The following is a 57062-nucleotide window of genomic DNA, read 5'->3' as shown; positions in this document are numbered from 1 at the left end:
TATCAGCGCCCGGATGCGCGCAAGCGTCTCGCCACGCCAGTCGCCAAGCTCCGCGATCTTTCGATCGATGAGAACCGACGGTGCATTCTCCTCCGCTTCCTTGCTGTCAGTGTTTTTTGCCATAACGTCCTCCGGATTTGGCGTGCCAGTGCTCCCGCTACCAGCATAAACCAAAATTTCCTGCGCTCCCACGCGGAACCAAATCCGGCCTTCACCGTTTCTTCCCCGAACGAAACGTTCAGCATACAAAGGGAAGAAACATCATGAAAATCAACGTCATCGCTCTCGCTGCCGCAGCAGCCCTCTCCTCTTCCGTGGCTTTTGCCCAGACGGCTGCGACTGCGCCTGCTGTTGGCGCCGATGCGACTTTGTCCGGTCCCGGCATCACCATGGGCACCAAGGCTAACGGCCCGCTGAAGTTCGTCAATGTCCAGAAAACCGACCTCACCGCCTCCCAGCTCGACGGTCTGGATATCTATAACGCCCAGAACGAAAACATCGGCGAAATCGAGGATGTCGTCATCGGCGATGGCAAATCGGTGATCGGCCTCGTTGCCAGCGTCGGCGGTTTCCTCGGCATCGACAAGAGCTATGTGGTGCTCGACCCGGCCTCGGTTGCAGTCCACAACGACAACGGCACCTGGAAGGCCTATGTCGATACCACCAAGGAAGCGCTGCAGAACGCACCGAAGCTCGACTACGACAAGCTGGACGACTGATTCCCCTGCAGTCGCAAGCTTGACCCCCGCGATCCGTCGCGGGGGTTTTTCGTGTGTGGAATTTCGGCGCAGTATCCGACAATCCCTCTCTCACGGCGCTTGCCTAGCAGCCCAGCTCTCGCCTATCTTCGGCGCGCAAGACACCAAGGATCGATGCGTGCCCGCCAAAACTCTCTCTTCCCTCACCATCAGCGCTATGACGATATTGCTGAGCACCCTTCCGCTATCAGCACAGTCAGCCGGCTGGAAACCAGCCGAGCAGATAAAAACCTATGCGATCAGCGGTGATACGGGCGGAGCGCTCTACCAGTCCATAGGCGAACGCGGCCCGACCGCCGGTGTGCAGGCCATCGCCCACACCACCTTCAAGCTGACATGGCGGCGCGATTATCGTCCACAACCGGACGGTGCCTGCGTACTGGCCACCGCCAAGCCCAATCTCACAATCATCTATACCTGGCCGAAAGCGCCGGCCAGATTGCCGCCCGCGGTCGCCGCCAGCTGGAAAACCTTTATTTCCGGTGTGGAAACCCATGAGCGCGTTCATGGCGAGCACATTCTCGACATGGTGCAGAAGATCGAGGCATTCAGCACCGGTCTGAGAGCGGAAAACGATCCGAAATGCCAGAAAGTGCGCGTTGTCCTTCAACAGCGGCTTGGTGAGCTATCCAACGAGCAGCGCCAACGCGGACGCGATTTCGACCGGGACGAGCTTTCGCCCGGTGGCCGCGTGCATCAGCTCATCCTGGCGCTCGTCAACGGTCCCTGAGAACTCCAGGGGGAAACGGCTATTCCGCCGCCTCGCCTTTCAGCAGCGGTTCGGAGAGCGATATGCTTTCCAGCTCGTAGGAATAGCCTTCCAGCATCGTATAGGCCTGCTCGATCGCCTCTATCTGCGCTTCCGCATTGCGGATGGCTTCGGCGATGGACTGGCTGCGCGCACGCAACATGGAACTCAAAACATCGGTCTCCGGCTTTCTGCCCAGCCGGTCCATGTGTTTGCGCACCCGCGTGCGGTGACGCTCCAGTTCCAGAATGTGAAAGCGGCTTTTCAGGATATCGTCGGTCAGCTTGCGGCGCATGGCGGCCACTGGGTCGAAGCTGCCTGGCTCACGCTCGTCCAGAATGAATTCGTTGACCAGAGTTTCCAGCATCAGCAGGCCTTTTAGGTCCTTGGCATCGGCAAGCTGCGGATCGTAACCGGTATCGTCGAACACCTTGCGGCGCACCGGATCCTTCAAAAGCTCGTAAGCGGTTTGCAGGCGTGCGAATTGGTCGGTATCGCCCCCGCTGTCGGGATGGGCGGCTTTCGCCACCTTACGGTAAGCGGACTTGATCGCCGCCTCGTCGGCATCACGCTCCACGCCAAGCAAAACATAGGGATCGATCACTAAAACACCTTCAAACGCAAACTGTTACCGCATGCCATACGCCACCCCCGTGCGGCTCGCGCACAGATCATAAGCGAATTCCGCCCGCGCGGCACCCCCGCGCCGGCGCAAAAGCCCTTGATCCTCAAATTTGTCGGACCCATGGCGACTATAATCACGGGCGGGACAAAATTGTGGAAAGTCATGGCAAAACACGCCGGGCCAAGCTGCCTACCCATGCGGAAAACCGTGCAACCCGCAGGTTTTACGGTGCTTATGGTGGAACGGCTCCAACGGGTGTAAGCTTGGCTTTTGGATCTGAAGGGAGGGACGATCCTATGCCGCAAACCATTACCCAGACAGTGACGGATTATGTGCACGCCATGGCCTATGCGGATGAGGGCCTGATGCGTGATGTTTTCGATCCGCGCGCCAGCATCGTCGGGACGTTTCAGGGTGAAACGGAATGGCTCTCACTGGAGGACTTTGCCGAGCAGATACGGAAAAGCGAACGCGGCCTGCCCGATCACGACCCCGTCTTCGAAATCCTCGGCATCGACAAGGAAGGCGACAGCGCGTCCGTGAAGCTGACGACCCGTTTCGACGGCATGGATTTTAGCGAATACCTGTCCTTGCTGGAGCGCGACGGCAACTGGGCAATCGTGCACAAGCTATATCACATCAAGCCATAGGCGTTGTGCGAATGCAGGAATAATATGGGTGGAAATGGCCAAGCCATTGAAAATACTGGTGCCCCCGACAAGGTTCGAACTCGTGACCCCCTGATTACAAATCAGGTGCTCTACCAACTGAGCTACAAGGGCAATCCAGTGCCTTGCCAACTATCAGATTCTCACTTCGTGTAAAGCAAAAATTGATTGCGCGCCGTTGGGAGACCTCTTTTCCACACCGTACCTGTGGGTTTCAATCACCAGGTCGCGGGAAAAGGCCTGCAAAATAAGCGAAGTATTTACGCGATGTAGCTAAAATGGCGATAATTCATAACCATCCCACCGGGAATAACGCATCGCATGCGCGCAAGCATACAGAAAATCCAACTAACCGGTACGATCGTCATAGCGGTAAGTTCCATCTTGTTGGCAACCCTTGCCGCCCTGCCGAGCGTTTCCAGTTACTTACGCTACCGGACCAATGCGCAGCAACTCAGCCGCTTCGAAACGGCCCTCCAGTCCGCATGGCTGGTATCGGCCGAGCGTGGTCCTGCCAATAATTTGATGGGCGCGTCTTCCCCCGATGCAAAACTGGTCCAGGAGCTGGCCGCAGCGCGCAAGGCGACGGACGACAAGCTGGTGGAACTCGAAAACTCTTTTGCCGCGGAAATCAGGGCGCAGCCAGAATTGGCAAAATCGCTGGTCGATACACGCCGAAAACTGGCGCAATCCCGAGAAGCGGTCGATCAGGTTGCTGCACTTCCCGAATCCGCGCGCAGCTACACGGCAATGTCCAACGCAATTTTTGCGATGTTCAAGGCGGCGGACAGCGTCAACATGCTGCGCGGCAAGACCGCTCGCGCGATCATCAAGGTAACGCCCAATGTAGCGATCGACATCGCTATGACCGGCACGGCCGGAGTGATGCGGGACCGGATCGGTCGCCTCGGTTCCTACGTGGTCATGAGCCTGCGGGCGAACAGGCAGGACAAGCTGAGCCTCCGCGCCAAATTCGACACGGAAATACAGAGCCTCACACTGCTGAAATCGTCGCTGACGAACTACACCGCCGCTTACCTGTCCACACCACGCGTCGATGCAGCGTTTCGCGATATTGAAATCTTCTATTTCGGCCAGGCACTTCCCTATGCGCAGAATACGATTGCGATGGTGGTGCCGTCCGCGCAGCCAAGCGTTCGCGAATTCTCCGAAAACTACATCAAGGGCATGCGTTCCTCGAGCACGTTGCGCGACCTTATTCTCGCCGAAACACGGGCAAGGATAGAAAGGAACAAGGAACAGGCGTTGATCTATGGTGGAACGTCTCTCCTCCTCGCTCTCATCGCGGTTCTGGTATTGCTGCGGCTTGCATCGGTTTACAGAACGGCACTGTTCCGCCCCATGCAATCCGTCCAGACGCAGATCGCCGCAATCGCTGCTGGTGATCTTTCAGGAGCCCTGTATCAGGACAAGGCTGCTCCGGAAGTGAAGAAAATGTTCGAGGAACTGGATTTCCTGCGCGAGCAGCTTCGCCAGAAGGAAGAAATGGAAAAGCAGCAGTCTGCGCTGGCCGAACAATTACGCACGCTTTCAGAAACAGATGCCTTGACCGGTGTGTCCAATCGCCGTGCGCTGGAAAAGACCGTTCGTGCCATATTGAGCGGCGAGGAGCAGTTGCAGGCGCTTGGCGTGATGATTGTCGACATCGACCACTTCAAATCCATCAACGACCGTTATGGCCATGCCATGGGCGACCTCGCGCTACAGAAGACAGCGACTCTTTTAAGAGGCGCCCTCCGTAAAAACGATATTCTGGCGCGCTATGGCGGCGAGGAATTCGTGGTCGTGTTGCAGGATGTCAGCCACGCGACGGCGACCGCCACCGCCGACCGCCTGCGCCGGCTGATTGAAGCCCAGGTCATTGATGAACAAAGCGGGCTGTCACTGACGGCAAGTTTCGGCGTGGTCTGGCAGGAGGCACGGGCGATCAACAGTTGGGACGAGCTGATCGCAATTGCCGACGACCGGCTTTATGAGGCGAAGCGTGCGGGCCGCAACCGGGTGTGGGCGACCTATTTCCCCAAGGTAGCCAACGGCTAGGCGGCCCGGAGCAGCAGATCAGATCAGATCGAGCGTCATAACGACAGGGCAATGGTCGGAAGCCTTGGGGCGGTCCCAGCCGGTGCGCGGATAACGATCCACCTCCTGCCCCGGCGGAAAGACCGTCCGGTAAGGCTGGCCAGCGCGGATGATTTCGGGAACCCTTGTCGCATTGATCTGCGCAAGATGCGGGGAAAGCCAGATATAATCGAGCTGGCAGAGATGCTGTTCCTGTGGCCCGCGCGAATGATAGAGCGTCCAGCGATCCATGACGTCACGGCGCGACATCGGATTGGTCACAAAATCATCCGCCGTGAAGATATCTAGCGCGCTCCGCTCCTCTTCGACCGGCGTAAAGCTGTAGCCGCTGCGCCGGTCGCCGGAAATCGAAATGCGTTCCTGATAATCATTCATGTCGCCGCAGATGGCAAAATTCTTGTTGCGGGTATTGTTTGCGCCCCAGCGGTTCTCGATGATGCGGCGAACGGCCATGGCTTCCGCCTCGCGAATCGGCATGGTGGCGAGCCGGGCATCTATGGCGTCACGGGCATTGGTCATGGATTTGAAATGCGTGACGTAAAGCGTCAGCGGTTTGCCGCCGATCCTCAGATCGATTTCCAGACAATCGCGTTTGAAAATCTTGTCGTCTATCTGGTTGGTCGCGGCAAGTGCGGGATTGAAGAGGTCGAGATTGCGGTAGGTTAGCGCGGCGTGGCTCTTGATGTCGATGACCTCGATCTTGTCGCCGTCTCGGGTCTGCTCGCGCATGACGACGGCGACATCGATGCCGCGGCTGTCATTGCCCTCCACCAGATATTTCTGCAGATAGCCGTTGCCGACCATGCGGTAGAGATAGCCATATTCGAAAGCCTGCAGGGCCGCCATGTTGTCGACTTCCTGCAGGCAGAGAATGTCGGCATCCGCATCCGCAATGGCCAGCGCCGAAAGTTGCCGCGTATCGTCTGTGGAAGAGACTGCCCGCGCACTTTCCAGCGCCTGATAGGTCGCCTCGTCCCTGATATCGAAAAGCTGGATCGCCCTGTCGCGCCGCGTCTGGTTGCGAAAACCGGTAAAGTCGAAACGGGTGAGAAGATTTTCGATATTGAAGGTGGCGAGCCGAAGCGACATGTTTCATTCCTGTTGCTGGAATGGGAGCTTAGCCGCTCCCGTTCGGTCTCGCCAGTGGCCAGTCGCGTCGATCAGATTTCCCTATTCACGATGTCGGATTTTATGTGCGGGGATATTCCCCACCCTCATTCCTGTGACGAGCCCAGCGATGAGGGAGCAAGCAAATGCTAAAGACGCCACGCTGCACGAATCGCAACCGGCAACCGGTCACCGACCGCAACCGATTCTCGAGAATAAGCCCGAAGCGCCTGCCCGTCCGGCAGGTCGAGACGCAAGGCATAACGCTCGCCCTCGTAGAGAACCGAGGTCACGGTGCAGGTGATTCCATCCGCATCCCGCACCACGTCCTGCGGCCGCACGAGAATATCCGCCCGTGGTAATTGCCCACCGTTATCCATCGCTGTGCGGAGCGCGTCCCAGTCAATATCCCGCGAAGAACCTTCCGGCATCGGCACGGAGAGAATGGCGCCCTGCCCCACCAGCGAGCCGACAAGACGCCCCTCGGGTCGTGCATAAAGCTCGGCGGGCGGCGCGACCTGAAGCAGCTTGCCCTGAGACATCACGGCGACATCGGTTGCCAGCGCCATGGCTTCCGCCTGATCGTGGGTGACATAGATCATCGTCGCGCCGGAGCGGATGTGGAACTCGCGAAAGGTCTCCTCCATCTCTTGCCGCAAATGCCGGTCGAGATTGGCGAGTGGCTCGTCGAGCAGCACCACATCGGGTTCGGTGACGAGGCAGCGGGCCAAAGCGACGCGCTGCCGCTGGCCACCGGAAAGCTCGGCGGGACGGCGGTCCGCAAAGCCTTCAAGGCGTACGGCTGCCAGCGCTTGGGCCACCTTTTCGCGATATTTCTCGCCGGAAATGCCGCGCACTTTCAGGGGATAGCCGGCATTGTCGGCAACCGACATGTGCGGCCAGAGCGCATAGGACTGGAACACCATCGCCATGTTGCGCCGCTCCGGCGGCACCATGCTGCCTGCATCGGCCAGCACCCGCTCGCCGAGCAGGATGGAGCCATCAGTCGGTTGCTCGAAACCGGCGATCATGCGCAGCACCGTAGTCTTGCCGCAGCCGGAAGGCCCGAGCAACGCGAGGAAACCTCCCTCACGCACCGTGAGCGAGACGTCGTCAACGGCGGGTTTCGACCCGGCACCAAAGCTTTTCGTCAGACGATTGAGGATCAGTTTCGCCAAGGGACCACTCCTTTCGGCAGATAGCGCCCCAGAATTTCGAGCAGCAGCATGAGGAAAATCACCATGATGACGACAAGCACCGAAAGTGCGGAGGCAAGATCGAAGCTGCCGCTGTCATCGAGGTTATAGATGAGCACACCGAGCGTCTGCGTGCCGGCGGACCAAAGGAGCGCCGAAACCGTCAGCTCATTGCAGGCGATCAGGAAAACGAGGATGACGGAAGCGCCAGCCGCAGGCCCGACCAGCGGCAGGATGATGTCCTTCAACCGCCGCCAGAAACCGGCGCCCGAAAGCCTTGCCGCCTCTTCCAGCGACGGATCGAATTGCAGGAAGGCGCTGACCATCGGTTTGAGGCTGACGGCGAAAAAGGAGGAAAAATAGGCGAGCAGAATGATCCAGATCGTGCCGTAAAGCGTGATGCCGAGCAGCGGAATGGGGGCCGCGAACAACAGGACGAAGGATACGGAAATCACCACACCTGGCAGCGCATAGGGAATATCCACCAGCGCCGACAGCAGGAACATGAAGCGGCTTTTGCCGCGCACCAGGAAATAGGCGGTCAACACCGTCACCGCAAGCAGGCAAAGGGATGTGACCGTCGCCAGAAACAGCGAGTTGCGGAAGGCTGTGCGGGTCACGCTCTGCCGGTAGAGCAGCTCCTCATAGGCGTGCATCGTAGCGGTCTTGAGACTGAGCGGCACGCCATAGGCGGGGGCAAGCGAGCTTGCCACCAGCGCAGCAAGTGGTGCAACCAGCATGAAGAACAGCACGAGCCAAAGGACAAGCTCAGCCACTACACGCCAGCGCGACAGCTTGAAAGTCGCGGCCTTGCCGGAAAGACCGATGATGCGATAGTCCCTGCCCTTCATTGCCCGCTCTTGCAGCGCAAGACCGGCCACGGAGATGATGGCGATCATGGTCGAGAGAATGGCGATATCGCCGAAGGTGCTCGCACCAAAACTGGCGAAGCGGCTGTAGATCAGCGTCGGCAGGGTGAAGATCGAGGCCGGAATACCGAGGATCGCCGGAATACCGAAATTGCCGACATTGGACACAAACGAGATCGCCGCCCCGGCGATCAATCCCGGCGTCGAAAGCGGCAGGATGATATCGAACAGCACGCGGCGAGGCGAAGCACCGGAAAGCTTGGCCGCCTCGATGCCATCCTGCGGCAAAGCGAGCAGGCCGGCGCGCAGCGACAGATAGACGAGCGGCGCATGCTGCACGCCGAGCAAAAGCGCGATACCGGCAATGGAATAGAGCGGTTGCGGCGAGCCCATGGGCGGCGCAAGGCCGATGGCCTTTAACAGCGTGCTCGACGGGCCGGTCATGCCGATCCACGACAGCGCCGTCACCTGCGGCGGGATCATCATAGGCAGCATGAAGAGGAAGCTTAAGATCGACTTGCCGCGTATGTCGCAAAGCGTCAGCGCCAGCGCGAAGCCCCCGCCGATCATGAGTGAAATCAGCATGCCGAAAAAAGAGGTGGACAGCGTGTTCAGCGCCGCATCCCAAAGGGCGGGATCAGCCAGCAATCGCCATATGTCACCGTTAAGTGACGAAACAATGCCGGTATAGGCGAGCCGCCCGAGCGGCAGGGCGCTGAGCGCAAAAACGACGCTCACCACAAAAGGAAACAGCCAGCGCGGCTGGCTGTTTCCATAGGCACTTGATCGGGACATGCCGCTATATCAGCCCTTGGAGCCGAAAATATCGGAGAAGGTCTTCAGATCCTGCTCTGAGTTCTTCAGCGCGTCCGCGGCGTTGAGCGGCAGGACCTTGAGCTTGTCGCGGGCGGGGAAACCTTCCGGCATGCCAGCGTCAGCGCGCGCGGGGATGTAGCCGAGCTTGACGAAGCCCTGCTGGCCTTTTTCCGAAAGCACGTAGTCGACGAACTTCTTAGCGGCTTCCTCATGCTTGGTACCCTTGAGGATCGCGACCGGTTCGGTCACGGCCGAAACGCCCTCTTCCGGGAAAACGAACTCCACCGGGGCGCCCTTGGCCTTTTCGCGGATAGGCATGTAGTCGACGACAACGCCGTAAGCCTTCTCACCTGATGCAACCGACTTCAGCACCGCGCCGTTACCGCCACCGGAAATGGCTTCATTGGCCTTCAGCTGCTTGTAATAGTCCCAGCCGAGGCCGTTGGCAGCGGCCAGCGTCTGCGCGTGGATCAGCGCTGCACCAGAGGTCAGCGGGCTCGGCATGGTCACCAGACCCTTGGCTTCCGCCTTGGCAAGATCCTTCCAGCTCGTCGGCTTCATCGCAGCGGCAGTGTTATACATGATGCCGGTGGTGATGAGCTTGGTGGAATAATAATAGCCGTCCGCATCGTAGAGCGAGGCGTCGATGTTCTTCGCTTCCGGCGACTTGTGGGCCATAAGCTGGCCAGCCTGCTTCATACGCTCGAGTGTGACGGTGTCGGCGATCAAGAGCACGTCGGCAACCGGATTGCCGGCGCTGATCTCAGCCATCAGCTTGGCCATGATCTTCGGCGTTCCGTCACGCACCCATTCGACTTCGATACCGGGATTGGCGGCCTTGAAACCATCAACGGTCGCCTGCGCGTCCTCGTTCGGCTGGCTGGTATAAAGCACCAGGTCGGCAGCATTGGCAGCGGTGGCGATGAAGCCGAGCGATACGATGGCGGTAAAAGCGGAAAGCAGCGTTTTCATAGGTCCAGTCCCTGTTGTTTCGTGGGACCGCTAAAACATGATTGCATAACATGTATGTGACAGGCAGGATTTTAGGGGTGTGATCTCGGTAGCCAAGGTGGAGACCGGGGCTTACCCCCCCTCTGCCCTGCCGGGCATCTCCCCCACAAGGAGGGGGATCGGCAAGACGCTCTTTCGTCACTTAATTTTCGAACGTTGAGATGGGCGAAACCTCACCACGGGTCGATCTCCCCACCTGTGGGGGAGATGTCCGGCAGGACAGAGGGGGGGGGGTAAGCCGCACCCCCTGTCGCTGCCGAAAACCTCGCAACCCTCAAATCGCCGGAACCACTTCGGTCGTCTCCGCCTGCGCCGTCGCGATCAACCGGCCAAGCCGCTTCATGCCTTCCTCGATCATCGCCTCGTTGGCGCAGGAGAAGCTGATGCGCAGCGTGTTCGTGCCCGAGCCATCCGCAAAGAAGGCGCGACCCGGAACGAAGGCGACCTTCTCCGTTGCGATGGATTTTGCCAGCAGTGCGGCACCATCCATGCCTTCCGGCAGGGTGACCCAGATGAACATGCCGCCTTCCGGCTTGGTCCAGCGCGTGCCCTTCGGCATGTATCTGTCGAGCGCAGCCAGCATCGCATCGCGGCGGGCGCTGTAGGCAGCCTTGATCTTGGCGACCTGTTTGTCGAAGCCGCGCGAAGCGACACGTTCAATGGCGATCTGGTTGATCGTCGAGGAATGCAGGTCTGCGGCCTGCTTCATCAGCACCAGCTTGCGGATAACTGGCGCGGACGCAACGATGTAACCGACGCGAAGGCCGGGTGCGAGCGTCTTGGAGAAGCTGCCGCAATAGATGGTGCGGGTGTTCTCGATGCCGCCCGAGCGGGCAATGTCCAGCGCCATGATCGGCGGAACCGCCTCGCCGTCGTAACGCAGCGACTGATAGGCGGCGTCTTCGATGACGGCGATATCCAGCTCGTCAGCCAGCGCCAGAACCTTTTCACGGCCGGCAAGATCAACGGTTTCCCCGGTCGGATTGGAGAAATCGGCAGAGAGATAAGCGAACTTCACCGCGCCGCCGAGCTTTGCCGCGGTTTCGCGGTAAGCTTCGGGCGTGCGGTTACCGCCGGGATTGAGCTGGTCGTAATTCGGCTCATAGGCGTTGAAGGCGGAAAGTGCGCCGAGATAGGTCGGCCAGGTTACCAGCGCGGTATCCTTCGGCGACAGGAACAGCTTGCCGAGGTAGTCGAGACCCTGCTGCGAACCGGAAACGATGAAGACGTTGTCGGCAGTGCATTCAATGCCGATCTCGGCCATTTCGCCCGCCAGCCATTCGCGCAGCGGCTTGTAACCTTCGCTCACCGAATATTGCAGCGCCGAGTTGACCTGCGAACCCGAAAAAATTTCCGCATAAGCCTGCTGGAACTCCTCTGCGGGGAAAAGAGCCGGGTCCGGAATACCGCCGGCAAAGGAGATGATATCGGGCTGCTCGAGCAGCTTCAGCAGCTCGCGGATTTCAGACGCTTTCATGCGCGACGAGCGCGTGGCGAAAATTTGTTCCCAATCAAGCATGGGTACGTTTCCTCTTGTGTCGTTTTTATGCGTGCATCTTTACAGAAATGTCGATACGTCAGCAATACTGACTTATCAGTTTTTCGAATTATTTCTGCCTCCCTGCACGTTACCCGCATTTGGGCCCGCCTTTGGCGGACAAAGCCAAATACACCCTTGCGCAAAGCTTCACAATCTTCCGTTTGCGATTGACGCGGCAAGGTTTTCCGGCTGGATTGCGGCCACGCGCCGCGACACGGCGAAAGCATCATGGGAGTTTGACGACATGCTGAAAAATATCGACCCGGCGCTGAATGCCGATGTCCTTCACGCGCTACGCGCCATGGGTCACGGCGATACGCTGGTGATTTCCGACACCAACTTCCCTTCCGATTCGGTGGCTCGCCAGACAACGGTCGGCAAGGTGCTGCGCATGGACAACATCTCCGCCGCCCGCGCCATGCAGGCGATCCTCTCGGTGTTGCCACTCGACACGCCGCTGCAGCCTTCGGTCGGACGCATGGAAGTGATGGGCGCGCCGGACCAGCTGGAACCCGTACAGGTCGAAGTGCAGAAGGAAATAGACGCGGCGGAGGGAAAATCCGCCCCCATGTATGGTATCGAACGCTTCGCCTTCTATGAACAGGCTAAAAAAGCATATTGCGTCATCACAACAGGCGAGACCCGTTTTTACGGCTGCTTCCTGCTGACGAAGGGCGTCATCCCGCCGGGCAAATAAGATCGAACGGCAGACTGGGTCGTGTGCTAAACCCGTCATGACAATTTCAAGTTGTTGTGGCAAAAACTTCCACTAGGTTTTGTAAAACCAACCGGAGGTGTGAGGTATCATGACCCAATATGTCCTGGCGTTCTGGAATGTCGAAAACCTGTTTGCGCCGGAGGGTTATCCAGCGCGCGAACCTTGGATTGCCGAGCGGCTGAAGAACGATCTCAAAGGCTGGACCGAAGATCTGTTCAAGACCAAGCTCAGGCAACTCGGTTTGATCATAAGGCAGATCGGCGGCGCCGGGCCGGATCTGCTCGGCGTGTGCGAAGTCGAGAACCGTTTCGTTCTGGAGACGCTTGCGGAACATCTGAACGACCTCATGCCTGAGCGCGCCTACCGTGTGGTGCATGCAGATTCCAACAAGGACCAGCGCGGCATCGATACGGCCTTCATCTATGACAGCAAGAAGCTACTGATCAACGAAACCGAGATTTTCAGCCATTTCGTGATGCGCCGCACCGGCACGCGCGACATTACCCAATGCACCTTCATCACCAAGGGCGGACGCCAGCTCATCGCGCTTTCCAATCACTGGCCGTCGCGCTCCGGCGGTGCGGTGGAAAGCGCCGGTTTTCGCATGACCGCCGGTGAGACGCTGGGTTACTGGCACCAGCGGATCAGGGAAGAGAAAGGTAACGACATCGCCGTCGTCGCCTTCGGCGATTTCAACGACGACCCTTCCGATGCATCGCTGCGCTATCACGCCAATTCCACCCGCGAGCGCTACGATGTGGAAAGCTCGCAATCGGCAATGTTCTACAATCTCACCTGGAACTACCTGCGCCAGCAGGTAGTGGATTCAGTCGGTACGGCAAGAACGATCTATGGCACGCTCTATTTCAACGGCGACGCCAATATCTTCGACCAGATCCTCGTCTCAAGATCGCTTCTGACCGGGAGCAGCGGCTTCGCGGTGCGCGAGGAAACCGCGAAAATTGAAGCCATTGCCGCCATGGTCAGCCACAGCAAGAATGAGGGGCCGATCCGCTTCGGCCTGTCGAAAGGCGATGCAGTCAAAAACGTCAATCTCGGTGGTTTCTCCGATCACTTTCCCGTATCGGTCATTATCGAGGAAGCCGACGCCATCGTGTGATCCTAGCCAGGCCCAATGCAGAAAGGCCGGAGCTCTCGCCCCGGCCTTCCAATATTCTGTCAAGCAATGAAGCTTAGTTGACGGCCTTGTCGACCAGCTTGTTCTTGCCGATCCAGGGCATCATGCCGCGCAGCTTTGCGCCGACTTCTTCGATCTGGTGGGCGTCGTTGTTGCGACGGATGCCCTTGAAGCGTGCGCCGCCTGCCTTCCATTCCTGCATCCACTCGGTCGTGAACTTGCCGGTCTGGATGTCGTGAAGAACGCGCTTCATTTCAGCCTTGGTGTCAGCGGTGATGATGCGAGGACCGGTGACGTATTCGCCCCACTCGGCCGTGTTGGAGATCGAGTAGTTCATGTTGGCGATGCCGCCTTCATAGATCAGGTCAACGATCAGCTTCACTTCGTGCAGGCATTCGAAATAGGCCATTTCCGGTGCGTAACCGGCTTCGACCAGGGTTTCGAAACCGGCGCGGATGAGTTCTACGAGACCGCCGCACAGAACGACCTGTTCGCCGAAGAGGTCGGTTTCGCACTCTTCCTTGAAGTTGGTTTCGATGATGCCCGAACGGCCGCCGCCAACGCCGCAGGCGTAGGAGAGAGCGAGTTCAAGTGCGTTGCCGGAAGCGTTCTGGTGAACCGCAACGAGGCAGGGCACGCCGCCGCCCTTCTGGTATTCGCCGCGAACCGTGTGGCCGGGGCCCTTCGGTGCGATCATGACGACGTCGAGCGAAGCCTTCGGCTCGATGAGGCCGAAGTGAACGTTGAGGCCGTGTGCGAAAGCAATCGCCGCACCGTCACGGATGTTGCCGGCAATGTCGGCCTTGTAGATGTCGGCCTGCAATTCGTCAGGCGTCGCCATCATCAAAAGGTCGCCCCACTTGGCGGCTTCGGCAACGGTCATGACCTTGAAGCCGTCGGCTTCCGCCTTCTTGACGGTCGGCGAACCGGCCTTCAGAGCAATGACGACGTTCTTGGCGCCGGAATCCTTGAGGTTCAGCGCATGGGCGCGGCCCTGGGAACCGTAGCCGACGATGACGACATTCTTGGACTTGATGAGATTGAGATCCGCATCACGATCATAATAAACGCGCATTTTATGGTCCTTCCCTAATGCTTGTCTCTGTGTGAACCGGAACCTCAGGCGACCTTGCCGCCCAGTTCCGAATGTACCTTTTCCGTGCCGTAGAGTGTTAGAAAGGCGACCACCGCCTTCTTTGCCCGGGCGGAAAAATCCTTGTCAGGCGCCTCGCCCAGCAGCATGCGCACATGCAGATCCGAAACGATGAGGCCGTAAAAACTGCGATACGCCTCTTCGGCGTCATCGAAACGCAGGTAACCCGAACGGCGACCCGCCTCGATCAACCCGCGGGCGCGGCGGTCGATCTGGCGACGGCCACGTTCCAGAAGAAGATCTCCAAGCTTGGAACCATCACGGCTCGCCTGCCCTATCGCCAGACGGTTGAGCGCCAGCGACACATCGCCCGCCAGCACATCAAGCAGATCATGTGCGAAAACCTCGAGATGATCGGCAAGCTGCGGCGCAGACACGCGGTCGCCCGCCTTCTCGAAGGTGCGAACCTTGCTCTGCTGGAAGGTGATCATCGCAGCCAGCAGGCCGTCCCGGTCGCCAAACCATTTGTAAAGGCTTTCCTTGGAACAGTTGGCCGCACGCGCAAGACCAGAGGTCGTCAGCGCTTTCTCGCCACCCTCGACCAGAAGACGCAATGCCTGATCCAGAACGGCGTTCTGGCGCGGCGAAAATTCCTGCGCTGTGATCGGGTCGGAGGCCACTTATTTCCACTCCAGAGGCTCGATTAATGTACCGTACGGTACGGTTCGAGCGCCATTTAAGCGGAGGCAGCTTGCCCGTCAAGCGCTTTCTTCGCAGTGATGTACGAATTGACGCGATGCGGAAGCAGAATGCGCCGCACCATAATGCCGCTTTATCCGGCCGCGCTTATCTCACGCGAGGCGTCGACGTCGCGTGAGGGCGACATCCCGTAAAAGCGGCTGTATTCCCGGCTGAACTGCGAAGGGCTCTGGTAACCGACACGATGGCCGGCCGTGCCTGCATCCAGGCGCTCCAGCAGCATCAGCCGGCGCGCCTCATGCAGCCGCAACTGCTTCTGGTACTGAATGGGGGTCATGGCCGTGATCGTCTTGAAATGGTGATGGAAAGACGACACGCTCATGCCGATATGCTCCGCAAGTTCCTCGATACGCAGCTGGCGCGCGAAATTCTCGCGCAGCCAGGAGATGGCGCGGGCGATCCGATTGCCATGGCTTCCGGCAGCGACGATGTTCATCAGCTGCCCACCCGCTGGTCCCGTCAGGATTCGATAGAGGATTTCCTGCTCGATCAGCGGCGCCATGGCCGCAATATCCGCCGGGCGGTCAAGCAGGCGCATCAGCCGGATGGCCGCATCAAGCAGCTCCGGTGTGGCGGCGTTCACCACGATGCCGCGCTGGCCGCTCACCGGCTCCTGAGACCGCTCGATCGGCATGCGGCTCATAAGGTCGAGCAGCTTTTCGCTGTCGATCGCAAGCCCGATGCAAAAATGCGGTACTTCCTCGCTCGCTTCCACTACACGCCAGGCAACCGGCAGGTCGAGCGAGGTCAAAAGATAGTCGCCGGCCCCGTAATTGATGGTGTCCGTTCCCAGCTGAACGCTTTTCGACCCCTGGATCACCATTGCCAAACAGGGACGATAGCTGCCGTGGCACGGCGCGCTGGGTGTGGACCGGCGGCTGATGCCGAGGGTTTCGATTGCCGTCTGGACCTCGCCATCGCGGGTGGCATGCCGTGCGGCGATGGAGGCGATCTCCTGATAGAGATTGAACGGCATGGTCATCTGGGAAACCCTTTAGGGAAGGAAGCAGCGTATCTGTTTGCATTATCTAGAAAGCCGGGCCAGTTTCCGCAAATAGCCCACCGCAATTTTTTGCAGGATCGTGCAAAAAGCTCGGAGGATCGCTCTAACGCCGCGGCACCCTTCCATTGCATATTCCGCCGTCCCCAACTCCCGAAAGGATATTCAGATGGCCATTGCAAGAGGTTATGCTGCGACCGATGCGTCGAAGCCGCTTACCCCGTTCACCTTCGAACGCCGCGAGCCTAACGATGACGACGTTGTCATCGATATCAAATATGCCGGCATCTGCCACTCGGACATCCACACCGTCCGCAACGAATGGAAGAATGCCGTCTTCCCGATCGTTCCCGGCCATGAGATTGCCGGTGTCGTGAAGGCCGTCGGCTCCAAGGTCACGAAATTCAAGGTCGGCGATCATGTCGGCGTTGGCTGCTTCGTCGATTCCTGCGTCGGTTGCGCCACCCGCGACCTCGACAACGAACACTACATGCCCGGCCTCGTCCAGACCTATAACGATGTCGATCCGAATACGAAGACAGCCACCCATGGCGGTTATTCCGACTCGATCGTCGTCAAGGAAGGTTATGTCCTGTCGATCCCGGACAACCTGCCGCTCGACGCTTCCGCGCCGCTTCTATGCGCAGGCATCACGCTCTACTCGCCGCTGCGCCGCTGGAACGCCGGTCCCGGTCAGAAGGTCGCAATCGTCGGCATGGGTGGTCTTGGCCACATGGGCGTCAAGCTCGGCGCTGCCATGGGCGCGGATGTCACAGTTCTTTCCCAGACCCTGTCTAAGAAGGAAGACGGACTGAAGCTCGGCGCGAAGGAATATTACGCCACCAGCGACGCCTCGACCTTCGAAAAGCTGGCCGGCACCTTCGACCTGATCATCTGCACGGCAGGTGTCGCAATCGACTGGAACGCCTATCTCGGCCTCCTGAAGCCCAAGGGCAGCATGGTCGTGGTCGGTGCACCGGAACATGCGATCCCGGTCCACGCCTTCTCGCTCATCATCGGTGCGAAGAGCCTCTCCGGCTCAATGATCGGCTCGATCAAGGAAACCCAGGAAATGCTGGATTTCTGCGGTGAGCATGACATCGTCTCGGAGATCGAAACGATCAACATCCAGGATGTCAACGAAGCCTATGAGCGGGTGCTGAAGAGCGACGTTCGCTACCGCTTCGTCATCGACATGGCATCGCTCGACGCTTGAGCCTTGGATTGGCACAAGCTCGCCACATCCGCACTCCGTAACCCCGCACTTAATACGGCGTGACGGAGGAATGGTTTGGCGCACTGACCATAAGCAAGCGCGGGAAGCCAATGCTTCCCGCGCTTTCCTTTACCCGCCCTGCCCTCAGGCCTCGTCCTTCAACGTCTCTTTCTGGGTGATCAGCCGCGCGCTGTGCTGGCCGCTGAGGTAAATCCACAGCCAGCTCCACGCCACGGCCAGCCGCGAGCGCGTTCCGATCAGGAAATAGATATGGGCAAGCCCCCAGATCCACCATGCAAGCACGCCCTTGAGCTTGAACCTGCCGAAATCGATCACCGCCGCGCGTTTGCCGATTGTCGCCAGATTACCCTGATGGCTGTAGCGGAACGGCGCGGGCTCCGGCTCTCCGGATAGCCGCGCATTGATGACCTTTGCCACATGGGCGCCCTGCTGCTTGGCTGCAGGCGCAATGCCCGGCACCGGTTTGCCGTTTTCCTGATTGACGGCGGCCGTATCGCCGATGACGAAGATATTGGGGTCGTCTTCCAGATTCAGATGCGGCCCGACGATAGCGCGTCCCGCCCTGTCGGCAGCAGCATTCAGCCACTTTGCAGCGGGAGACGCCTGCACGCCAGCAGCCCAGACCACCGTGCGGCACGGATAAAAGGTCTCACCCACCGTCACGCCCTCATCGGTGCAGGCCGTCACCGGTGTGCCGAGCAGAACCTCGACGCCGAGCTTTTCAAGCGCCTGCTTGGCATAGGCCGAAAGATCGTCCGTGAAAACCGGCAGAACGCGCGGACCTGCCTCGACAAGCAGCACGCGGCTCTTTCTGGTATCCACATTGCGGAATTCCGGCGGCAGCGCCTTGTGGGCAAGCTCGGCGATCATGCCCGCCATTTCCACGCCCGTCGGGCCTGCCCCGATGATGACGAAGGTCAGTTGCGCCTGCCGTTCGTCTTCGCTGCTGGCAAGTTCCGCACGCTCGAAAGCCAGAAGCAGGCGGCGGCGGATCGTCGTTGCATCCTCGAGCGTCTTGAGGCCGGGAGCGGCACGCTCCCATTCGTCACGGCCGAAATAGGCATGACGGGCGCCGGTGGCCAGCACCAGCGTATCGAAGCCGATGACCTGACCGGAACTCAGATGCACGGTGCGGGCGTCACGGTCTACGCCGTTCACTTCCGCAAGCAGCGTCGTCACTTCCTTGCGGTCGCGGTAAAGATGGCGGATCGGCCAGGCGATTTCGGATGTCGCAAGAGCCGTCGTCGCAACCTGATAAAGCAATGGCTGAAATAGATGATGGTTGCGGCGGTCAATCAATGTGATGCGGACAGGGGCCCCCTCCAGCCCGTGTACCATTTGTAAGCCGCCGAAGCCTCCACCCACGACGACAACGTGATGTTCTTGCATGTGTCTCTGCCTTTAAAAGCTCGCGCACGGAGCATGCGCAAGCAGATTATAGGCAAAAAAATTGACTTTGGTTATGAAATAGCCTGACCGCAGGCGCGACAAAAACGCCGGACTGTTTCAGCCATGCCATATTCCAGCGCATCCGCCGTCAACCCGTGACCGATGGAGACCTCTGCAAGATAAGGTATACGTTTCATAAGCTTGGGCAGGTTTGCTACAGTCAGGTCGTGCCCGGCATTGACGGCAAGCCCGAGCGCTGCGGCGTAGTCCGCCGTCTGTCCGAGTTTTTCCAGAAGCGCGTCACCCTTTTGCGGATCGTCAAAACAGCCGCCATAGGGACCGGTATAGAGCTCGATGCGGGTAGCACCCGTCTCAGCCGCCAGCTCCACCGCTTCGCGCTCGCCGTCACCATCGGCAAAAAGCGAAACCCGCATACCGCCAGCCTTCAGGCGCCCAACGGCTTCTCTCAGGAAAACCGCGTGCTTGCGGAAATCCCAGCCATGGTCTGATGTCGCCTGCGACGGATCGTCGGGCACCAGCGTCACCTGCTCAGGCTGGGTCTGTTCGCACAGAACTAGAAAATCCTCCGTCGGATAACCTTCGATGTTGAATTCCGCACTTGGGAAACTGTCATCGATGAGCGCACGCAGCACCGGCAGGTCCGAAAAGCGGATATGGCGCTGGTCCGGTCGAGGGTGTACAGTCAGCCCGCTAGCACCCGCAGCGAGTGCAATATGCCCGAAATGCGCGACATCCGGCCATGGGAGATCGCGACGGTTGCGCAGCATGGCAATTGCGTTCAGATTGACGGAAAGTTTTGCGGGCATGACAGTCGAGGCTCCGGTTCGGAATTGACATCCTGTTTCACGCAGGTTGACGCCGACCGCAAGGAGGCCGATAAAATTTTTTAAGGATACGGGAACGAAAGCAGGCAATACAGGTTACGGTTCTCATGCAGCATCGGCAAAATGTCTTGATCAGAAGACAGGTCTGCGGTGGGGAACAAGTAACGAATGCCATAAAAAGCAGGCACACTGTCAAAACGCGCGAAGGGGGAAACGATGCAGAATGGCAGGATGCCGTTTGAACACGGCGACGAGGACAAACCCAATCTAAGGATCAGCAGCTTTTTACCGGATATAAGCCTGCCCTCCTCCCTGCCCGCCGAACCGGTTCCCATCGCCGACATGGCCAACATTTTCGGCGTAACGCACCGGACCCTGCATTTTTACGAAGAAAAGGCGCTGCTGACCTCGAAACGCATCGGCCAGATGCGGGTTTATTCCCACCGCAACGTGCAACGCATGGCGGTGATAAATGTCTGTCGCGAAGTCGGCATTTCCGTCGCAGCCATTACAGACATCATGGAAAAACTTGCCCGCTCTCTCTCGCAGGAAGAAGCGGACGAGATATTCCACTCCGCGCTGCGGCAGCGAAAAAGAGAACTGACCGCGGAACGCTCCACGCTTCAGCGCCAGGCCCAGCAGATCGAGGAACTGCTCGCCACCGATAACGATGCTGATGGCCTCGATGCGGCTGAGCGGGGACCGGGCAAGGATATCGCGCTGACAGACAACGAGCGAAAATGCCTGGAACTGATGGCGGAGGGGTACGCCCCGGTAAGGCTCGCGCGCGCTCTCGGCCTTTCAGGTAACGACCTCAACGAACTGGAGGCGAAGATTATCGGCAAGTTCAGTGCCAGCAACCGCTTTCAGGCAGTTGCCAAAGCGGTTCTGCTGGGCGTCATCCGCGCCTGACAAGGCATTTCCACGAAAACTTCACAGCGGTTTTCCGTCCGGACAATGCACAGACAAAAGAAATGGAGCATTGAAGGTGTCCCGCTATTCACCGGAAATGCTCTATCTCAGCGAACGATTGTGAGTGTTTCTGCGGCGCGGGTGATGGCGGTGTAAAGCCACCGCTCGCGCGAATCGCGGAAGGCATAGCTCTCGTCAAAGAGAACCACATTGTTCCACTGCGAACCCTGCGCCTTGTGCACGGTCAGCGCATAGCCGAAATCGAACTCGTCATAACGCTTGCGGGTGGTCCACGGTATTTCCGTTTCCACATCCTCGAAAGCCGCCTTCAGCAATTTGATCTTGGCAGCGCCGCGATCCATATCGTCGTCTTCAGGCCGGATCATCAGGTTGATGCCGGGTTTCACCGTCTCGCGCGACGAACTCATGACCTGCCAGAGAGAGCCGTTCAGCAGGCCCTTGGCCGGATCGTTCCTCAAGCAAACCAGCTTGTCGCCGGATTGCGGATAATCGGCCGTAAATCCCTTCAGCTCGCGAAGCCGCTGGTTATAACGGCGGCGCGTGCGATTTGTGCCGACGAGCACCTGATCGGCATCGAGCACGAGCGACTGTGTCACCTCGGACTTGGAAATCACCTGCGCGGCACCGTAATCGCCACGCATGATCTCGCGGCCTTCCCGCACATCCATGGCAAGGTGGATGATGGGATTGTCCTTGGCCTGCCGATGAATTTCGGAGAGCAGGTAATCAGGCTCCTGCTCCGTGAAGAAGCCACCGCCTGAAACCGGCGGCAACTGCCCGGGATCGCCGAGCACCAGGATAGGCGTGCCGAAGCTCATCAGATCCTTGCCGAGCTGCTCATCCACCATCGAACATTCATCGATGATGATGAGTGCCGCCTTGGCGAGCGGGCTCTGGCGGTTGATGGAAAACATCGGTGCGACCGAGGTCTTGCCGGTTTCCTCGTCTTCCACGGTCTCTTCGCCGCGCGGGCGGTAGATCAGCGAATGGATGGTGCGGGCATTGGTCGCCCCGCGCGAGCGCAGCACCTGCGCCGCCTTGCCGGTGAAGGCCGCAAACAGCACTTCGCCATCGACATTTTCCGCGAAATGTTTGGCAAGCGTCGTCTTTCCGGTTCCGGCATAACCGAACAACCGAAAAACCGGCGTCCGGCCTTCCTTCAGCCAGCGGGAAACAGCCTTGAGCGCTTCGTCCTGTTGCGGTGAAAATAACATGCGCCCTCATCGCAGGATTCGAGCACCGTGCGCAACAGAAAAAGAACGAAAGATGAATCACACCATCAGAATGCGGCAATAAAACACGGCTGGTTTTTAAACCATGGCGGGTATCATGCCGCGCATGAAGATATTGATTCTGGGCGCAACGGGTTTCATCGGTTCCGAAGTGATCCGCAGCCTTCACGGCAAAGGTCACACCGTTACTGGGCTGGCTCGCACCATTGCGCGAGCTAAAGATAAATTGCCTTTCGCCAGCTGGGTTCCGGCCGATCTCTCGCGTATGACCAGCGCTGCCGACTGGGCGGCACTCGTTAGCGACCATGACGCCATCGTCAATTGCGCAGGTGCGCTTCAGGACGGCCTGTCGGATGATCTTGCTGCGACGCAGGAAAAAGCGATGCTGGCGCTCTACCAGGCAGCGGTAAATGCGGGCGGCAAGCTGGTGATCCAGATATCGGCCCGCACTTCCGGAGCCGCTTCCCAACTGCCCTTCCTCGCCACCAAACGCCGCGCTGATGTGGCACTTGCCACAAGCGGCCAGCGCTTTGTCATTCTCCGCCCCGCACTGGTTGTCGGGCGCAACGCCCATGGCGGCACAGCACTCGTGCGCGCGCTTGCAAGCTTCCCCTTCGCAGTGCCGCTCGTAAACGGCAAGATGCCTGTACAGACCGTCGCAGTCGAAGATGTCGCGTTGGCAGTCAGCGCGGCAATAGATGGCGAAATCCCGTCAGGTAGCGATATCGAGCTGGCAGCGAACGAAACGCTGACATTGCAAGGCGTGGTCGCTGCGCACCGGCAATGGCTCGGCCTCACCCCTGCTCCCGCGCTAAATCTTCCGGCTGCCTTCATGCGCCCCGTCGCCCTCACGGCGGATATTGCGGGAAAGCTCGGCTGGCGGTCGCCGTTGCGCTCAACCGCCATGAGGGTGATGTCGGAAGGTATCGTGACGGAGAACAGCGCGCCAAAAGCGACGACATCGCTCAAGAGCTTGAGGGACACGCTGGCAGCTCACCCTTCCGGCGTGCAGGACCTGTGGTTTGCCAGATCATATCTGCTCAAACCCGTCCTCATTCTCTGCCTGTCGCTGTTCTGGTTGTTGTCCGGCCTCGTACCGCTGCTTGATATCGACAGCTCGGCGGCGCATTTCCTGCCCTTCATGCCGCAAGTGCCGGCCGTCGCCCTCACACTCGCCACCTGCCTCATCGATATCGCCCTGGGCGTCACCGTCTTGATAAGACCACTTGCCAGAAAAGCACTCGTCGCCATGCTCCTGGTCACCGCCGCCTATCTGACTGGTGGCAGTCTGCTGGAGCCGGGTCTGTGGCTCGATCCGCTCGGCCCCCTCGTCAAGGTCCTGCCCTCCATCGCCCTGACACTTGTCACCCTTGCCACACTGGATGAACGCTGATGACACCTGAAGACCTTCTGCGGCTCGCCCATGTCATCGGCGCAACCGTGTTGTTCGGCACCGGGGCTGGCATAGCGTTTTTTATGGTGATGGCGCGGCGGACGGCAAACCCGGCGCTGATCGCCCATGTTTCGGGCACGGTCGTCATCGCCGACACCATCTTTACCGCCACGGCGGCGATCATCCAGCCGGTCACCGGTTATTTTCTGGCGCGCATCATCGGCTGGCCGCTGAGCGAAGGCTGGATCGCCCTTTCGCTCTGCCTTTATGTCTTCACCGGCATTTTCTGGCTGCCGGTGGTGTGGATCCAGATCAAGCTACGCGATATCGCCCGCGATTGCGCCGCAACCGGAGAGGCCCTGCCGCAGCAATGGTTCCGTCTCTACCGCATCTGGTTTGCCTGCGGTTTTCCGGCTTTCTTCGCAGTGCTCGGCATCATCTGGCTGATGTTGACCAAGCCGGATATTGCCCTGTTCGGTTGATGCGCCTCAATTGACCGCCTGTCTTTCGACAAGCTGCGCCAGTTGCTCGGCAACCGTGTTCCAGCCGTCGAAAAATCCCATCTCCGCGTGCTTGTCGCGATCCCCAGGGTTTCTATGCATGGCATAGGCCACATACTCCATGCCTTCAGGATGATCGCGAAAACTCATCACCGCGGTGAGGAATGGGCGCGCGGACGGGCGAAAGCCTGCCGTCAACGCGTCGGTGAAGACCAGACGCTCCTCATGATCCACCGCCAGGAAACAACCGCTTATGTGATCGCCAAATGCCTTCCCGTCTTCGCTGTAGCGGGTCTCGAAAGCGCCGCCGGGGAAAAGCTCCATTTTCTCGACACGGCATTTGCCGGGATGCGGCACCCACCACTGTTCGAGGCTGTTTTTGTCGACCCAGGCGTTCCAGACCAGATGGCGCGGCGCCCTGATGATCCTTGAAATCTTCAGATCGAGATCGGGATTGAAAGTGTCGGTCATTTGTCATTCTCCCCTTTATCGGAGGTTCTGTCCTGTTGCGCCATGACGAACTGTTCAAGCCGGTCCGTCCGGCCTTCCCAGATGGCATGCTGTTGCGAAAGCCAGCCCTCGATCATTGAAAACCGTTGTTTCTCCAGCGAGCAGAACCGCACCCGGCCCTGCTTGCGCGTCACGATCAACCCCGCTCCTTCCAGCTGGCGGATATGTTTCATGAACGACGGCAGGGCCATGGCGAAAGGTTCGGCAAGCGTGCCGACGCTCGCATCCCCGCTGCCCAACCGCAAAAGCACGGCCCGTCGTGTCGGATCGGCAAGGGACTGGAAGATATCGTCAAGTGGCACTGAATAGTTATCCATAAGACTAACTATCACAGCGAAAAACTTAGCTCAACGGATAAGTTTAAAAATCGCACCGGCGGAGGGAATAAAGCAGTGACCTGCGGTGTCTTTTGATGTGCTGGCGGCAGAAGCCGCCCGAACCAAGGAGGATATGTCCATGAAAATCCGCTTTATCGTTCCCGCCCTCGTTCTGGCTTTTGCCGGAACGGCCTATGCGGCACCCGCGGTCGAAACGGTCAAGACCGCCAAAGGCAATGTGCTCGCGGGCGAAAAAGGCATGACGCTCTACACTTTCAAGAACGACAAGAAGGGCGTATCCAATTGTTATGACAAGTGCGCCACCAACTGGCCGCCGTTCTTCGCGGCCACTGGCGACAAGGCCGAAGGCGCCTATTCTCTTGTGACGCGCAAGGACGGCAAGATGCAGTGGGCAAAGGACGGCATGCCGCTCTACTACTGGGCCAAGGACATGAAAAAAGGCGATGCAACCGGCGACGGTATGAACGGTGTATGGGATGCCGCAAAACCATGATGGCATGAATGGCAAGACGCGGGGGAGCCTCTCCCCCGCAGCCGGCTCCTTCGAGGCGGAGATGCTGGCGCTGATACCCATGCTGCGGCGTTATTCCCGCAGCCTTTCCCGCTCCGACGCCGATGGCGAGGACCTTTTGCAGGACTGCGTGGAAAAGGCGCTGACCAACAAGAGGCAATGGCACGGAACGGCTTTGAAATCATGGGCTTATGCGATAATGACGAATCTTTATCGCAACCGCCACCGCGCCGCGAAACGTCACCCGTCCGAAAGTCTCGACGGCCATGAGAGCCTGGCCGTTGCCGACACACTCGGCGACACGCTGGAAAACGATAGGCTGCACGTCGCGCTCGGGCTGCTTTCGCCAGAGATGCGGGCGGTGCTGATGCTGGTGACGGTGGAAGGCTATAGCTATCAGGAGGCAGCCGAGACATTGTCGATCCCGGTGGGTACCGTCATGTCCAGACTTTCCCGCGCCCGCGAAACCCTGCGCCAGCACCTGGCGGCGGACAATATCATTCCCCTGCGGAGACCACGATGAAAAGGCCCGATGCCATTACCGAAGACGATCTGCACGCTTATGTCGACGGGCTTTTGTCCGACGACGACCGCGCGGCTGTCGAGGCTTGGCTGACCGAAAGGCCGCAGGAGCGGGAGCGTGTGGAAGACTGGAAAAAACAGGCTGAAACCCTGCGAGCCGCATTCGCCGCCTATGCCGCCGAACATCCGCACGACACCGCGATGCTTGCCGAAAGAAAACACGCGCCCGCGTGGCGGCTGAAACCGGTTCTTCTGCGAACGGCAGCTGTGTTGCTGATCTTCGCGGCGGGTGCGGCAGCCGGAAGGCTTGTGCCGCCGCCGCTCGCCACGCCGCAGGACGTGGTTCTGGCGTCGTTGACGACTGACATTCCCGCGCAGGCGAAATCGGCCTATCTCATCTATGCAAGCGAGGTGCGCCACCCCGTTGAAGTTGGAGCCGAACAGCAGCAGCACCTTGCAACATGGCTCGGCAAAAGGCTCGGTTATCCCTTCGCCATCCCCGATCTTTCCAAGATCGGATATGATCTCGTCGGCGGGCGCCTGATCCCCGTCAGCGGCAAGCCAGGGGCGATGCTGATGTATCAGGACAAGACCGGCCGCCGGGTAACGGTGCTGGTCGGCCACAACGAGGAAAACCGCACCACCAGCTTCCGCATGGCGAGCGCCGATGGCGTCGAGACCTTTTACTGGATCGACAACGAACTGGGCTATGCGGTTTCTGCCGAGCTGACGCGCGCCGAGGTGCAGAAGATCGCGGAGGAATGTTACCGCCAGTTCCCTGCGTAGAATAACCCATACCCCCACCCCACATCCATGCGACAGGCACAGGGATGACGAAGGGAGAACACCTATTTCAACATCGGCCAGAGGCTGACGACGAGAAGGACGGCCATGGTGATGTTGAACCATTTGAGCCGCACAGGAACGGAAAGCCAGTCACGCAGGGCCGAACCGAAGCCCGCCCAGGTCGAAACGCTGGGAAGATTGACGGCGGCGAAAACCACGCCGACGATCAAAACGGTGACGAGATATTGCCCCTCATCCGTATAGGTCGCCATCGCGGTCACGGCCATTACCCAAGCCTTGGGATTGACCCACTGAAAGGCTGCGGCGGCAAGAAAGCTCATCGGCACCGATGCGGCAGCACCCTCGTTCAGGCTGCGGGACGTGCCGATCTTCCACGCGATCCAGACGAGATAAAGTCCGCCCGCGAATTTCAGCGCGGTATAGAGCAAGGGCACGGAGTGTAGCAGCGCGCCAAGCCCAAATCCGACGCCGATCAGCAATGACAGGAACCCCGCCCCGATGCCCAGCATATGCGGGATCGTGCGGCGGAAACCGAAATTCACGCCGGAGGCAAAAAGCATCATATTGTTCGGGCCGGGCGTAATGGAGGTTGTGAAGGCAAACAGCACCAGCGCAACGAGGGTTTCGACAGTCATGATCTCTCCTGTGAAAAGACACTATCCGCCGAACCACCATCAAACCAGTCCGATCAACCGATAGGCGTAGTCAAATTTTTTGATGGATCGATCCTTTCCATGCCGGGTTTGAGAAGTCGGAACAAAGGGCTATTCTCCGTCAACAACCGCTGGAGCGAACCGATGTATGACGACATTCCTTCCGTCACCCTGCCATCCGGAAAAGAGATACCAGCCCTTGGCCTCGGCACCTGGAACATGGGCGAGATGAGATCATCGGCTCCGCAGGAAGTCGAGAGCATTCGCAAGGCGATCGATCTCGGCATGACGCTGATCGACACGGCCGAAATGTATGCAGACGGCCGATCCGAAGAGGTGGTGGGCACGGCGATTGCCGGCCGGCGCGACGAGGTGTTTCTGGTCAGCAAGGTCTATCCCTGGAACGCCAGCGCCCGAGGCACGATTGAGGCCTGCGAGCGCAGCCTCGCAAGGCTCGGCACCGACCGGCTCGATCTCTATCTGCTGCATTGGCGTGGTGATCACCCGCTGGAAGAAACGGTGGCCGCTTTCGAAAAGCTGAAAAAAGCCGGCAAGATCGGCGACTGGGGCGTCTCGAATTTCGACACCGACGACATGGAGGAGCTTTTCGCTGTTCCCGACGGTAAGAATTGCGCCGTCAATCAGGTGCTCTACAATCTCTCCCGGCGTGGACCGGAATTTTCGCTTCTGCCCTGGTGTCAGTGGCACAGCGTGCCGCTGATGGCCTATTCGCCAATCGAACAGGGGCGCATCCTCAACAACCACGAACTCATCCGCATCGCCAAGGCCTATCAGGCTACGCCTGCGCAACTGGCACTGGCCTTTCTTCTGGAAAGAGAAGGCGTCATCGCCATTCCAAAATCCGCCAGCGCCACACGGGTGGAGGAGAACCGAGGTGCCACCGATCTCGAAATCACCGATGAGGACTGGGCCGCACTGGATGCCGCCTTCCCACCACCGACACGCAAGACGGCGCTGGAAATGCTGTGATTTAACAAAGCATTAAAATGTTTTTCGGAATCAGGCACTCAAGCAATTGAATCGAAGTGTGAGCCCTGCGAACTGATGCTTTGGGCTGCACCATTTCAATTCAATAACGGCGCAGCGAACCGCGCCGTCAGTCTCCCAGACATGCTGCACCCAGTTACGGTATGCGGCGCTCATATTCCTCTTTCAGCCCCAGCCAGCTATCCCAGAAAGGCCCCGGTTCCTTTTCCTGAAGACGGGCGGCGAGAATGTCGAGATGCGCATGCCAGCCGGCGCTGACATTGAGCTTGGTCGTGCGATCCGCAAGCCGGCGGTGAACGAGTGTCAGAAGCACATCCTTCCCCAGAGCCTGAAGCTCGATCGACACCTCTGCGCTCTCACCCCAGGTGAAGACAAGGCGGTGCGGCGCAACGACGGTGATGATGCGTGAGGTCATCCTGTTCTCTTCGGAAAAACCTTCCGGGCGGCTGCCCGGCGGGTCGGAAAGCTCGTCGTTGCGCCAGACGAGTTCAAATGGTGCGTCGGGCGCAAGCCGCATCTCGCCGGACGCCAGCCACCGGCGGCGAAGGTCGCTCTGTGTCAGATAGGCCCAGACCCGCTCGATTGGTCCCGGCAGGAGCCGTTCTATCTTCAGGGTTGTCGGCTCGACGAGCCGGCCATAGGCGTCAGGCATTGCAATATCAGCCATTGTCATTTCCTCCATCTGCAGGGGATTTTCCCTGATCATCCTCCCTGAGCATATGCTCAAGAATATCGAGGCGGCTGTTCCAGAACTGCCGGTAGAAATCCAGCCATTCATGCGCCTCTGCCAACCGTTCCGGCGCAAGGCGGCAGACATGGGTACGCCCCCTTACCTCACGGCGGATAAGCCCGGCGTTTTCCAGCGCCTTGATGTGCTTGGATGCCGCAGCCAGCGATATGTCGAACGGCTCGGCCAGCTGGCTCACCGTTCGCTCGCCACGGGATAGATCGCGCAGCATCGTGCGCCGCGTCGCATCGCCAAGGGCATGAAAGACAGTGTCGAGATGTGGAACAGATAATTCAACCATGTTGTTGAATATAGGTCGCCAGACTAAAAAGTCAACCATATGGTTGAATATCAATTCACCGGAGCGCAGCCCATAAAAAACCCGCGGCGAACCGCGGGCTTGGTATTACAAGGATATTCGAAAGGCGGAGGATCACATCCCCTGCGAACCGCGGTTCATCGCTGCAACACCCGTGCGGCAGATCTCGATCAGGCCGAGCGGTTTGATGATGGCCACGAACTGGTCGATCTTGGACGACTTGCCGGTGATTTCGAAGATGAAATGCTCGACTGTCGCGTCCACCACCTTGGCCTGAAACGCATCCGCAAGACGCAGCGTCTCGGCGCGGGCTTCACCCGAACCGGCGACCTTGATCAGCGCTACTTCACGCTCGATCGGCCGTTCCTGCCCGAGTTCGCGAGCGCGAACGGTGAGATCGAGCACCCGGTGCACAGGAACGATGCGTTCCAGCTGCGCCTTGATCTGCTCCAGCACGATAGGTGTGCCGCGCGTTACGATCGTGATGCGCGACAGATGCGCCTCATGCTCGGTTTCCGAAACCGTCAGGCTTTCGATGTTGTAACCCCGGCCGGAAAACAGGCCGATGACCCGGGCGAGAACGCCCGGCTCGTTGCTGACGAGAACCGACAGCGTATGATTTTCGACGGCAGCCGTTTCCTTCTGGATGAAATAGGCGGAGCCGGTGGGTTGTAGGTGTGCGTTCATGTCCTTTTCCTCTCCCGGCTCAGACTAGCTGACGGCCCTTGGCATCGATGGCGTTGGCAACAGCTTCATCCGTCGCCTCATCCGGCAACAGCATCTCGTTATGGGCTTTACCAGATGGGATCATCGGGAAGCAATTGGCGAGATTGGCAACGCGGCAATCGAAGATGACCGGCCTGTTGACCGCAATCATCTCGGCGATCTTGTCGTCCAGTTCCTTCGGATCGTCGCAATACATGCCAACCGCGCCATAGGCTTCCGCCAGTTTGACGAAGTCAGGCATGGCTTCGGTATAGGAGTTGGACAGGCGGTTGCCGTGCAGCAACTGCTGCCACTGCCGCACCATGCCCATATACTGGTTGTTGAGGATGAAAATCTTCACCGGCAGACCGTACTGGATGGCGCAGGACATTTCCTGAATGCACATCTGGATCGAGGCATCACCGGCAATGTCGATAACCAGCGCTTCCGGATGCGCGACCTGCACGCCGATAGCTGCCGGCAGGCCGTATCCCATGGTACCGAGACCGCCCGAGGTCATCCAGTGGTTCGGCTCCTCGAAGCCGAAGAACTGCGCCGCCCACATCTGGTGCTGGCCAACTTCGGTGGTGATGAAAGTCTCGCGCCCCTTCGATGCCTCGTAAAGACGCTGCAATGCATATTGCGGCATGATGACATCGTTGGAATTCTTGTAGGCGAAGGAGTTGCGGGCGCGCCAGCGCTCGATCTGCAGCCACCAGTCCGCGGTCTGCGCTTTTTCCGGCTTCTTCGGCAAAGCGCGCCACAGGCGAACGATATCTTCCAGAACATGGCTGACGTCGCCAATGATCGGAACGTCGACGCGCACGGTCTTGTTGATCGAAGACGGATCGATATCGACGTGAATCTTCTTGGAATTCGGCGAAAACGCATTCAGGCGCCCGGTAATACGGTCGTCGAAACGTGCGCCGATGCAGACCAGCACGTCGCAATCATGCATTGTCATATTGGCTTCGTACGAACCGTGCATGCCCAGCATGCCGAGCCAGTTCTTGCCGGAAGCCGGATAGGCGCCGAGACCCATCAGCGTCGAGGTGATCGGGAAACCGGTCAGCTCTACCAGTTCGCGCAGCAGCCGTGTCGCTTCCGGGCCGGAGTTGATGACGCCACCACCGGTGTAGAAAACCGGCTTCTTTGCCTTAGACATCAATTCGATGGCCGCGTGAATGGCGTTGAGATCGCCCTGAACCTTCGGCTTGTAGCTCTTCTGCTGAATGGCGGCGGAAGGCGGCGTATAGGTGCCGGTGGCGAACTGGATGTCCTTCGGAATATCGACAACGACGGGGCCGGGACGACCAGTCTGTGCGATGCGGAAGGCCTCATGGATGATGCCCGCCAGTTCGTTGACGTCCTTTACCAGCCAGTTGTGCTTGGTGCAGGGGCGCGTAATGCCGACGGTATCGCATTCCTGAAATGCGTCGGAGCCGATCAGCGATGTCGGAACCTGGCCGGAGAGGCAGACGAGCGGAATGGAATCCATCAGCGCATCCTGCAGCGGGGTGACCGCATTGGTGGCGCCGGGACCGGAGGTAACGAGCATGACACCGACCTTGCCGGTGGAGCGGGCATAACCTTCGGCAGCATGGCCGGCACCCTGCTCGTGACGTACGAGAATATGCTGAATGTCTTCCTGCTGGAAAATCTCGTCGTAGATCGGAAGCACGGCACCACCAGGATAACCGAAGATGTGCTCGACGCCGTTGTCCTTCAGCGCCTTCAGAACAATCTCCGCACCTGTCATGCTATTGCTGTTTTCCGTATTATCCTTATCCGTCATTGCCTGTTTCCATCCCGCTTTGGCTTTGGATATCGAGGAGCCCGAGGGCCTGTTTGAAGACATAAAAAAAGGCCCCTAGAGGAGCCTCGTTCAGCGCATGGGTGCTTTCGCCGGATGGTTACACCATCCTGCCCATGCGCCGTCCCACCACGATAAGTACGTTAAGATTTTTCATGGGCCGGAGTGTTAGCCAGAAAAGCGCCAGTCGTCAACGCATATTGCGGAAAAAATCGGCGTCGGCTTCTTTTATTACCCGTAAGGCACCATGGACGAAATTTTCGAACGCAACAGATACACAGGTTGTTAAATATAATCTTTTACAATCAAAGATGCAGATAATGCCCGAACCACCGCGATCATCCGCATGTACCGGGATAAGACGTGAATAGTGACGAGTTTCATAGAGCGTCCCGCATGGACGAAAACGAACGGCGATCCGGCCAGCAGCCGGCTAACCGCATGCTCGGCCGCGTCATCGCCTGTGATGGCGCCCATGCGACAATCGCCGCAGAAACGGAAATCGGCTCAACCGATGTCGCGCAGCTCTGGTCCGTCGGACGCCTGATCTCGATCGAAATGGGAACGAGCCGCGTCGCCGCACTGGTATACGCCATGCGCACGGGCGAAGAACACTGGTCGTCGGACAAGCCGAACCGGCTGCTGATCGACGTGGAACTCGTTGGCGAAGTCTACCGCACCGAAGATGGCAGCGAACGTTTTTCCACCGGCATTTCCCGTTACCCCTACCTGGGCGCGGTCGCGCATCGCATCCGCACGGGAGACCTTTCCAAGATCTATGACAGCGGCAAGCGAGACACATGCGTCATTGGTAAGCTGACGCAGGACGACACGATTGGCGCGGCCATCAACATCCAGCAGATGCTGGCGAAACATTTCGCCGTCGTCGGCTCGACGGGCGTGGGCAAAACCACCGCCGTCTCCCTTCTTCTGAACAAGGCGATCGAGACGGACCCGAAGCTGCGTGTCCTCATTCTCGATCCGCACAATGAATTTGCGGCCGCCTTTCCCGATCATTCTGTCGTCATCGACACCGACACGCTCGACCTTCCCTTCTGGCTGATGCGCCTTGAAGAATTCGCGGAAGTGATTTTCCGCGGACGCAAGCCCGTACCGGAAGAGATGGACGTCCTTCGCGACATCATTCCGGAAGCGAAAAAGGCATTTCGCGGCACAGATGGCTCCGCCGTTCGCCGCACGTCCGACAAGAGCGCGATCACGCCCGACACGCCGGTGCCTTACCGCATGGCCGATATTCTCGCCCTCATCGACGAGCGCATCGGGCGGCTGGAAGGGCGCGGCGAAAAGCCGACCCTGCGCTCCCTCAAGGGTCGCATCCTCTCGGCCATCAATGATACGCGCTATAACTTCATGTTCTCCAGCAATACGATCAGCGACACCATTCTGGAAACGGTGGCGCATATCTTCCGTATTCCAGGAGAAGGCAAGCCGATTTCGGTTTTCCAGCTGTCCGGTATCCCCTCGGAAGTGGTGAACTCGGTCGTCTCCGTCCTTTGCCGCATGTCCTTCGAACTCGCGGTGCTGGCGCGCGGCTCGCTGCATATGCTTGTCGTCTGCGAAGAAGCGCACCGTTACGTTCCCGCCGACCCTGAGCGCGGATTTTTCCCGACCCGGCAGGCGATCGCGCAGATCGCCAAGGAAGGCCGCAAATACGGTATTTCGCTTGGCGTCATCAGCCAGCGTCCGAGTGAGCTGGACCAGACCATCCTGTCGCAGTGCTCGACCGTTTTTGCCATGCGGCTGACGAACGAGATCGACCAGAAGATCATTCTGTCCGCCGTACCGAACGCCTCAACCTCGACCACCAGTTTCCTCTCGTCCATCGGCAATGGCGAGGCAATCGCCTTTGGCGAGGCAGTGGGCGTACCGATGCGCATGCGCTTCGACCGCGTCTCCACGGCAAAATTGCCGAAGGCGAACGGCGCAGTCAGCCATACGCCCCAGGAAACGCCCGATACGGTGGATCTAAACACCATCGTCAGCCGCATGCGCGCGGTAGCCAAGCCCGTCATCACCGGCTTCCAGCAAAGCGTCGAAGCGGCCTTCTCCGATATGCAGGAACCGATGTCAGCTCCCAGGGAAGCGGACGACGTCGATCGCTGGAAACGCGAACTGGGGACGGCGGCGACGGAAGGATACGAACCCTACCGCCCCGACATGCTGCCCGGACGCACAACCCTCGCGCCACAGTCGCCCGCAACGGCAACGGATACCAGCGCTGTCAACGAATTGCGCAAAGTCGGCTTCCAGATGCAGGCACAGAGTGGCCCGCCTCCATCAGAGACACGTCCTTCGCTGCGGGAGAGCCTGATGAAAAAGCCGCTAGGCAGCCTTTACCGCAAGGACTGAGCGCGGCCCTTACGGCTGGATACGTGCCCAGTCCGGCCCCATCTGGTTGCGGAACCAGGTCATCTGCCGCTTGGCATATTGGCGGGTCGCGGCCGCCGATTTTTCGATGACCTCTGCCTCACTCATACCGCCAGCCAGCATATCGGCGATCTGGGAAACGCCGATCGCCTTCATCGCTGTGGCGTCAGGCGCAAGGTTCATGGCGAGAAGAGCTTTCACCTCTTCCACAGCACCACTCTCCATCATGGTTTCGAACCGCCGATTGATGCGGTCGTGCAGCACGGGCCGTTCCGGCAGGACCACAAATTTCTGCGCTCGGTCCGGATCAACTATCATCGGACCACTGGCTTTTTGGAACTCCATGATCGACTTTCCCGTCGCTTCCATGACTTCCAGCGCCCGGACGATCCGCTGGCCGTCCCCCGGCTGAAGCCCCCGCGCCATCAAGGGATCGCACCGCGACAGCTCCGCGTGCAGGACCGTTGACCCCTCTTCGATCAGCCGGGCGCGCAGCCTCTCGCGTATGTCGTCAGGAATGTCGGGCATATCGGACAAGCCGCCCGTCAGTGCCTTGAAATAAAGCCCCGTACCGCCAACGATGACCGGAAAACGCTGCTGCCTGCGCAAATCCCCAAGCAGGGCGGAAATGTCCCGCAGCCATTCACCCGTTGAGTAGGAACTGCTTGCCGGCACATGGCCGTATAGCAGATGTGGCACGCCTGCCATTTCTTCCTCGGATGGCCGGGCGGTCAGCACCCGCAGCGTGTCATAAACCTGCATGCTGTCGGCATTGATCACGACACTGTTCCGCTCCCGCGCCATACGAAGCGCAAGCGCGGACTTGCCGCTTGCCGTCGGGCCGGTTATCAGGATCGCATCAAAATTCTCATCAAGGTTTTTCATCATGGCTTTCGTTGCCACGCTTATCGCCAATCCGTCAAATCCTGTTCTGACACCGGCCCTCGGCGAAGCGGCCGCCAATGCCGTAAACGCATCCGGTCTCTACTGGCTGGCCGATGGCATCGCCTGCGATATTGCCCTGCCCTCTGGCACCGATGCCGAACAGGCACGTGACGCGATTGCCGATGTGCTTTCGGGCCAGCCGATCGATATCGTCGTTCAGGAACAGGACAAGCGCCGCAAGAAGCTTCTGATCGCCGATATGGATTCGACCATGATCGGTCAGGAATGCATCGACGAGCTGGCCGCCGAAGTGGGATTGAAGGACAAGGTTTCCACGATTACCGCTCGCGCCATGAATGGCGAAATCGCTTTTGAGCCGGCGCTCCGCGAGCGCGTGGCGCTGCTGAAGGGCCTGCCAGTCTCCGTCATCGATGACGTTATCGAAAAGCGCATCACGCTGACATCAGGCGGCAAGGAGCTGATCGCCACCATGAAGGCGAAAGGCTACTATACCGCCCTCGTTTCTGGCGGTTTCACGGTCTTCACCGGCCGGGTGGCGGCGATGCTGGGGTTTGACGAGAACCGCGCCAATCTTCTCGGCGAGGCCGATGGCCAGTTGGATGGCACCGTTGCCGAACCGATCCTTGGCAAACAGGCCAAGGTGGATGCGCTGAACGATATCGCCGCAAAGCTCGGCATCTCGCCGGACGAGGCAATGGCGGTCGGCGATGGCGCCAACGATCTCGGCATGCTGCATCTGGCCGGCGCGGGCGTTGCCCTGCACGCCAAGCCCGCCGTCGCCGCCGAGGCGCAGATGCGCATCGACCATGGCGACCTGACCGCACTCCTTTACATTCAGGGTTACCGCAAGACGGATTTTGTCGTTCCATGATCATCCGCGAAACATCAAGGCTCATTCTGCGCGAGTGGAAGGAGAGCGACCGCAATCTGTTCCGCGAAATCAACGCCGACGAAAAGGTCATGGAATTTTTTCCCTTCCGCCGCAGCCATGCGGAAGCGGATGCGGTTCTCGAAACCATCAACGGCATGATCCGCGGCAGCGGTTACGGCTTCTACGCCATGGAACTGCGCGAAACCGGCGAGGTTATGGGATTTTGCGGCATATCGCCGGTCATGAACCTCGATCCGCCCTTCCCGCTCGGAACCATGGAAATCGGCTGGCGGCTTGCCACCCGCTTCTGGGGTCACGGCTATGTCACCGAGGCCGCGCAATCGCTGCTCGTCATGGCTTTTGACGAAAAGGAAACGCCGGAAATCGTCTCCTTTGCCGTCCATGACAACCAGCGTTCGACGCGGGTGATGGAACGTATCGGCCTCAAGCGTGACCCGTCACGAGACTTCGACCACCCGCGCGTCCCGGAAGACACCCATCCGCATCTGCGCCCGCATGTGACCTATGCGCTGACGCTCGCGGAGTGGCGGGAACGACAGGCGCAGTAGCGCCCTCGCCCGCCAGTTCGGCAATTATTTCACAGCCGCATTTCCGCCGTCGGCAAACAGGGCCGATCCGGCAACGAAGCTCGACATCGGGCTGGAGAGGAAAAGGGCGGCCTGCGCCAGTTCTTCCGGTTCCGCAATGCGCTTCATCGCATGCAGCCCTGCAGCCCACTCCTTCTGGGCGGCATCTCCCGCCATCGGCGTATCGACTCCGCCGGGAAGCAGCGCATTGGCGCGAATTCCCTTGAAGGCGTAGTCGGCAGTAATGCCCTTCACCAGCCCCATCAGCGCCGCCTTGGCGGTGCCATAGGCTGCCATGCCGGGTATGCCGGCGCTGGTGCCGACGAAGCTGGAGATGAAGACGACCGAACCGCCTCCCCGCTTCAACATCGCAGGGATCTGGCTGCGCACGCCGAGAAATGCGGAAGTGAGGTTGGCGGTGATCACGTGATCCCATTCCTCTACCGAAATCTCCGCAAGCGGTTTTGTTGCTCCAACGGCGCCGGCATTGTTGACGGCGATATCGAGACCGCCAAAGACGGTCATGGCCGCATCCGTCAGACGGGCATGGGTTTCCGCAACTGTGACGTCACCCACGACAGGGTGAACGCGACCGCCGGCCTGGCGAATGGCGGAAGCCACATCCTCGAGTGCCTCGGCACCACGCGCGTTGATAATGACGGCCGCGCCCTGTTCGGCAAACAGGCTTGCCGTCGCCCGGCCGATGCCGGATGACGCGCCAGTGATGATCGCAACCTTGTTTTCCAATAATTTCATATCCTTGGCCTCCTTTGCCGGAGACCGAGGAATAGAGAGCAAGCCGAACCACAGCCACCCGATTCCTGCCGAACCGGGCGAAAGAAGCTTTACTCCAGCGGCAGCGCCACGACGCGCAGATTGCCCTGTGCATCGGCAACCATCATATGCGCATTCTTGCGACCCTCGGATTTCAGGCCGTTGACACGCACAAGCACGTCGCCCGGAACCTCCATGAAGTCCTGTCCGACCTCGACGATGACATCACCCGCCTTCATGCCCTTCTGTTCGGCAGGCGAACCCTGATCGACGCTAGCAACAAGCACGCCTTCGACGCTTTCGGCAATGCCCTTCTCCGTCCGCAACTCGTTGCTCAGCACTACGAGGTTCATGCCGAGCACGCGCTGCGGCGCTTCGCGCACCTCCGGCGTCTGGTCCTGCGCCTGATCGTCGGAACCGCCCTTGTCATCAGGCACGACCATGCCGCCATCACCGTCCTCGGCCTGCGGATCGTCGGTTGCGGCCTTTTCATCGGGCGCATCCTGCAACTGGCCAAGCTTTACCTTGACGGTCTCTTCCTTTCCGTCACGGAAGACCACGACATCGACTTCCTTGCCGACCGGGCTTTCCGCCACGATCCTCAAGAGGTCACGCATCTCGTGAATATCCTTGCCGTCGAATTTCAGTACGATATCGCCGGCCTGGATCGGGCCGTTTTCCACCGGGCCACCTTTGGCCACGCCGGAAATCAAGGCACCCTTTGCCGCTTCCATGCCAAGGCTTGCGGCCACGTCGTCGGTAACCGGCTGGACGCGCACGCCGAGCCAGCCACGGCGGGTTTCGCCGAATTGGATGAGCTGCTCGACGATATTCTGGGCGAGTTCCGTCGGAACCGCGAAACCGATGCCGATCGAACCGCCGCTCGGCGAAATGATCGCCGTATTGATGCCGATCACCTCACCCTTCATGTTGAAGAGCGGACCGCCGGAATTGCCCTTGTTGATTGCAGCATCCGTCTGGATGAAGTTGTCATAGGGACCGGCATTGATGTTACGCCCGCGCGCGGAAACGACGCCGACGGTCAGCGATCCACCAAGGCCGAAGGGATTGCCAACGGCCATGACCCAGTCACCGATGCGCATGCTGCGCGAATCGCCGAACTTGACTGCCTTCAGCGGAGCCTTCGGCTCTACCTTCAAAACGGAAAGATCGGTCTTGGTATCAGTGCCGACCAGCGTTGCCTTCAGCTTCGAACCATTCGGGAAAATCACCTCGATGGCGTCTGCGCCCTCGATGACGTGATTGTTGGTGACGATGTAGCCAGCCGGATCGATAACGAAGCCGGATCCCAGCGAACTGACCTTGTCGCCGCCTTCCGGTTTCTGGTTGTCGAAATAATCCTTGAAGAACTCCTGGAAAGGCGAACCTTCCGGCAGTTTCGGCGGCACAGGCCCCTTGCCCTCGGTCTTGACGTTCTGCGACGTCGAAATATTCACCACCGCATCAAGAAGCGGTGCGGCAAGATCGGCGACCGATGCCGGCCCATGGCTCTGCGCCCATGCCGCAACCGGTGCCGAAAGGCTACCCGCCACAAGTGCGAAGCCCGCGACTGCGGCAATGCTGCTGCGAAAAGGCGAAAGAAGGGTCACGGCCATAAGCGTCCTCGCGTTTCAAATCGTCATTCCCTGCATATATCGTCAGAGCATAAGGCGGAATGATGAAGTGTAAAAATACCTTTTCGTGAACAGCACCGGCTGCCTTGCTCACTGCCTACAGCATCGGCGCGAAAACGGATATCCCTTTCCGGGCGCGAGACAACAGGATTTTGTCCCCTTTCCGTTTTGCTGCCACCCAGCCATTCGCTCAAAAGAAAGGGCCGGTTAAAACCGGCCCCTCCAAAATCATTCGATCCGTTATCAATTTGCCGGCGGTGCGGCAGGTGCGGCCGGAGCCGTGGATGGAGCACCGTTGATGTCGTTGAAATAACGGAAGAAGGTCGAGTCGGGAGACAGGACCAGCGTCGTGCCGGTTCCAGACAGCGCGCTGGAATAGGCCGCCATGGAACGATAGAACTCGAAGAAGCTCGGGTCGCGCTGGAAGGCTTCGCCGAAGACCCGGTTACGCTCCGCATCGCCTTCACCGCGCAGGACTTCGGACTGACGCTGGGCATCGGATTCGAATTCCACGACCTGACGGTCGGCAATAGCGCGACGACGCTGTGCCGCCTCGTTACCGCGGGCGCGGATCAGTTCGGCTTCGGCCAGACGTTCCGACTTCATACGCTCGAAGGTCTGCTGCGAGACTTCCTGCGTGAGATCGGTGCGGCGGATACGGACATCCACGATGCTGACGCCAAGCGATTCCGCGTCGGGACGCAGATCGTCACGTACTTCCTGCATCATCGATGCACGCGCATCCGAAAGCGCCGATTCGAAGCCGCGAAGACCGTAGACCCGGCGCAACGACGCGTCGAGACGAGTGCGTAGACGCGATTCCGCCGACATCTGGTCACCGGAGACCGTCTGCCTGAAGCGGCGGGCATCCGTGATGCGATAGACCACGAAGGCATCAACCTCGTAGAACTTGCCGCCGGAAACCTGAACACGGATGTTGTCGTGATCGAAGCGCAGCGCCCGGTTCTCGATATATTGCACCCGATCGGCATCCATGAAGGCGAAGGGCAGCTTGAAGTAGAGGCCCGGCGCCGTTTTCACGTCCTGGATCTGACCGAAGCGCACAACGATGGCCTGCTGACGCTCGGTGACTACGAAGATCGACGAATAGGCCAGGAAAAGCACGGCGGCGAGACCGACGAGAACGGCCGTAAGACGGTTGCTCATATCAGTTGCCTCCCTGCTGTGCCGCGCCCGGATTGCCGCGCATGATCTCGTTCAGAGGCAGATAAGGCACCACACCCTGTTTTTCGTCGATGATGACCTTGTTGGAACCCTTCAGGACCTGTTCCATCGTTTCCAGGAACATGCGCTGGCGGGTCACGTCAGGTGCCGTGCGATATTGATCGTAGATGGAAATGAAGCGCTGCGCCTCACCCTCTGCCTCGTTGACGACACGAGATTTGTAGGCGTTCGCCTCTTCGATGATCTGTGCTGCCTGACCACGTGCGGCACCCAGCTTCTGGTTGGCGTACTGGTTGGCTTCCTGCACGAAGCGGTCCTCGTCCTGCTCGGCACGCTGCACTTCGTCGAAGGCGTCGGCCACTTCGCGCGGCGGCGCCGCGTCTTCGATGGCGACAGCATTGATGGAGATGCCGGCCCCGTATCCGTCCATGGTGGACTGGATGATGGTGCGCACATCCGCCGCGATCGCCTGACGGTTGTCACGGAAAATGTCCTGTGCGGGACGACGGCCGACGATTTCGCGCATCGCGCTTTCGGAAACCTGCTGCAAGGTCTCAGCCGGGCTGTCGACGTTGAAGAGGTAGGATTTCGGATCGGAAACCGTATAGAGCACCGAGAACTGCACGTTGACGATATTCTGGTCACCGGTCAGCATCACGCCGTTCGCGGAGGAAGACGAAGCGCGCGAACCGATATTCTGCTGCTGTTCGGTCACCTTGACGATTTCAACCGTCTCGATCGGCCACAGATGGAAATGCAGGCCGGGCATCGAAATCTCATCCTTCGGACGCCCGAAACGCAGCTCCACGCCGCGCTCGTCCGGCTGGACGGTGTAGATGGACTGAATGCCGAGGAAAACCAGAACGACGAGAGCGACGATCGCAATCGCGCCGCCATTGAACCCGCCCGGCAGGACATTCTTGAAGCGGTCCTGGCTGCGCCGGATGATCTCTTCCAGATCGGGCGGGCCGCCATTGCCGCCGCCACCGCCGCGAGGCCGGTTAGGTCCCTGCCCCCATGGGCCGCCACCGCCGCCCTGGTTGTTTCCGCCACCACCGCCGCCGCCCCAAGGGCCGCCGCCGCCATTCTGATTGCTCCAGGGCATCAATACCTCTTTATAAAAGCCTCTCCCGATCCCGTTCGAAAGCGATTGCTCGCGTGCGGCGGGAATATGGACCCGTTATAAGAAGGAGAAGCGTGCGTTTCAACGCAGAGGTGGTAACTAAATACCCAATCAGGGTAAATAGTTCACTTTGACGCGGCTCTGCGCAAATAAGTGGTGAACAGAACCGGATAATTGTCCTTTTCCCCGGCGGGAACGGCATTTTCCTCGATTTTTTCAAAGACGGCGGGATCGATTTCCGGAAAAAAAGTGTCGCCATCAAGCTTTACGGCCACATGGGTGACGGAAAGTTGATCGGCAAACGGCATGGCCTGACGGTAGATTTCCCCGCCACCGGCCACGAAAACCTCGTCCACGCCCAGTTCCGCAGCCTTGCTTTTCCCAAGCGCCAGGGCATCTTCAAGCGACGACACGACATCCACGCCATCGGGCCTGTAATCGGCATTGCGGCTGACGATGATGTGCGGCCGGCCCGGCAAAGGACGCTCGCCCACCGAGAGAAATGTCTTCCTGCCCATGATGAGCGGTTTGCCCATCGTCATCGCCTTGAAGCGCTTGAGGTCAGTGGAAAGCTTCCAAGGCATATCGAGGTCGCGGCCGATAACGCCGTTTTCCGACACCGCGACGATGATGGTGATGCGCGGCTCGCTCATACCGCGATCGGTGCCTTGATGGTTGAATCCGCTTCGTAGTTCTCAAGCTTAAAGTCTTCGAACTTAAAGGAGAAGAGGTCTCGCACATCCGGGTTGAGGCGCATCGTCGGCAGGGCCTTGGGGGTCCGCGTCATCTGCAATTTCGCCTGCTCGAAATGGTTGGCGTAGATATGCGCGTCACCAAGCGTATGGACGAAATCGCCGGGCTTCAGCCCCGTGACCTGCGCCACCATCAGCGTCAGAAGTGCGTAGGAAGCAATATTGAAAGGCACGCCGAGGAAAATATCGGCCGAGCGCTGGTAAAGCTGGCAGGACAGCTTTCCATCCGAAACATAGAACTGGAACAGGCAATGGCAGGGCGGCAGCGCCATCTCGTCCACCAGCGCCGGGTTCCAGGCCGAAACGATGTGGCGGCGAGAATTGGGATTGGTTTTGAGGGCCTCGATCAAAAGCGCGATCTGGTCGATGTGGCGGCCGTCGGGCGCCGGCCAGGAACGCCACTGTGCTCCGTAAACCGGACCCAGATCACCATTTTCATCGGCCCATTCGTCCCATATGGAAACGCCGTTTTCCTTGAGATAGGCGATATTGGTATCGCCCTTCAGGAACCACAGTAGTTCATGGATGATCGAGCGCAGATGCAGCTTCTTGGTGGTGAGAACCGGAAAACCTTCCGCAAGATCGAAACGCATCTGGTAACCGAAGACCGAACGCGTACCCGTGCCGGTGCGATCTCCGCGGTCGGAGCCGGTATCCATCACATGCCGGAGAAGATCGAGATATTGTTTCATGTGTTCTGCCGCCGATTCCCTGATATCAAGGGAATATAATAACACAGGGCGACAGAACCAATCACCAGCGGGTCGCTTATCCCCGCGAAAAAATCAGAGCGACTGGAGTTTGCCCAGTTCCTTGGCCACCAGATAATAAAACGTCACACGCGACTTGGAGCGGTCTGCGGCCATGGCCTTGGCGGTTGCATCGATCGCCTTATCGGCGCTGTCATCGGTCACGCCAAGCTTCTTGCCGCACCAGTTCGCCTTCACACGCGCAAGCTCTTCCGGATCGGAAGCGGACACCAGCGATGAATCCCGGTTGCGCAGGGCAATGCCGAGATGTTTGACGATTTTGCCGACAATCGCTTCGTCGGCTGCTGCGTCGTATTTCTTCACATCTGCGAGATAGTCAGTCATGTCCACTCCTTCGTGTGTCCCCGGCCCGGTGTTGCTTGTGGTGACCGGTTGTAGGGAGAATGTGTCAGCAATCCCTCGTCGTCAAGAATTGTCTAAATTGTGGGCGGCAAACACGAAATCTTTTCATGGAATTGTCATCGGCCCCTTTTCTCGGCCAAGGGAAACGCCTATATGAACCTTGCCGGGGCAACCCGGCTATGGCGATAAACGGTCGGTGTAATAAACCTATTGGACCCGGGGGCGGTACCCGGCGCCTCCACCAAAAACCGGCGGCTTTTCAAGATGAAGGCCGGCTTTTGATGGGGGCGAAATAGGATCGACAAGGGCGTAAAGATCGAACTTTTGCTCGGCATGATACCGCCGTTATCGGGTCACAAGTGTAGTTGCAAATGACAACAACGCTAAGGAATACGCTCTCGCTGCCTAATGGCGGTGCGGGAATTCCGCTCTAAAGTCCTCACGGTTAGCCCCGTGAGGCGGGGTTCGGAGGTACCTGGCAACAGAAACCTCCACCTTCTCCATTTTGCCTGAATTGGTTATATGATAGCTGACTTGCACACAGCATCGGCTTTTCCGTTGCTGCCGTTCAGGACATTGCGTATACTTGGGTAATGCGTAGCCGCCAGGATCGAAATTGATCCCGGCTTGCGGATTACGCAAAGATTCAAAGTGTTACAGCGTCCTTGGCGCACTTGGTGCGCAGCGCTTTAAAAGACGTTCGAATAAGGGAAAGACAGGACCGCATGGGGCAGGATCATATCCGTTACGACATTCTCGCACAGGATGCCCTTCGCGGCGTTATTCGCAAAGTTTTGGGTGAAGTGGCCGCAACCGGCCGCCTGCCCGGCGACCACCATTTCTTCATAACATTTCTGACCGGCGCGCCCGGTGTGCGGATTTCGCAGCACCTCAAGTCCAAATATGCCGAGCAGATGACCATCGTCATCCAGCATCAGTTCTGGGACCTGAAGGTGACGGAGATCGGCTTTGAAATCGGCCTGTCCTTCTCGGATACGCCGGAAAAGCTGGTTGTTCCCTATAACGCCATCAGAGGTTTCTACGATCCTTCCGTCAATTTCGAGCTTGAGTTCGATGTGCCCCTGGCAGACGAGGAAGAGCTGGAAGAGGCCGAAATCACCGCCTATCCCGTTTCCCATGAGGCAAAGCCGGCTACAACGTCGGAGACGCCCAAGTCCGGCGAGGAAAAGAAGGAAGGCTCCGTCGTTTCTCTGGATGCCTTCCGCAAGAAGCAATAACGGCTTTTTGCCCGACCGCGCGAAGCTCAAGGAGACATATCCGCATGGCCGCCGATATCGTCAATCTGCGTCAGTTCCGGAAGCAGAAAGCCCGTAGCGAAAAAGAAAAACAGGCGGATCAGAACCGCCTGTATTTCGGTCGCACCAAAGCGGAAAAAAACCTCACATCGGCCCTAAACGAAAAAGCCGAAAAGGCGCTCGATCAGGGGCGGCTTGAAAAGGACGATGACAGGACCGACAGGGATTGAAGAGCCGGCCTGCCCGGGCAAACTTTCGGAAGACCGGAAAAAACACCGCTAAACAGAGGCTTGCAGGCACGGCATGATTCAGATTCCCAACCGGACCAGCCGGAGAGATTGATCTGATGATCCGCAAGCACTCCACGACATTGCACGGCCACCGTACCAGCATTTCACTCGAGGATGCCTTCTGGGACGAGCTGAAAATCATCGCCGAAAAGCGCAAGATCAGTTTCGCCGCCCTGCTTGCGGAAATAGACGACAACCGGCCAGCCGACAGCAATCTGTCCTCATCCCTTCGGGTCCATGTTCTGAATTGGCTGAAGAGCAGGTGAGCTTGCTGCAAGGTGGCATCGAAAGATGATACTCCAGCGGCGCGCATATGCGCCGGCTCATATCCAGCCATTCTCCGACTACAAACATTCTTGCCGAAAACTCATAATGTCGTGAAAGCATTCATTAAACATTAGCGCGCTAATTTGTACTGCAAGGCGCTTCAGTACTGCGTAGCCTTGCTTCCAGATTTGTATTTCAAGCTTTTCCTTTCCATCCGCACGCCACGATGCGACCCATGGTTTCCGCCGCTTCGGGAACGAGCATCGCTGTTTCCGTCCTCTCCTCTTCATCCACCTCGTCTTCAAGCGTTGCCGAACTGAAATCGCAGATTGCCGAAAAGCAGTCAGAACTCGCCCAGACCTCCGAAGCGAAAGCACAGGAAGAACTGAAGAGTACTATTGCATCGCTGCAAGCGCAGCTCGAGGCACTCGAAAACAGCTCCGACAAATCGGCTTCCTCAAGCAACAGCGCGGACAAGCCCAGCCTGTCGGGGGAAAGCAGCAGGATCGGCACCAAGAATTTTGATGCCGACACGCCCTTCGGCGAGCGTGAAGCCTGGATTTAACAGGCTAACGGATAATTTTCGCAAAGTGGTCGAGGCGGCAGCTGCCCGGACCGCGTCAAAATTCGCCCTGAGACACGGTCTCTAACCTCTCTCCAAAATGCGCCGTCGTCGCAGCAAACTTACGGATTGGCCGGAGCGTTTTCGGGCGCCAGTTGCCTGATCGCATCTTCCGTTGGAGGCACCGTCAGGGCCGGCGTTGATTGCCGCTCGGGAACAGGTTGCTGCTGCTGCTGCTGTTGCTGCTGCTGCTGTTGCTGCAACCGCTCCTGCTGTTCCTTTTCCTGCCGCAGACGCTCCTCTGCCGCCGCCTTAAGGCGCGCCTCCTCTTCGGCCTTGGCCTTGGCTTCCGCCTCCACCCGTTCCTTTTCAGCCTGACGTTCAGCCGCCTGAGAACGATAAAGCGCCGTTTCACGACGCAGGCGCTGCTTTTCAAGAACGCTGGCCTGCATGGCCTCGACGCGACGGCGTTCCTTTTCGAAAGCCCGGAGTGACAGATAATTGCCGAGCGCCGAAACATCGGTCGTCAAAGCCGGTGCGGCGAGCGGACCGTTATAGTTGAGACGCAGCGACGGTTCGGCGCCAGCAACCACTTCGGTGCCGGGATTGAAGATAAGATCGAGATCGCCATTAACGGTCGATGCTGCAATATCGACCGTCGCATCTCCGGTAAGCGTCACTGGATCGATCCCGGCGCGCAAATTCTGGAAGTGCAGCGCGCCGCCATTCAGGGTGAATGGCAGGGCTACGTTGCCGAGCGGTATTTCGCCCTGCCACAGGCTCTGATCCACCAGCGGCCGAACCTTTGGCGCGTCGATCGGCTGCTGTAAGCCTTCCGCCGCCTGCAGGATCGGCGGAAAGGCACCGGGATTAAGCCCTTTGAGCACAAGCCCGCTGGCGCGCACTTCCCCGGAGCCACCTGCCGATTTCAAAATTTCACCAACGCTTTTGCCCGTCGATTCGGCGGTCAGATCGATCGCCACCCGGCCCGTCGCGACCGGGCCGTTGGCATTCGCCCACAATATCGACTCGGGATTGGCGTCGTTCACCGCGATCTTGGTGCGGAAAATGCCCGCTCCCTCGCCTGTGGACATGGCAAGCCGCCCGGTCAGCTTTCCGCCCATGAAGGTGCCGGCGATATCATCAAGCGCGAGATTGCCATCATCATGCGTGATCTTGGTCGACAGACCCGTGACCGTGCCGAAGGGACCGGCCTCGAAACTTTCCGCTTTCAGCGACAGCGAGGCCTTGAGTTGCGGGAAAGCCGGCATGGCCAGCGGCTTGGCGTTGAGCGTGCCCGTCTCCGGGTCGATCACCGGTCCGTATATCGCATCTCCGAGCCAGGCAAGATCGACCGTCCGAAGGGCAAGATCACCGGTGACGGAATGGGGGGCCGCGCGCTGGAACGCCAGACTGCCCGAGAAAGGGTTGCCGCCCGCCTGCCCGCCGAGGGCGGAAAACGCAATCTTCTGCGCATCCACCGCCATTTTTCCGTTCGCCTTCAGCGCCATGCCACCACCAAGCTGCGGCAGGCCAACCGCATTCATGATGAGATAGGGCTCTATATCAGCGCTTTCGAGCGCCAGATCCGCACTACCCTCGCCGAAATTGGCGGCGGCAACGGCAAAGGATCCAATCATCGAGAAATGCGTGCGCTCCGTCGAGAAACGGATATCGGTCTGGACGGGAGAACCGAGCGTGCCGTTGAGCTTGACGGAAAGCAGCCCTTCCCCGTCGGCATCGAACGGCAGAGGATCAAGCCCTGCCTGCCCGAACAGGATCGCCGTCGACTGGTTTTTCAAAACCCCTTCCAGCGACATCGCCGTATCGTCGGTGATGGACAGGAAATCCGGCATCTTGGCCACGGCCGAAAGACGGCTGCCGTTGACTGTGCCGGAAACGGCGACATTGGCGCCGCCATTTTCGCTATTGACCGAAACATCCATGGCAAGGTCGGAATTGGCGTACCACGGAGAACTCGCCGCCAGACGGCTGAGGAACGGATGACCAGGCAATTTCTGCTGCAGCATGGCGAAGAACGGCTGCATATCTGTCGCATGCAGGTTCACCGTGCCCTTGCCCGCATATTTCAGCAACGACCCCTGCAACTGCCCTTTCGCCTTGACTTCGGCACCGGCGATATCGCCAGCCGTCATCTTTTCAAGCGAGAGAACGCCGCCCGCCATGGTGAAGGCGGTTTCCACATGATTTGCAGTCACACCGGCCATGTTGAACCGGTCGGCCTTGAACTTGGCGTCGATGCGATGGTCGAGAACAGAACTTCCGACCTGATCGCCGAGCGCCAGGCTGCCAAGCGCCTTCAGGGCGTCGAGATCGATCTCGTTACCGGCAAGATCGATCGAAAGATTGGAGGCCTTGCCGTCAGAGCGCCGTTCCAGCTTCCCCTTCAGAGAGGCGTCGCCAATGGCAAGCTCGAGATTGTCGAAACGCTGGTTCAGCGTCGTCAGCGAGACGTCGGCGGAAAAACCGGCGGCATTGAGCTGGCGGATCGCCGGATCGACAGAACCGGAAAGCCAGTTTGCCAGCCCGGATGGCTGGTTGGAGGCAACGAGCAGATTGCCGTTGAAAGCGGGACCATCCAGCAGCGTCAGGGAACCTTTGGCTTCCAGCTGCGTCCTGCCGGGCAGCGTTGCCACGGCGTTAACCACCTGCCAGCCGCTGCCATCAGGGCGCACGTCCAGCCGGATGTCACGAATGGTCGTGTCGTCGGAAACCAGCGCCGGTAGGCTGATGCTGGCCTTGCCCGGCACCGGCGGAACCGGAATGCGGGCGACCATGGCGGCAAATGCCTCGATGCGCTGGCGCACGGAAGCGGTGGGCTGGCGCGAGGTCTTGCCGGTCTGCACGACGGGCGGTGCGAAACGATTGACGTCGATCTGCTGGCCATCCGCCGTGAGCAGAAATTCCGGCTTGGCCCCGGTATCCAGCGTTGCCTCGCCGGTCACGACGTAAGGATTTTCGTTGCCACCGAGCTCCATGCGGTAGCTCGGTATGCGCACGCTTTCATTCGTCAGTTCGAAGCTGCCGCGGGTACGTGGCGACGAGAACAGCGATTGCCCGGCCTGCTGCTTCTGTTTTTGGTCTTCACGGAAACTGAAGGCGAAGGAACCGCTATAGGCGGGTTTTCCCGCAGTCGCGGCAATCGCACCGTCCAGATCGACCTCAACCGGATGTTCATCCGGCACCACGCGAATCCGCAGGCCCATGCGCCCATTGGTATAATCCGGCTCACTGCTGGACAGCGAGAACGAGCCTGGATGCCCGTCAACGGCAGCGCGCCCTTCCGCCTTCCATGGTCCGGCCAGCGAATTGGCGGACATGTCGGCGTTAAGACGCGTCACAACACGATTGCGGCCGGATTGCTCGTCGATGAATTCGATCTGCCCGCCTTCGATCTGCACACTTTCCAGAACCACGGTGCGGGCTGGAATTTCCGCCCGGCTGCCGCGCATCCAGTCCAGAGTGCCGTCTTTCAGAAGCCGGATCTTGGCCTTAGGTTCCTCGATGCGCATGTCGAAGATACGCGCTTCACCGGAAAGGAAAGGCGCCAACTCGGCATCCATGGAAAAACGCGCCACCTGAATGAGCGGCGATCCGTCCGCATCCGTTCCTGCGCGCACGTCATGCAGCGTCACCGAAGGGAAAGGGAGAAGCCGGGCTTCGACGCGACCGTGCACCACCACCTTCTTGCCCAGAATGCGGCTTGCCTGATCTTCGAAATCGCGGCGGAAATCCGTCCAGTCAACGAAATAGGGAATGAGCAGCGCTGAAAACAGCACCACGGCCAGCAGTCCGCCCAGAAAAACCAGAATACGCCCGAGCACTGAACTGCTTCTCCCTTCGCGAACGCTGCAAACCTATTCTTATTTGCCTTAACGGCAAGCAGCCTTTTGTACCAATCAATTGTGAGAATGATCAGACAAGACGGAACAGTTTGCCTGGATTGAAGATGTTATCGGGGTCGAGCGACGTTTTGATGGCGCGCATCACATCCAGCGCATTTCCCGCTTCTTCGGCCAGAAAACTCATCTTGCCCTGGCCGATGCCGTGTTCTCCGGTGCAGGTGCCGTCCATGGCGATGGCCCGGCGATTGAGACGCGCAACGAAAGCTTCGGTTTTGGCGACACTTTCGGCATCCTTTCCATCGAACAGGATGAGTACATGGAAATTGCCGTCGCCGGCATGGCCGACGATCGGCGCCAGAAAGCCGTTTTCCTTTATATCCCGTTGCGTTTCCACCACGCAGTCCGCTAGCCGCGAAATCGGCACGCAGACATCGGTGGACAAACCGTCGAGATGCGGCGCGAGCGCCCGCGAGGCCCAATAAGCATCATGTCGGGCCTTCCACAGCTTGTTACGCTCGGCCGCATCGCTGGTCCAGCGGAAATCGACGCTGCCGCATTCCGCCGCGATCTCTGCAAATTGCTGCGATTGCAGGGCCGCCGTCTCTTCGGTGCCGTGGAACTCCACGAACAGCGTCGGTTTTTCCGCGTAGTTCAGGCCGGAATAGGCATTGCAGGCCCGCACCTGCACTTCATCAAGCAGTTCGATGCGCGCAACCGGAACACCCATCTGGATCGTCATGATAACAGCGTCACAGGCCGCCTGAATACTGTCGAAGGTGCAGACGCCACCGGCGATCTTTTCCGGGATGCCCTGCAACCGCAGCGTAACCGAGGTCAGAACCCCAAGCGTGCCCTCGGCGCCGACGAAAAGCCGCGTCAGATCGTAACCGGCCGACGACTTGCGGGCACGGCGAGCAGTGCGGATTTCCTCACCATTGGCAACAACGGCGGTAACGGCCAGCACATTGTCCTTCATCGTGCCGTAACGCACGGCATTGGTGCCCGACGCCCGCGTCGAGGCCATGCCGCCGATAGAGGCATTGGCACCCGGATCGATCGGAAAGAACAGGCCGGTATCACGCAGATAGACGTTAAGGTCCTCGCGCGTCACACCCGGCTCCACCGTCACGTCAAGATCTTCGGCGTTTACCTCAATGATGCGATTCATCCGGCTGAAATCGATGCAGATTCCGCCATCAGGCGCATTGACCTGCCCTTCAAGCGACGACCCCGTACCGAAAGGAATGACCGGCACCTTATAGAGCGCGCAGGCTTTCACCACAGCTTTCACATCATCTGCGTTTTCGGCAAAGACGACACCATCAGGCGCCTGCAAGGTCAGATAGGTGGTGGTATGGCCATGCTGCTCGCGAAACGCCTGCCCAGTCTGGAGCTTGTCACCCAGCTGCTGCTTCAGCGCTGCAAGCACCGACGCGATGCCTTCCTCGTTGCGTTTTCCCGCGACTACATCTTTCAGCGCCATCGTCCATCTCCACCGCAAGATACCGCCGTAACGGACTCGATCCGTTACGAAATTCCGTTGGGTGGTATGGGATAAGGTTAAGGCTTTGTCCAGCATCGCGATTGCGCGGGACACATTTGGCGAGGACCGTTTATTCCGCCGCAAGCAGCTGCTTGTCCTCCTCAAGCGCCTTCCGACGCGCGGCAAGTTCCAGTTCGCGGTGGAGGCGGATTTCCTCATCGGCTTGCGGTTTGGCGAAACGGGCAATCAGCAGGTAGGAAACCGGGGTGATGTAAAGCGTCACCAGCGTCGCAAAACCCAGACCGCCAACGATAACCCAGCCCAGCGCGATGCGTGCTTCCGCCCCTGCTCCCTGCGCCAGCACCAGCGGCACGCCGCCCAAAATGGTCGCGATCATTGTCATCATCACCGGGCGCAGGCGGATGCTGGTGGCTTTTTCGATGGCTTCGCGCACGGTGGCGCCCTGGTCACGCAGATGGTTGGCGAATTCCACGATGAGAATGCCGTTCTTCGCCATCACGCCCACCAGAAGCACAAGCCCGATCTGGCTATAAACGTTGAGGCTCGATCCGGTGACGAGCAGCGCGATGACGGCGCAGGCAAGACCGAGCGGCACCGTCGACATGATGATGATCGAACTCAGGACACTTTCGAACTGCGCGGCCAGGACAAGGAAGATGATGGCGATGGCGAAACCGAAGGTCAGCAGCATGCCGCTCGAATTCTCCTCAAGCGTCGCCGCCTCGCCGAGCGGCAGAAGGCGGGCGCCGGGCGGCAGGAGGGATTGTGAGAGCTCGTTCACCTTTTCCAAAGCCTGACCGAGCGAAACGCCGTCCTTGAGATTGGCGGTAAAGCCGACGGAGGGAAGCTGCTGCTCGCGGTTCAGCTGCGGCGCCACCGCATTTTCCTTCAGGGTGGCAATGACCGACATCGGCACGATCTTGCCGTCACCCGTTTTCAGGAAGACGTTTTCGAGATCGGTCGGGTCGTTGATCGGCCGGGTGGAGGACAGCAGCCGGACCGGGATTGCATCCCCATCCACGAAGACGTCGACAACCGAACGTCCTTCCAGCAGCGATTGCATGGCGCGTGACAGGCCGGTGATATCAATGCCGAGATCGGAGGCGCGCTCACGGTCGATGGAGACGGATAGCTGCGCCTGGTTGGGCTCGTTGTCGAAACGCGGCGTTTCGAACAGGCCGCTTTCCTCCATGGAAAGCAGTAGTTTCTGCGTCGCAGCCGTCAGTGCCTGATAGTTGCTGCCGACCATTGCCATCTGCAGGCCGTTGCCCGCACCGCGAATGCGCAGGCTGTTCGGCTGCATGGCGTTGCCGCGCAGCGCCGGCACCTTGTTGGCGGCAGCGGTAACATCGGCGGCAATCTGGTTCTGCGTGCGGTCGCGATCAGCCCACGGCGCCAGCGTCAGCACCAGAAAACCGGTGTTCGAGGAACCGTTCATACCGGTGATGGAGTAAATATTGCGGATTTCACCGCTATCGCGCAGCGGCTGGAGATTTTCCTCGATCCGCTGCAACTGGTCGCGCGTATAGTCGAGGCTGACACCCTGCGGCGCCGTCACACGCATCATCACCGAGGCGCGGTCCTCGCGCGGCGTCAGTTCGTTCTGGATCATGCCGAAGGCAATCCAAGACAGGCCCGAAAAGACGAGCGCAACGATGATGACGATGAGCGGGTTGTTGAGGCAGGCGGAAAGCGTCTTCTTGTAGGTGGAGGCAAAGACATTGCCGAACCACGCCAGCGGTCCCGTGGGTTCCTTCAATCCGTCTTTCAGCATCCGCGAAGCGAGCATCGGACACAGCGTCAGGGCCACGATGGAGGAAAGACCGACAGCGAAGGCGAGAACGAAACCGAATTCACGGAAGAGGCCACCCAGCTGGCCCGGCAGGAAGGAGAGCGGAATGAACACTGCGGCAAGCGTCGCCGTCGTCGCAATCACCGCGAAGAACACTTCCTGCGTGCCGAGAACAGCGGCAGCGCGCGGCCCCATGCCCTCCGCACGGCGGCGCACGATATTTTCCAGCACCACGATCGCATCATCGACCACCAGACCCGTCGCCAGAACGATGGCGAGCAGCGTAAGGATGTTAATCGAGAATCCGACCATGTAGATGGCGATGATCGTGCCGATCAAAGCCACCGGCATGGTGATCGCCGGAATGAGGGTTGCCCGCCAGTCACGCAGGAACAGGTAGAGCACCACAACCACGATCAGCGCGGAAAGACCAAGCGCCAGTTCCACCTCGTGCAACGCGCCTTCAATGAAGACGGCGTCGTCACTGGTCACCACGATGCGCGTACCCTGCGGCAGGTTGGCCGACATGGCCTCGACGGCAGCCTTCACGCCGGTGGAGATATTGAGCGTATTGGACTGCGCCTGCCGGATGACGCCGAGACCCACGCCCTGCACACCATTGGACCGCAGCGAGGTGGATTCGTCATCCGCACCCAGCATCACGGTTGCCACATCGCGCAGGCGGATATTGTCCTTGATCAGAAGGTTGGAAAAATCCTCAGGCTTCGTGAGGCTCGCGGTCGCGCGCACGACGATGTCCTGCGTCGAACTTTTCAGCGATCCCGCCGGCACATCAAGCGCGGCACTGGCCAGCGCGGTCGAAATATCCGTCACCGTCAGACCACGGCTGGCAAGTGCGGCCTGATTGAGATCGACGCGGAAGACTTTTTCCTGATCGCCGTAAAGCTCCACATCCGCCACGCCATCGACGGCGGCAAGGCGGTCGATGACTTCGTCATCCACCAGCTTGGTCAGATCTTCCATGCTGAGCGTGGACGAAGTGACGGCAAGACGCATGATCGGCTGGCTGTCGGAATCCGCCTTGATGATCTGCGGCTCGTCAGCATCGTCAGGCAACTGGTTGGTTACGCGGCCAATGGCATCGCGCACATCGTTTGCGGCAACGGCCATATCGACATTGTCGCCGAATTCCATCGTTACGCGGCTGGTGCCGAATTGCGAATTGGAGGAGATGGTTTTGACGCCGCTGACGCGCGCAACAGCTCCCTCGATGGTCTGCGTCACTTCCTGATCGATGGTTTCGGGCGCCGCACCTTCATAAGTCGTCCTGACGCTGATGGACGGCCGGTCCACATCAGGCAACTCGCGCACCTCAACGCCAACCAGCGCGGCAAGGCCGGCAACCACAAGCAACGTATTGAGAACCGCTGCCAGAATGGGCCGGCGAACGAACAGTGCGGTGAAGGCGAGCTTGGAATCCTGACCCGAAGGCGACTGAGTCGTCATTGGCTGGCAACCTCCTCGGGCTTCGGCTGGCTTGCGACACGGACGGCACCACCCTCCCGCACCCGCTGCAATCCTTCGGTCACGACCTGATCGCCTTCCGCCAGTTCCGCTTTCACGAGAACGGCATCGGGGTTACGCTGCACGATCTGCACCCGCACCTTGGCCGATTTATTATCGGTCACGCGCCAGACATAGGAACCTTCGGCATCCCACTGCACGGCCAGCGGATCGACGGATGCATAGGTCTCTCCGGCAAAACGCATGGTAACGCCGAAGGACATACCGGCCCGAAGCTCATCCTTGTCGTTAGCAAACCGTGCCCGGATGCGGATGGTACGGCTTGCGGCGTCGACACGGTTGTCGACGGCCTCGACCTCACCTTTGAACGTCTCGCCGGGGCGTGAAATCGAGGTGGCCTCTACAGGCATTCCGACGGTAATTGCAGTTACGAACCGTTCCGGCGCCCAGAAATTGACCAGAATTTGAGAACGGTCATCAATGCCGACGATCGTTGATTGCGTGGTGACATTGTCACCGATATTGGCGGCCACGATCCCGACAACACCCTCAATCGGTGCGACGATGTCGCGGCGCCTGAGGTTCAGCTCGGCGGTGCTCAGTGCAAGCTTGGCGGCTTCCTCGGCAATCTGCGCGTCCAGCACATCAAGGCGGGATACGGATTTCAGGTTACTGTAGGAACTCGATTTTTCGACGGCGCTGCGTAGCGCAACCTGCGCCTTGTCCCGCTCGATCACCTGCTCCTCGTCATCGAGCCGCGCGAGCACCTGCCCCTTTACGACGCGGGCGCCGGATGAAATGCGGATTTCCGAAAGCGTGCCTGATGTCTGCGGCATGACGACAACCGACTGGATGGCCTCGCCACTGCCGATGGCGTTCAGCCTGTCATTGACCGTGCCCTGCTTGACCGGGGCCATCGCCACCAGGGTCGCATTGCCATCGCGGCGTGCGGCGCCGGCATTCTGTCCGGATGACGAACCGGGTGTTCTGGCACCGGATGCGGCAACCTCGACCGCGCCAACAGGTGTTTTGCCGATGCCGATACCCGCGAGCAGATTCCGCGCTTCGGGTGAATAAAACCCCCAAAGACAGAGTCCTGCTCCCGCCACAGCAAGACAGACACCCACCTGTTTCCACACCCGCATACAATTCTCCGATTATCCGCACAGCATAAACCTGCCCCGAAAAGAGCTTTTCGGAACGATAGAAGTATTCCCGCATGCCTTAACGAAGGCAACGCACAAATCCGTTCCTTACATAATTGTAATTTGTGATGAATTGTCGTCGAAAGCGCACTGACGGCCATTTCTGTCGCAAACATTCGCCAATCCGGTAATCTGCAGCTGAGATAGCCATGACCGGAGGAATGCATGAGCACCGTAACGAAAGCCGAAAATCCTGAAGCCAACCCGCGCGTCAAGGCTGTGTTCGACGATATCCGCACAACGCGGAAATCGGATTTCATAAACAATATGTGGCTCTACCTCGCCTTCGACCAAGATCTTCTGGAAAAGACCTGGGCCGAGGTCAAGGCGGTGATGGCCACACCTTCAGCGCTCGATCCGCTGGTGAAAGAAATGCTTTATATCGCCGTTTCCGTCACCAATGGCTGCTCCTACTGCGCCCACTCCCATACCGCGGCTGCAAAAGCCAAGGGCATGACGGGCGAACAGCATGCCGATCTCATGCGCGTCATCGCCCTTGCCGCCAAGACCAACCAACTGGCCGTGGCGCTGCAATTGCCGGTGGACGCGGCTTTTGATGCCGACAGGCGGGCCTGAGACGAAAAAAACGTCTTGGAATAGGCGTTTTGACGGATGATACCGGAATAAAAGCAGAACACGGTTCTAGCCTTTATATCCCGAATCACTACATTGGGCCGCATGAGCAACAGTTTTGACGATATGCCGTTCTTCGACGAAGAACCTGAGGCGCCGCGCAAGGCGACGAACAATGCCGATGCAGGCAACGCTGGCGGGCTTGGCATTGCCGCGCGCGCCATGGCGGCACGCGATCAGGCCCGGCCCACGCCCGACTATCTTTCCGGCCTCAACCCGGAACAGCGCGAAGCCGTGGAGACACTGGACGGCGCGGTTCTGGTGCTTGCGGGCGCCGGCACCGGCAAGACCCGCGTTCTGACCACCCGCATCGCCCATATTCTGGCGACCGGACGCGCCTATCCCAGCCAGATTCTGGCCGTGACCTTCACCAACAAGGCCGCCCGCGAGATGAAGGAACGTATTGGCGTTCTGGTCGGCGGCGCGGTTGAGGGCATGCCCTGGCTCGGCACTTTCCACTCCATCGGTGTCAAGCTCTTGCGTCGCCATGCCGAACTCATCGGCCTGAAGTCTGATTTCACCATTCTCGACACCGACGATGTGGTGCGGCTGATCAAACAGCTTATCCAGGCCGAAGGTCTTGATGACAAGCGCTGGCCGGCCAAACAATTCGCCGGCATGATTGACGGCTGGAAGAACAAGGGGCTGACGCCGCCGGATATTCCCGAGGGCGATTCCCGCGCCTTTGCCAATGGCAAGGGCCGCGAACTTTACACGGCATATCAGAACCGGCTGAAAACGCTGAACGCCTGCGATTTCGGCGATCTTCTGCTGCACCCCATCAGCATCTTCCGCCGCAATCCCGATATTCTGAAGGAGTACCATCAGAAATTCCGCTACATTCTGGTGGACGAATATCAGGACACCAATACGGCGCAATATATGTGGCTCAGGCTTCTTGCCCAGCGCCCCAAAGGCGAGCCGCAAAACGTCTGCTGCGTCGGCGACGACGACCAGTCGATCTATGGCTGGCGCGGCGCCGAAGTGGACAACATCCTGCGCTTCGACAAGGATTTTCCCGGTGCCAAGGTCATCAAGCTGGAGCGTAACTACCGCTCCACCGAGCATATTCTGGGCACCGCCGGCCATCTGATCGCCCATAATGAAGGGCGTCTCGGCAAGACCCTGTTCACCGAGCGCAGCAGCCCCGACGATGAGAAGGTCGTGGTGCATGCGGCCTGGGATTCCGAAGAGGAAGCCCGCGCCGTCGGTGAAGAAATCGAGCAGCTTCAGCGCAAGAACCACAAGCTGAACGACATGGCCATTCTCGTTCGCGCCTCCT

55 protein-coding genes, 1 tRNA gene and 1 other RNA gene (2 of these 57 only partly in view) are annotated in these 57062 nt (G+C 59.2%); 24 read left to right on the top strand and 33 right to left on the bottom strand.

The genetic code is table 11. From position 1 onward, the window contains the following. On the bottom strand, positions 1-123 hold the start of the coding sequence (locus J5276_RS04105; protein ID WP_112154003.1) for a DUF1801 domain-containing protein. It extends 312 nt beyond the left edge of the window; the window shows 123 of its 435 coding nt (coding positions 1-123); it begins with the start codon at positions 121-123; the stop codon falls past the left edge of the window. Positions 124-263: 140 nt separating this feature from the next. On the opposite strand from J5276_RS04105, the gene J5276_RS04100 reads away from it, so the two are divergent. Both J5276_RS04100 and J5276_RS04095 read left to right on the top strand, forming a co-directional pair. After that, positions 264-719 carry a PRC-barrel domain-containing protein gene (locus J5276_RS04100; RefSeq protein ID WP_003513045.1) on the top strand — a complete coding sequence of 152 codons (456 nt, stop codon included), beginning with the start codon at positions 264-266 and terminating at the stop codon, positions 717-719. Between the two features lie 157 nt (positions 720-876). Beyond that, the gene (locus J5276_RS04095) at positions 877-1488 is read left to right on the top strand and encodes a DUF922 domain-containing Zn-dependent protease (RefSeq protein WP_003513048.1); all 612 of its coding nucleotides are present in this window, start codon (positions 877-879) and stop codon (positions 1486-1488) included. 19 nt (positions 1489-1507) lie between these two features. Here J5276_RS04095 and J5276_RS04090 read toward each other — a convergent pair whose 3' ends face one another. After that, entirely contained in the window at positions 1508-2110 is a 603-nt protein-coding gene (locus J5276_RS04090) for a J domain-containing protein (RefSeq protein WP_003513049.1), read from the bottom strand. Positions 2111-2427: 317 nt separating this feature from the next. Here J5276_RS04090 and J5276_RS04085 point away from each other — a divergent pair, with 317 nt between their 5' ends. Then, positions 2428-2781, top strand: a complete 354-nt coding sequence (locus J5276_RS04085) for a nuclear transport factor 2 family protein (RefSeq protein WP_025593977.1) — start codon at positions 2428-2430, stop codon at positions 2779-2781. 56 nt (positions 2782-2837) lie between these two features. Here the strand turns inward: J5276_RS04085 and J5276_RS04080 are convergent. Next, a tRNA-Thr gene (locus J5276_RS04080) sits at positions 2838-2913 on the bottom strand. Between the two features lie 207 nt (positions 2914-3120). Here J5276_RS04080 and J5276_RS04075 point away from each other — a divergent pair. Beyond that, on the top strand, positions 3121-4860 hold the full coding sequence (locus J5276_RS04075; RefSeq protein WP_112154004.1) for a diguanylate cyclase: 1740 nt from the start codon (positions 3121-3123) through the stop codon (positions 4858-4860). Between the two features lie 18 nt (positions 4861-4878). On the opposite strand, the gene J5276_RS04070 is transcribed toward J5276_RS04075, so the two are convergent. The 5 genes from J5276_RS04070 to J5276_RS04050 form a co-directional block, all read right to left on the bottom strand. Next, the gene (locus J5276_RS04070) at positions 4879-5988 is read right to left on the bottom strand and encodes an endonuclease/exonuclease/phosphatase family protein (protein WP_003513055.1); all 1110 of its coding nucleotides are present in this window, start codon (positions 5986-5988) and stop codon (positions 4879-4881) included. Positions 5989-6155: 167 nt separating this feature from the next. After that, on the bottom strand, positions 6156-7184 hold the full coding sequence (locus J5276_RS04065; RefSeq protein WP_013636457.1) for an ABC transporter ATP-binding protein: 1029 nt from the start codon (positions 7182-7184) through the stop codon (positions 6156-6158). Next, a complete protein-coding gene (locus tag J5276_RS04060) occupies positions 7172-8866 on the bottom strand; it encodes an iron ABC transporter permease (protein ID WP_019565334.1) in 1695 nt (564 codons plus the stop codon). The genes J5276_RS04065 and J5276_RS04060 overlap by 13 nt, the downstream gene beginning before the upstream one ends. Positions 8867-8875: 9 nt before the next feature. Then, positions 8876-9859: an ABC transporter substrate-binding protein gene (locus J5276_RS04055; protein ID WP_013636459.1), complete on the bottom strand. Its 984-nt coding sequence runs from the start codon at positions 9857-9859 to the stop codon at positions 8876-8878. Positions 9860-10172: 313 nt separating this feature from the next. Next, entirely contained in the window at positions 10173-11417 is a 1245-nt protein-coding gene (locus tag J5276_RS04050) for a PLP-dependent aminotransferase family protein (RefSeq protein WP_025593984.1), read from the bottom strand. A 265-nt stretch (positions 11418-11682) separates the two neighbouring features. Between J5276_RS04050 and J5276_RS04045 the strand changes: the two genes are divergently transcribed. Next, positions 11683-12135, top strand: a complete 453-nt coding sequence (locus J5276_RS04045; RefSeq protein WP_003513061.1) for an RbsD/FucU family protein — start codon at positions 11683-11685, stop codon at positions 12133-12135. 109 nt (positions 12136-12244) lie between these two features. After that, the gene (locus tag J5276_RS04040) at positions 12245-13276 is read left to right on the top strand and encodes an endonuclease/exonuclease/phosphatase family protein (protein ID WP_112154006.1); all 1032 of its coding nucleotides are present in this window, start codon (positions 12245-12247) and stop codon (positions 13274-13276) included. 73 nt (positions 13277-13349) lie between these two features. On the opposite strand, the gene ilvC is transcribed toward J5276_RS04040, so the two are convergent. The 3 genes from ilvC to J5276_RS04025 form a co-directional block, all read right to left on the bottom strand. Beyond that, positions 13350-14369, bottom strand: a complete 1020-nt coding sequence (ilvC, locus tag J5276_RS04035) for a ketol-acid reductoisomerase (protein WP_003507583.1) — start codon at positions 14367-14369, stop codon at positions 13350-13352. A gap of 44 nt (positions 14370-14413) precedes the next feature. Beyond that, a complete protein-coding gene (locus tag J5276_RS04030; RefSeq protein WP_003513063.1) occupies positions 14414-15067 on the bottom strand; it encodes a TetR/AcrR family transcriptional regulator in 654 nt (217 codons plus the stop codon). A 152-nt stretch (positions 15068-15219) separates the two neighbouring features. Then, positions 15220-16128 carry an AraC family transcriptional regulator gene (locus tag J5276_RS04025; protein ID WP_209159546.1) on the bottom strand — a complete coding sequence of 303 codons (909 nt, stop codon included), beginning with the start codon at positions 16126-16128 and terminating at the stop codon, positions 15220-15222. Between the two features lie 187 nt (positions 16129-16315). Here J5276_RS04025 and J5276_RS04020 point away from each other — a divergent pair, with 187 nt between their 5' ends. Then, positions 16316-17362, top strand: a complete 1047-nt coding sequence (locus J5276_RS04020; protein ID WP_003513067.1) for an NAD(P)-dependent alcohol dehydrogenase — start codon at positions 16316-16318, stop codon at positions 17360-17362. 144 nt (positions 17363-17506) lie between these two features. Here J5276_RS04020 and J5276_RS04015 read toward each other — a convergent pair whose 3' ends face one another. Continuing rightward, entirely contained in the window at positions 17507-18772 is a 1266-nt protein-coding gene (locus tag J5276_RS04015) for an NAD(P)/FAD-dependent oxidoreductase (protein WP_065702378.1), read from the bottom strand. A gap of 71 nt (positions 18773-18843) precedes the next feature. Then, positions 18844-19599 carry a pyridoxine 5'-phosphate synthase gene (locus J5276_RS04010; protein WP_065702536.1) on the bottom strand — a complete coding sequence of 252 codons (756 nt, stop codon included), beginning with the start codon at positions 19597-19599 and terminating at the stop codon, positions 18844-18846. 234 nt (positions 19600-19833) lie between these two features. Here J5276_RS04010 and J5276_RS04005 point away from each other — a divergent pair, with 234 nt between their 5' ends. Further along, entirely contained in the window at positions 19834-20529 is a 696-nt protein-coding gene (locus J5276_RS04005; RefSeq protein WP_026330785.1) for a MerR family transcriptional regulator, read from the top strand. 107 nt (positions 20530-20636) lie between these two features. On the opposite strand, the gene J5276_RS04000 is transcribed toward J5276_RS04005, so the two are convergent. Further along, complete coding sequence (locus tag J5276_RS04000; RefSeq protein WP_003513075.1) at positions 20637-21764, bottom strand: ATP-dependent RecD-like DNA helicase; 1128 nt, start codon at positions 21762-21764, stop codon at positions 20637-20639. 124 nt (positions 21765-21888) lie between these two features. Between J5276_RS04000 and J5276_RS03995 the strand changes: the two genes are divergently transcribed. Together J5276_RS03995 and J5276_RS03990 are read left to right on the top strand one after the other, a co-directional pair. Beyond that, positions 21889-23175, top strand: a complete 1287-nt coding sequence (locus tag J5276_RS03995) for an SDR family oxidoreductase (protein WP_174005727.1) — start codon at positions 21889-21891, stop codon at positions 23173-23175. Continuing rightward, positions 23175-23657 carry a DUF2269 domain-containing protein gene (locus tag J5276_RS03990; protein ID WP_065702377.1) on the top strand — a complete coding sequence of 161 codons (483 nt, stop codon included), beginning with the start codon at positions 23175-23177 and terminating at the stop codon, positions 23655-23657. The genes J5276_RS03995 and J5276_RS03990 overlap by 1 nt, the downstream gene beginning before the upstream one ends. A 6-nt stretch (positions 23658-23663) precedes the next feature. On the opposite strand, the gene J5276_RS03985 is transcribed toward J5276_RS03990, so the two are convergent. Next, positions 23664-24146 carry an SRPBCC family protein gene (locus J5276_RS03985; RefSeq protein ID WP_065702376.1) on the bottom strand — a complete coding sequence of 161 codons (483 nt, stop codon included), beginning with the start codon at positions 24144-24146 and terminating at the stop codon, positions 23664-23666. Next, on the bottom strand, positions 24143-24502 hold the full coding sequence (locus J5276_RS03980; protein WP_025593992.1) for a helix-turn-helix transcriptional regulator: 360 nt from the start codon (positions 24500-24502) through the stop codon (positions 24143-24145). The genes J5276_RS03985 and J5276_RS03980 overlap by 4 nt, the downstream gene beginning before the upstream one ends. A gap of 133 nt (positions 24503-24635) precedes the next feature. Here J5276_RS03980 and J5276_RS03975 point away from each other — a divergent pair, with 133 nt between their 5' ends. Genes J5276_RS03975 through J5276_RS03965 form a run of 3 tightly spaced genes read left to right on the top strand, consistent with a single transcriptional unit; the run spans position 24636 to position 26342 of the window. Next, positions 24636-25016, top strand: a complete 381-nt coding sequence (locus J5276_RS03975; RefSeq protein WP_075807749.1) for a hypothetical protein — start codon at positions 24636-24638, stop codon at positions 25014-25016. Next, positions 25000-25557, top strand: a complete 558-nt coding sequence (locus tag J5276_RS03970) for an RNA polymerase sigma factor (protein ID WP_003513086.1) — start codon at positions 25000-25002, stop codon at positions 25555-25557. Before J5276_RS03975 ends, J5276_RS03970 begins: the two co-directional genes overlap by 17 nt. Beyond that, complete coding sequence (locus tag J5276_RS03965) at positions 25554-26342, top strand: anti-sigma factor (RefSeq protein ID WP_065702374.1); 789 nt, start codon at positions 25554-25556, stop codon at positions 26340-26342. The genes J5276_RS03970 and J5276_RS03965 overlap by 4 nt, the downstream gene beginning before the upstream one ends. A gap of 62 nt (positions 26343-26404) precedes the next feature. Here J5276_RS03965 and J5276_RS03960 read toward each other — a convergent pair whose 3' ends face one another. Beyond that, complete coding sequence (locus J5276_RS03960) at positions 26405-26998, bottom strand: LysE family translocator (RefSeq protein ID WP_065702373.1); 594 nt, start codon at positions 26996-26998, stop codon at positions 26405-26407. A 162-nt stretch (positions 26999-27160) separates the two neighbouring features. Between J5276_RS03960 and J5276_RS03955 the strand changes: the two genes are divergently transcribed. Further along, the gene (locus J5276_RS03955) at positions 27161-28006 is read left to right on the top strand and encodes an aldo/keto reductase (protein WP_112154009.1); all 846 of its coding nucleotides are present in this window, start codon (positions 27161-27163) and stop codon (positions 28004-28006) included. Between the two features lie 154 nt (positions 28007-28160). On the opposite strand, the gene J5276_RS03950 is transcribed toward J5276_RS03955, so the two are convergent. The 4 genes from J5276_RS03950 to J5276_RS03935 all read right to left on the bottom strand — a co-directional run bounded on the left by J5276_RS03950 (position 28161) and on the right by J5276_RS03935 (position 31570). Next, a complete protein-coding gene (locus J5276_RS03950) occupies positions 28161-28691 on the bottom strand; it encodes an SRPBCC family protein (RefSeq protein WP_111783538.1) in 531 nt (176 codons plus the stop codon). Continuing rightward, on the bottom strand, positions 28684-29052 hold the full coding sequence (locus J5276_RS03945; RefSeq protein ID WP_112154010.1) for a helix-turn-helix transcriptional regulator: 369 nt from the start codon (positions 29050-29052) through the stop codon (positions 28684-28686). The genes J5276_RS03950 and J5276_RS03945 overlap by 8 nt, the downstream gene beginning before the upstream one ends. Positions 29053-29184: 132 nt before the next feature. Next, entirely contained in the window at positions 29185-29757 is a 573-nt protein-coding gene (gene ilvN, locus J5276_RS03940; protein ID WP_112154011.1) for an acetolactate synthase small subunit, read from the bottom strand. A gap of 19 nt (positions 29758-29776) precedes the next feature. Beyond that, the gene (locus J5276_RS03935; protein WP_112154012.1) at positions 29777-31570 is read right to left on the bottom strand and encodes an acetolactate synthase 3 large subunit; all 1794 of its coding nucleotides are present in this window, start codon (positions 31568-31570) and stop codon (positions 29777-29779) included. Positions 31571-31951: 381 nt separating this feature from the next. Between J5276_RS03935 and J5276_RS03930 the strand changes: the two genes are divergently transcribed. Next, complete coding sequence (locus tag J5276_RS03930) at positions 31952-33958, top strand: ATP-binding protein (protein ID WP_112154013.1); 2007 nt, start codon at positions 31952-31954, stop codon at positions 33956-33958. A 9-nt stretch (positions 33959-33967) separates the two neighbouring features. On the opposite strand, the gene miaA is transcribed toward J5276_RS03930, so the two are convergent. Beyond that, a complete protein-coding gene (gene miaA / locus J5276_RS03925) occupies positions 33968-34864 on the bottom strand; it encodes a tRNA (adenosine(37)-N6)-dimethylallyltransferase MiaA (RefSeq protein WP_112154014.1) in 897 nt (298 codons plus the stop codon). On the opposite strand from miaA, the gene serB reads away from it, so the two are divergent. Together serB and J5276_RS03915 are read left to right on the top strand one after the other, a co-directional pair. Next, entirely contained in the window at positions 34863-35753 is an 891-nt protein-coding gene (serB, locus tag J5276_RS03920) for a phosphoserine phosphatase SerB (protein ID WP_003513107.1), read from the top strand. The two genes, miaA and serB, sit on opposite strands and share 2 nt — an antisense overlap. After that, positions 35750-36322, top strand: coding sequence for a GNAT family N-acetyltransferase (locus J5276_RS03915; protein WP_097100562.1), 573 nt, complete (start codon positions 35750-35752; stop codon positions 36320-36322). Before serB ends, J5276_RS03915 begins: the two co-directional genes overlap by 4 nt. A gap of 24 nt (positions 36323-36346) precedes the next feature. Here the strand turns inward: J5276_RS03915 and J5276_RS03910 are convergent, their stop codons facing one another. The 7 genes from J5276_RS03910 to J5276_RS03880 all read right to left on the bottom strand — a co-directional run bounded on the left by J5276_RS03910 (position 36347) and on the right by J5276_RS03880 (position 42902). Then, the gene (locus J5276_RS03910) at positions 36347-37096 is read right to left on the bottom strand and encodes an SDR family oxidoreductase (protein WP_112154016.1); all 750 of its coding nucleotides are present in this window, start codon (positions 37094-37096) and stop codon (positions 36347-36349) included. 89 nt (positions 37097-37185) lie between these two features. Then, a complete protein-coding gene (locus tag J5276_RS03905; protein WP_003513113.1) occupies positions 37186-38730 on the bottom strand; it encodes a Do family serine endopeptidase in 1545 nt (514 codons plus the stop codon). A 261-nt stretch (positions 38731-38991) separates the two neighbouring features. Then, the gene (gene hflC / locus J5276_RS03900; RefSeq protein WP_003513118.1) at positions 38992-39915 is read right to left on the bottom strand and encodes a protease modulator HflC; all 924 of its coding nucleotides are present in this window, start codon (positions 39913-39915) and stop codon (positions 38992-38994) included. Position 39916: 1 nt separating this feature from the next. Continuing rightward, on the bottom strand, positions 39917-41038 hold the full coding sequence (gene hflK, locus J5276_RS03895; protein ID WP_003513120.1) for an FtsH protease activity modulator HflK: 1122 nt from the start codon (positions 41036-41038) through the stop codon (positions 39917-39919). 143 nt (positions 41039-41181) lie between these two features. Then, a complete protein-coding gene (locus J5276_RS03890) occupies positions 41182-41709 on the bottom strand; it encodes a dihydrofolate reductase (RefSeq protein ID WP_019565314.1) in 528 nt (175 codons plus the stop codon). Next, on the bottom strand, positions 41706-42500 hold the full coding sequence (locus J5276_RS03885) for a thymidylate synthase (protein WP_111790717.1): 795 nt from the start codon (positions 42498-42500) through the stop codon (positions 41706-41708). Before J5276_RS03885 ends, J5276_RS03890 begins: the two co-directional genes overlap by 4 nt. Positions 42501-42593: 93 nt before the next feature. Next, positions 42594-42902 carry a DUF2853 family protein gene (locus J5276_RS03880; protein WP_003513125.1) on the bottom strand — a complete coding sequence of 103 codons (309 nt, stop codon included), beginning with the start codon at positions 42900-42902 and terminating at the stop codon, positions 42594-42596. Positions 42903-43043: 141 nt separating this feature from the next. On the opposite strand from J5276_RS03880, the gene ssrA reads away from it, so the two are divergent. The 5 genes from ssrA to J5276_RS03855 all read left to right on the top strand — a co-directional run bounded on the left by ssrA (position 43044) and on the right by J5276_RS03855 (position 45298). Continuing rightward, positions 43044-43416: a transfer-messenger RNA gene (ssrA, locus tag J5276_RS03875) on the top strand. A gap of 229 nt (positions 43417-43645) precedes the next feature. Then, positions 43646-44158 (top strand): SspB family protein, encoded by a 513-nt coding sequence (locus J5276_RS03870; protein ID WP_003513127.1) that lies wholly within the window; start codon positions 43646-43648, stop codon positions 44156-44158. Between the two features lie 44 nt (positions 44159-44202). After that, a complete protein-coding gene (locus tag J5276_RS03865) occupies positions 44203-44406 on the top strand; it encodes a DUF4169 family protein (RefSeq protein WP_038491548.1) in 204 nt (67 codons plus the stop codon). A 116-nt stretch (positions 44407-44522) separates the two neighbouring features. After that, on the top strand, positions 44523-44732 hold the full coding sequence (locus J5276_RS03860) for a ribbon-helix-helix domain-containing protein (protein WP_003513131.1): 210 nt from the start codon (positions 44523-44525) through the stop codon (positions 44730-44732). 236 nt (positions 44733-44968) lie between these two features. After that, positions 44969-45298 (top strand): hypothetical protein, encoded by a 330-nt coding sequence (locus J5276_RS03855; protein WP_013636482.1) that lies wholly within the window; start codon positions 44969-44971, stop codon positions 45296-45298. A gap of 119 nt (positions 45299-45417) precedes the next feature. On the opposite strand, the gene J5276_RS03850 is transcribed toward J5276_RS03855, so the two are convergent. The 4 genes from J5276_RS03850 to J5276_RS03835 form a co-directional block, all read right to left on the bottom strand. Then, positions 45418-49140 (bottom strand): AsmA-like C-terminal region-containing protein, encoded by a 3723-nt coding sequence (locus J5276_RS03850; RefSeq protein ID WP_112154018.1) that lies wholly within the window; start codon positions 49138-49140, stop codon positions 45418-45420. 91 nt (positions 49141-49231) lie between these two features. Then, positions 49232-50644, bottom strand: a complete 1413-nt coding sequence (locus J5276_RS03845; protein ID WP_112154019.1) for an FAD-binding oxidoreductase — start codon at positions 50642-50644, stop codon at positions 49232-49234. Between the two features lie 130 nt (positions 50645-50774). Then, positions 50775-53924 carry an efflux RND transporter permease subunit gene (locus J5276_RS03840; RefSeq protein WP_112154020.1) on the bottom strand — a complete coding sequence of 1050 codons (3150 nt, stop codon included), beginning with the start codon at positions 53922-53924 and terminating at the stop codon, positions 50775-50777. Beyond that, positions 53921-55087 carry an efflux RND transporter periplasmic adaptor subunit gene (locus J5276_RS03835; protein ID WP_065659206.1) on the bottom strand — a complete coding sequence of 389 codons (1167 nt, stop codon included), beginning with the start codon at positions 55085-55087 and terminating at the stop codon, positions 53921-53923. Before J5276_RS03835 ends, J5276_RS03840 begins: the two co-directional genes overlap by 4 nt. A gap of 225 nt (positions 55088-55312) precedes the next feature. Here J5276_RS03835 and J5276_RS03830 point away from each other — a divergent pair, with 225 nt between their 5' ends. Then, a complete protein-coding gene (locus J5276_RS03830) occupies positions 55313-55723 on the top strand; it encodes a carboxymuconolactone decarboxylase family protein (RefSeq protein WP_080798178.1) in 411 nt (136 codons plus the stop codon). Between the two features lie 102 nt (positions 55724-55825). Next, positions 55826-57062: the beginning of an ATP-dependent helicase gene (locus J5276_RS03825; protein ID WP_025594016.1), read on the top strand. 1238 nt of this gene lie beyond the right edge of the window; 1237 of the gene's 2475 nt are visible here — the first part of the coding sequence; it begins with the start codon at positions 55826-55828; the stop codon falls past the right edge of the window.

The sequence above is a fragment of the Agrobacterium sp. S7/73 genome (assembly GCF_019355535.1).
GTDB lineage: Bacteria > Pseudomonadota > Alphaproteobacteria > Rhizobiales > Rhizobiaceae > Agrobacterium > Agrobacterium tumefaciens.
This window is presented reverse-complemented; position numbering and strand designations above follow the sequence as displayed.

Coding starts and splice junctions, on each gene's coding strand:
- J5276_RS03975 (WP_075807749.1), top strand. CDS start 24,636: ATGTCCATGAAAATCCGCTTTATCGTTCCCGCCCTCGTTCTGGCTTTT.
- J5276_RS03860 (WP_003513131.1), top strand. CDS start 44,523: ATGATCCGCAAGCACTCCACGACATTGCACGGCCACCGTACCAGCATT.
- miaA (WP_112154014.1), bottom strand. CDS start 34,864: ATGATGAAAAACCTTGATGAGAATTTTGATGCGATCCTGATAACCGGC.
- J5276_RS03910 (WP_112154016.1), bottom strand. CDS start 37,096: ATGAAATTATTGGAAAACAAGGTTGCGATCATCACTGGCGCGTCATCC.
- J5276_RS03935 (WP_112154012.1), bottom strand. CDS start 31,570: ATGACGGATAAGGATAATACGGAAAACAGCAATAGCATGACAGGTGCG.
- J5276_RS03970 (WP_003513086.1), top strand. CDS start 25,000: ATGCCGCAAAACCATGATGGCATGAATGGCAAGACGCGGGGGAGCCTC.
- J5276_RS04050 (WP_025593984.1), bottom strand. CDS start 11,417: ATGCTTGATTGGGAACAAATTTTCGCCACGCGCTCGTCGCGCATGAAA.
- hflK (WP_003513120.1), bottom strand. CDS start 41,038: ATGCCCTGGAGCAATCAGAATGGCGGCGGCGGCCCTTGGGGCGGCGGC.
- J5276_RS03840 (WP_112154020.1), bottom strand. CDS start 53,924: ATGACGACTCAGTCGCCTTCGGGTCAGGATTCCAAGCTCGCCTTCACC.
- J5276_RS04070 (WP_003513055.1), bottom strand. CDS start 5,988: ATGTCGCTTCGGCTCGCCACCTTCAATATCGAAAATCTTCTCACCCGT.
- hflC (WP_003513118.1), bottom strand. CDS start 39,915: ATGAGCAACCGTCTTACGGCCGTTCTCGTCGGTCTCGCCGCCGTGCTT.
- J5276_RS03995 (WP_174005727.1), top strand. CDS start 21,889: ATGAAGATATTGATTCTGGGCGCAACGGGTTTCATCGGTTCCGAAGTG.
- J5276_RS04075 (WP_112154004.1), top strand. CDS start 3,121: ATGCGCGCAAGCATACAGAAAATCCAACTAACCGGTACGATCGTCATA.
- J5276_RS04045 (WP_003513061.1), top strand. CDS start 11,683: ATGCTGAAAAATATCGACCCGGCGCTGAATGCCGATGTCCTTCACGCG.
- J5276_RS04025 (WP_209159546.1), bottom strand. CDS start 16,128: ATGACCATGCCGTTCAATCTCTATCAGGAGATCGCCTCCATCGCCGCA.
- J5276_RS03955 (WP_112154009.1), top strand. CDS start 27,161: ATGTATGACGACATTCCTTCCGTCACCCTGCCATCCGGAAAAGAGATA.
- J5276_RS03845 (WP_112154019.1), bottom strand. CDS start 50,644: ATGGCGCTGAAAGATGTAGTCGCGGGAAAACGCAACGAGGAAGGCATC.
- J5276_RS03855 (WP_013636482.1), top strand. CDS start 44,969: ATGGTTTCCGCCGCTTCGGGAACGAGCATCGCTGTTTCCGTCCTCTCC.
- J5276_RS03885 (WP_111790717.1), bottom strand. CDS start 42,500: ATGAAACAATATCTCGATCTTCTCCGGCATGTGATGGATACCGGCTCC.
- J5276_RS04000 (WP_003513075.1), bottom strand. CDS start 21,764: ATGTTATTTTCACCGCAACAGGACGAAGCGCTCAAGGCTGTTTCCCGC.
- J5276_RS03980 (WP_025593992.1), bottom strand. CDS start 24,502: ATGGATAACTATTCAGTGCCACTTGACGATATCTTCCAGTCCCTTGCC.
- J5276_RS04055 (WP_013636459.1), bottom strand. CDS start 9,859: ATGAAAACGCTGCTTTCCGCTTTTACCGCCATCGTATCGCTCGGCTTC.
- J5276_RS03960 (WP_065702373.1), bottom strand. CDS start 26,998: ATGACTGTCGAAACCCTCGTTGCGCTGGTGCTGTTTGCCTTCACAACC.
- J5276_RS04040 (WP_112154006.1), top strand. CDS start 12,245: ATGACCCAATATGTCCTGGCGTTCTGGAATGTCGAAAACCTGTTTGCG.
- J5276_RS03950 (WP_111783538.1), bottom strand. CDS start 28,691: ATGGCTGATATTGCAATGCCTGACGCCTATGGCCGGCTCGTCGAGCCG.
- J5276_RS04005 (WP_026330785.1), top strand. CDS start 19,834: ATGCAGAATGGCAGGATGCCGTTTGAACACGGCGACGAGGACAAACCC.
- J5276_RS03830 (WP_080798178.1), top strand. CDS start 55,313: ATGAGCACCGTAACGAAAGCCGAAAATCCTGAAGCCAACCCGCGCGTC.
- J5276_RS03905 (WP_003513113.1), bottom strand. CDS start 38,730: ATGGCCGTGACCCTTCTTTCGCCTTTTCGCAGCAGCATTGCCGCAGTC.
- J5276_RS03990 (WP_065702377.1), top strand. CDS start 23,175: ATGACACCTGAAGACCTTCTGCGGCTCGCCCATGTCATCGGCGCAACC.
- J5276_RS04085 (WP_025593977.1), top strand. CDS start 2,428: ATGCCGCAAACCATTACCCAGACAGTGACGGATTATGTGCACGCCATG.
- J5276_RS03915 (WP_097100562.1), top strand. CDS start 35,750: ATGATCATCCGCGAAACATCAAGGCTCATTCTGCGCGAGTGGAAGGAG.
- J5276_RS04020 (WP_003513067.1), top strand. CDS start 16,316: ATGGCCATTGCAAGAGGTTATGCTGCGACCGATGCGTCGAAGCCGCTT.
- ilvN (WP_112154011.1), bottom strand. CDS start 29,757: ATGAACGCACACCTACAACCCACCGGCTCCGCCTATTTCATCCAGAAG.
- serB (WP_003513107.1), top strand. CDS start 34,863: ATGGCTTTCGTTGCCACGCTTATCGCCAATCCGTCAAATCCTGTTCTG.
- J5276_RS04015 (WP_065702378.1), bottom strand. CDS start 18,772: ATGCAAGAACATCACGTTGTCGTCGTGGGTGGAGGCTTCGGCGGCTTA.
- J5276_RS03880 (WP_003513125.1), bottom strand. CDS start 42,902: ATGACTGACTATCTCGCAGATGTGAAGAAATACGACGCAGCAGCCGAC.
- J5276_RS03865 (WP_038491548.1), top strand. CDS start 44,203: ATGGCCGCCGATATCGTCAATCTGCGTCAGTTCCGGAAGCAGAAAGCC.
- J5276_RS04010 (WP_065702536.1), bottom strand. CDS start 19,599: ATGCCCGCAAAACTTTCCGTCAATCTGAACGCAATTGCCATGCTGCGC.
- ilvC (WP_003507583.1), bottom strand. CDS start 14,369: ATGCGCGTTTATTATGATCGTGATGCGGATCTCAATCTCATCAAGTCC.
- J5276_RS03870 (WP_003513127.1), top strand. CDS start 43,646: ATGGGGCAGGATCATATCCGTTACGACATTCTCGCACAGGATGCCCTT.
- J5276_RS03945 (WP_112154010.1), bottom strand. CDS start 29,052: ATGGTTGAATTATCTGTTCCACATCTCGACACTGTCTTTCATGCCCTT.
- J5276_RS03890 (WP_019565314.1), bottom strand. CDS start 41,709: ATGAGCGAGCCGCGCATCACCATCATCGTCGCGGTGTCGGAAAACGGC.
- J5276_RS03985 (WP_065702376.1), bottom strand. CDS start 24,146: ATGACCGACACTTTCAATCCCGATCTCGATCTGAAGATTTCAAGGATC.
- J5276_RS03965 (WP_065702374.1), top strand. CDS start 25,554: ATGAAAAGGCCCGATGCCATTACCGAAGACGATCTGCACGCTTATGTC.
- J5276_RS04100 (WP_003513045.1), top strand. CDS start 264: ATGAAAATCAACGTCATCGCTCTCGCTGCCGCAGCAGCCCTCTCCTCT.
- J5276_RS03835 (WP_065659206.1), bottom strand. CDS start 55,087: ATGCGGGTGTGGAAACAGGTGGGTGTCTGTCTTGCTGTGGCGGGAGCA.
- J5276_RS04060 (WP_019565334.1), bottom strand. CDS start 8,866: ATGTCCCGATCAAGTGCCTATGGAAACAGCCAGCCGCGCTGGCTGTTT.